We start from the raw sequence: 55,282 nt of genomic DNA on the forward strand, positions 1-55,282 counted from the left end.
TGAATTCGATGCGATCCTGCGCCGCATCCGCCTGATCCCCGGCATCACCACCAGCGAGACGAACCTCCTGCTGAACACCCCGCGCAGCACCCGCGCCCGTCTGTAGGCCGGTCCCGCCCACGGACAGTCGGTCATCCCAACGGGCTGCGCCATGGAAACGCAGGGGCTCCCGCCATCGCGGGGGTGACGGCCGGCGGAGGCCTGTGCCAAAGTCCGGGCGCTTCGCCGACGGCACGGGGCGGACAGCCGGTGCCGGGCAGCACAATGAATGGAAGGAACAAGCCGATGAAGAAGATCCTTATGGCGCTGGTGCTGGGTGCGCTGGCGACCGGGACCGCCGGCGTCACCATGGACCACCCCGCCGCCGCCAAGGACGCGAAGAAGATCCGCATCGCGTCGGAAGGCTCCTTCGCCCCGTGGAACGGCATGGATTCGTCGGGCAAGCTGGTCGGCTTCGAAATCGACCTCGCCTGGGATCTCTGTAAGCGCATGGAAGCGGAGTGCGAGCTGATCGCCCAGGATTGGGACGGCATGATCCCGTCGCTGCAGCAAGGCAAGATCGACGCCATCATGGCCGGGATGACCATCACGGACGAGCGCAAGAAGGTCATCGCCTTCGCCGGTCCCTACGGCACCGAACAGTCCACCTTCGCCGTCCTGAAATCCTCCAAGCTGAACGGCGCCGCCTTCGGCGCTGAAAGCATCGACCTCGCCGACGAAGCCGGCAGCAAGGCCGCACTCGCCAAGCTGGCGGAGCTGCTGAAGGGCAAGGCGGTGGGCGTGCAGACCTCCACCATCCAGGTCGATTTCCTGGAAAAGCACCTGCCGGACGTGACGGTGCGCAGCTACGACAAGATCGACAACGCCGCCATCGACCTGTCCTCCGGTCGGGTGGACGCCATCTTCGGCGACCGCTCTCCCATCGAGGCGATCATCCGCAGCATGGGCAAGGACAGCATGACGCTGGTCGGCCCGACCATGACGCGCGGCGTCCTGGGCGAAGGCATGGGCGTGGGCCTGCGCAAGGCCGATGCCGATCTGAAGGCCCGCTTCGACAAGGCCATCGTCGAGGCCGGCAAGGACGGCACCATCGCCAAGCTGAGCCAGCAGCATTTCGGCTACGACGTCTCGGTTCGCTGACGCCGAAGCCGCTCACCCGCATGTCGCTTGGCCGGGGGCCGCAGCCCCCGGCCGTCCGATGCCGCCCGAGGACCGCCATGGACCGCAGCCGATGGATGACATGACCACGCCGCCTTCGCAGCCCGCCGTCCATGGCGAAGACCATTTCATCCAGGTCCCGGGCGGCCGCCTGTTCGTGAAGGACTGGCGGCCGGACAGCCCGGACGGGACCGCCCTTCCCCCGATCCTGCTGTTCCACGACTCCCTCGGCTGCGTCGATCTGTGGCGCAGCTTCCCGGCCCGGCTGTCCGCGGCGACGGCAAGGCGGGTCATCGCCTATGACCGGTTGGGATTCGGCCGTTCCGACCCGCATCCCGGACGACTATCCCTCGACTTCGTCGCGGCGGAGGCGCGGACCGTCGTGCCGATCCTGCTGGACCGGCTCGCGGTCGGGGAGTTCATCGCCTGCGGCCACAGCGTCGGCGGCGGCATGGCGGTCGAGACCGCGGCATATTTCCAGTCGCGCTGCCGGGCGCTGGTCACCATCGCGGCCCAGGCCTTCGTCGAAGACCGGACGCTGGACGGCATCCGCCTCGCCGAACAGGGATTCCAGGACCCGGATCAACTCGCCCGGCTGGCAAGATACCAGGGCGACAAGGCCCGCTGGGCGGTCGATGCCTGGACCGGAGCGTGGCTTTCGCCCGAATTCGCCGGCTGGACGCTCGACGCCGCGCTGGCGGAGGTCCGCTGCCCGGTGCTGGCGCTGCATGGCGACCGGGACGAATATGGCTCCGCGGAGCACCCCACCCGCATCGCCGCCGGGCGCGGAACGGTCCATATGCTTGCCGCCACCGGCCATGTCCCGCACCGGGAATGCGAGGACACGGTGGTCGAGGCGATCGGGACCTTTCTCAAGCAAAGCTGACGCTCGCCGACGGCGTCACAGTGCCGCCTCAACGCGCAGCCTCACTCCGCCCCCGGCATGGCGTCGCGCTCGGCCCGCAGGGCGGCGAGCTTCGCTTCCAGCTTGTCGATCTTCCGGTCGAGTTTCCGCAGACGCTTGCGCGGCGCCTTGCCCTCCGCCGTCGCCGCCACGGCCTGCATTCCCTGCCTGATCCGCTCGTTGATGGCCGCCTTGGCCGCGTCGCTCAGCTTTTTCCAGCCCTTCACCTCGGCCTTGGTGCGGTGGCAGCCCAGGCAGGCCCCCTGTCCGCCGAAGCGGCAGAGCCCGATGCAGGGATTCCTCGTGTCCTTGGCCGCCGCGCCGTCTTTCGATTTCCTGCTACCCAACTTGATGATGCTCATCGCGCCTGTCGCATGATCGCTTCCCTGAGAGCACAATGTGCATCGGAATGCCTGTTCGGCAATGGCCGGGCGGGCATCCCGGCTATCCATACAATGAGGTTCTACGGCCTCACGGCATCGGACATTGTATGGATTTCCAGGCCATACTCACCCATATACGCTGCGACAAACCACCGCATACGCCCGTTCCCGGGTAAAGAATTCCGGCAATCCGCTTGAAGCAATCCGATCAATAATCCATACAAGCTGCATCGCCGAGAGGCCGCTGCTCCATACGCTTTGTCGGAATGCGGTGGCCTGACGGTTCCTTCGTGCCAGGTGCCCCATGCCCAGCGATGCGCCGATCATCACCCGCCGCCCAGGCGAATCCAAGGACCACTCTTCCGCCACTCCTGAACTGCCGTCCGCCTACGCCTCCCATCGCAAGATCCATCCCAAGGCGGTGCGCGGGCGATATCGGCGGGTGAAGACCTGGCTCGGCGCGGCGCTGCTGGCGCTGTTCGCCCTGCTGCCCTTCCTGCGTTGGGACCGCGGGCCGGGCGTGCCTGACCAGGCGGTGCTGTTCGATCTCGGCAGCCAGCGCTTCTACATCTTCGCGCTCCAGCTGTGGCCGCAGCATGTCTATTACATCACCGGGGCGATGATCATCGCCGCCATCGGGCTGTTCCTGGCGACGGCGCTGGGCGGCCGGGTCTGGTGCGGATTCACCTGCCCGCAGACGGTGTGGACCGACCTGTTCGTCTGGGTGGAACGGCGGGTGGAGGGCGACCGCACCGACCGCATCCGGCTGGACAAGCAACCCTGGACCGCGCCCTGGCTGGCGAAGAAGGCGGCCAAGCATGCGGCATGGCTGGCGATCTCCGGCGTCACTGGCTTTCTCGCCGTCGCCTATCTGACGGACGCGCCGACGCTGGCGGTCGATCTGCTGCGCTTCGACGCCCCGGCGCTCGCCGCCGGCTCCGTCCTATTCATGGCCGGCTGCACCTATCTGATGGCCGGCTTCATGCGCGAACAGATGTGCTTCTACGTCTGCCCCTGGCCGCGCATCCAGGCCGCCATGCTGGACGAGGACAGTCTGGTCGTCACCTATCAGGACTGGCGCGGCGAGGGGCGCGCGCCGCTGCGCAAGAGCGAGGGGTGGGACGCCCGCACCCACAAGGGATTCGGCGACTGCATCGATTGCGGCCAATGCGTCCAGGTCTGCCCGACCGGCATCGACATCCGCAACGGCATCCAGATGGAGTGCATCGGCTGCGGCCTGTGCGTCGATGCCTGCAACGACGTGATGGCGCGCATCGGCCGGCCCGGCGACCTCATCCGCTTCGACACCCTCACCGCACAAGCTGCAAAGGCCGCTGCGGCACCGCCGCCCCGCTACCGCCTGCTGCGGCCGCGCACCATCGTCTATGGCCTGATGCTGGTGGTTGTCGGCGGCGCGATGGCCATCGCCCTGGCGCTGAAGCCCAGCAACGACATCGCCGTGCTGCGCGACCGGGCGCCGCTGTTCGTGGCGCTCAGTGACGGGCGCATCCAGAACGCCTACACCATCAAGATCGCCAACATGTCTCTTGAAGACCGCCACTACCGCCTGACCCTGTCCGGCCTGCCGCAAGCGAGCCTCGCCCTGTCCGGCGAGCGCGGAGAAGCCGGCGAACTGGCGCTGTCGGCCCGCGGCAATGCGGTGGAGACCTACCGCATCCAGGTCCGCGTGCCGCAATCGGCCCTGGCCGGCGCCTCCACCCCGCTCGCCTTCATGCTGACGCCCGAGCCTGCCGGCGAGCCGGTCCGGCACGACAGCGTGTTCCTCGCCCCATAACCCGCATATGATGCGGTCAACGCCGCAGGGTGCGGGCCAAGGAAACGGTCAGGACAGTCCATGCAATCCGATATCCCGGCCCATGCCGCCGGAGGCTCCGATCCGGCGGAGCAATCCGGCGCCGGCATCTGGCAACCCGATCTAGCGAACCGCAACAGGCCGGTCTATCTCGCCATCGCCGACGCCATCGCCGACGATGTCCGCAGCGGCCGGCTGGCGGCGGGGCACCGGATGCCGCCGCAACGCACGCTCGCCGACCGGCTGGGGCTGGACCTGACCACGGTCAGCCGGGCCTATGGCGAGGCGCGGCGCCGGGGGCTTCTCGACGCCCGCGTCGGCCAGGGCACCTTCATCAGCGTGCAGCCCGGCCTCGCGCCGAACGTCCAGCCGCCCACCACCGTCCGGCGGGAGGCGGCGCCGGTCATCGACATGACCATGAACCAGCCGCCCTTGCTCGACGCGCCGGAGTTGCTGGACCGCGTGCGCCAGGGTCTGGCCCAGGCCATGCTGCGGATCGACCCGCAATCGCTGCTGCGCTATCCCGACACCGCCACGGCGGCCGGCGGCCTTGAGGAGGATCGCGCGGCGGGCGCGCATTGGCTGTCCCGGCGGCTCGGCGCACCAGATGCCGGCCTGGACACCAGCCGGGTCGTCGTCTGCCCCGGCACGCAAAGCGCCCTGCTCGCACTGCTCAGCATGCTGACGCGCCCCGGCGACACTGTCTGTACGGAGGCGCTGACCTATCCCGGTTTCAGGGCTATCGCCGGGCAGCTGGGGCTGCGGGTGGTCGGCGTGGCGATGGACGGCGACGGGCTCGATCCCGACGCCCTGCGCGCCGCCGTCGAGGCCCATGCGCCGAAGGCGCTCTACTGCACCCCCACCCTGCACAACCCGACGACGGCGACCCTGCCGGCGGACCGGCGCGCCGCCATCGCCGCCATTGCCCGCGACCACGGCCTCCCGATCATCGAGGACGACATCTACGGCGTGCTGCCGCAGGATGCGCCGCCGCCGATCGCGACGCTGGCGCCGGACCTGACCTTCCATGTCACCGGTCTGGCGAAATGCGTGGCGCCGGGCCTGCGCATCACCTATGTCGCGGCACCGGATGCCCGTCAGGCGATGCGGCTGGCCGCCGCCCAGCGGGCGACCATGCTCGGCACCCCGCCGATCCCCGCCGCGGTCGCCACCCGATGGATCGCCGACGGCACCGCCGACGCGCTTCTCGCCGCCATCCGGGCCGAGGCGACGGTCCGCCAGCGCATGGCGCGCGACCTGCTGCCGTCCTCCGCGATGACCGCCCACCCGGAGGGCTTCCACCTGTGGCTCCGCCTGCCGCCGGCCTGGACGCGCGGGGAGTACGCCGCCCATCTGCGCAGCCGCGGCATCGCCGCCGCCGTCAGCGACACCTTTCTCACCGCCGGCCCCGCCCCGGAGGCCCTGCGCATCTGCCTTGGCGCCCCGGTCACACGCGCTGACTGCCGCCACATGCTGGAGATCCTGGCCGACACGTTGGAGCAGAGCCCGGCCCTTGCCGGCATCGTGATCTGAAAGCCACTCTTTCCAACTTTCGATGGTCAGCGGCTTCGCCCGACCTTAGACTTTGGCGTCGTCTCCACAGCCCTGTCCGCCCCACCTCCGACCATGTCCGGCCTTCCGCCGGAAACGTCGCCATGTCTTCGCCCATGCTGCCGTGCCGCCGCATGAAACAGTGAACAGAGGCCGGAAAACCGTTCCACTGTGTTTCAAATGTTCACCCGGTCCCCCCATCGGCAACCCTACCGAGCGGCCCAGGCGACACATCGATGCAAAGAAACTCAATCTTTAACAAAACAAACTGATCACTCCGAAATAATGATGGCATCGCTTCGGGTGCGTGGCTATCGTGACTCCTGAAATTGCGAATCTTGAGACTCGAATACGGTTTTCTACACCCTCGGATTATATCGAAAGGGGTAGAATAGTTCGAGAGTCACAGGCGTTGCTTTAGCGAGGCATAATGAGTGACTTGAAGACCATGTCTCCCGCCGAACTCGATCTGGCGACCCTGATCGTGAAGACCCTGACGCTGGAAACCACCCCGGAGGACATGGACCCGGACGCCGCCCTGTACGGCGAAGGGCTGGGGCTCGATTCGATCGACATCCTGGAGGTGGCCCTCGCCGTCTCCAAGACCTACGGGGTGAAGCTGCGGGCGGATGACGAGAACAACACCAGGATCTTCACCTCGCTGCGCACGCTGAACGACCACATTCAACAGCTCAAAGCCGCCTGATGCCGGACGTCGCGGCCCAGGCCCGGGGAGGCGGCAGAGGTGCCGGAAACGGTGCCAGAAGCGCGCTCGCGGTCGGCGCCGGCCTGTCGCTGGTCGCCCTCTACCCCCTGCTGGTCCATGGCGCCATCGTCGCCGACCTGGATGCCGACACCACCATGGCCCTGGCGCTGGTCCAGGCCACCGTGACCGGCGTGGCGGTCAGCCGTGCCGCTCCCCAATACCGCTGGGTGGCATTGGCCGCCGCCATCGTCCTGCTGGGCCTGTCCTGGCGCTCCGCCCGCGACGGGCTGCTGGCGGCCTCGGCGGTCAGCCACGCCACCATCTATGTCGGCCTGCTTGTCCTGTTCGGCCGCACCCTGCTCGCCGGGCGGGAGCCGCTGATCACCTGGATCGCGCGGCGCATCCGCGGCACCCTGACCGACGGGATGCTGGTCTACACCCGCCGCGTCACCATCGCCTGGTGCCTGTTCTTCGCCGGGCAGCTGGCGATGTCGGCCCTGCTGTTCCGCCTCGCCCCCGACACGGTCTGGTCCTTCTTCATCAACGTGCTGGACCTGCCGCTGGTGGCGGCGATGTTCCTGGCCGAATACGCCTACCGGCTGCGGAAATTCCGCAACCATTCCCACGGCTCCATCGCGGATGTCGTCCGCGTCTTTTCGGAGCGGCCAAATCCCCATGATGCCAAATCCATGACGGCCCAATGATGACGGTCCTGCCATGACGATGCTATCCACCACCCGCCTGCCCCTGATCCGGCACGGCAGTCCCGACGACCTGTTCGCCTGGCACGACGGCCGGCCGGTGACGGTGCGGGACTATCTGGCCGCGGTGCGCGATCTGGCCCGGCGCCTGCCCGACGGTGGCTTCGTGCTGAACCTGTGCGGCGACCGGCTGGGCTTCGTCGTCGGGCTGGGGGCAGCCCTGCTGCGCCGTCAGGTCAGCCTGCTGCCGCCGAACGACACGCCGGCCACCCTGCGCCAGCTTGAGGAAAGCTACCCCGGCCTCGTCTGCCTGACCGATGTCGGGGCCGGCTATGCCGGCATGACCTGCATCGAAGCGGTGCCGCCGGGCGGGCTCGACCGCCTGTCCGCCGCTGCATTGCCCTTCGACGACGATCTCGCCTTCCCGGCCGATCAGGTCGCGGCCATCGCCTTCACCTCCGGCTCCACCGGCCGGCCGATGCCACAGGTCAAAAGCTGGGGAACGCTGGTACGCAGCGTCCATGGCGCCGGAACCGCACTCGGAATCGCCGGGCTGGGCTCCGCCGGTCTGGTCGGGACCGTGCCGCACCAGCACATGTATGGGCTGGAATCGGTGGCGCTGCTGGCCCTGCAGCATGGGCTGGTCCTGCATGCCGGCCGGCCGCTGTTCCCGGCCGACATCGCCGCCTGCCTCGGCGACTTCCCAGGCCCCCGCATCCTGGTGACCACGCCGGTCCACCTGCAGGCCCTGCTCGGCGACGGCACCGCCCTGCCGCCGCTCGACCTGATCCTCTGCGCCACCGCCCCGCTCGCCCCGCAGCTGGCCATCGACGCGGAGGCGAAGCTGGGTGCGCCGCTGCACGAGATCTACGGCTGTTCGGAGACCGGTCAGGTCGCCGTCCGCCGCACCAGCGCCACGGCGGAGTGGCTGTGCATCGACGGCATCCGCCTGCGCCAGGACGAACAGGGCAGTTGGGCGTCGGGCGACTTCCTGGACGGCGAGACGCTGCTGGCCGACGTGATCGAGCTGAAGAGCGACACCCGCTTCATCCTGCACGGCCGCTCCGCCGATCAGGTCAACATCGCCGGCAAGCGCAGCTCTCTCGCCTTCCTCAACCACCATCTGAATTCGGTGGACGGGGTGAAGGACGGCGTCTTCTTCATGCCGAAGGAGGGGGAGAGCGGAACCACCCGCCTCGCCGCGCTGGTGGTTGCGCCGGGCCTGAACACCGAGACGCTGCTGGCCTCCTTGCGCGAGCGGATCGACCCGATCTTCCTGCCGCGCCCGTTGCGCTTCGTCGACGCCCTGCCGCGCAACCCGACCGGCAAGCTGCCACGGGAAGCGTTGCTGCGGATGCTCGACACCCCCCAACGCGACTAGGTGCCGCCGCCGTGCCTCATCAGACCGACATCGGGTTCCCCGTCGACCATCCCACCGCCGCCGGGCATTTCCCCGGCAATCCGGTCATTCCGGGGGCCGTGCTGCTCGACACCGCCTTGTCCGCCATCGCAGCGGCGGAGGGACGCCGGCCCGGTCCCTGCCTGCTGCGCTCGGCCAAGTTCCTGCATCCGGTGCGGCCGGGCGACCGGATGCAGGTCGAATGGCAGGCTACGGCCGCCGGCGGCATCGCCTTCACCGGCAGCGTCGCGGGCCGTCCCGTGATGACCGCCAGCGTGGCGATGGAAAGCGTGACCTCATGAAGCTTCCCCTGCGCGCGAAGCCGGCAGCGGACGCCGCGGCCTCCCCCATCGCCCCGCCGCCGCCGCGCCGCCGCCGCAAGGAGTGGATGAACCGGCCGGAGCGCAGCACGACGACGGCGATCAAGTTCATCGTCTGGGTGGCCCTGCGGCTCGGCCGGCGGGCGGCGAGGCTGCTGCTCTACCCGATCTGCCTCTATTTCGTCCTGTTCTCGCGCAAGCCGCGCGTGGCCTCGGCGCTGTTCCTGTCCAAGGCATTGGGACGGGCGCCCGGCTTCGGCGACCTGTTCCGGCATTATCACGTCTTCGCCGCCTGCCTGCTCGACCGCGTCTTCTTCCTGAACGACCAGTCCGACGATTTCGACATCCGCGTCCATGGCGAGGACATCGTCATCGACCTGATGGAGCGGGGAGAGGGTTGCCTGCTGCTCGGCGCCCATATGGGCAGCTTCGAGGCGATCCGCATGCTGGGCCACCGCCAAAGGGATCTGCGCGTCAGCCTGGTGATGTACGAGGAGAACGCGCGCAAGATCAATTCGGTGCTCAACGCCATCAACCCGCTGCTGTCGATGGAGGTGATCGGGCTCGGCCGGCCGGATTCGATGCTGCGCGTGCGTGAACGGCTGGACCAAGGCCATTTCGTCGGCATGCTGGCCGACCGCACCCTCGACGGGGAGGAGGAGGTCCGCCTGCCCTTCCTGGGCCAGCCGGCCGGCTTCGCGTTGGGTCCGTTCCAACTGGCGGCGATGCTGAAGCGGCCGGTGGTGCTGATGGTCGGGATCTACCATGGTGGCCGGCGCTACGACGTCCATTTCGAGCGGATCGCCGACTTCTCCGATGTGCCGGTGCAGGACCGGCCGGGTCTGGTGCGTTGGGCCGCCGGCCGCTTCGCCGACCGGCTGGAGCATTACGCCCGCTCCCACCCCTACAACTGGTTCAATTTCTATGATTTCTGGAAATAGACCGGGGGGGCGCCTGCCCCGACGCCTGATTACCGCAGGGCTGGCCGCGGCCCTGCTGGCCATCGCCGTGCCGGCAATGGCGGCGGAACCGTGGGGTCTGGAGGACCTGTTCGCCCGTTTCGCCGCGATCGGCAGTTCCAACGCCCGCTTCGTCGAGACGCGCGAGGTCAGCCTGCTGAACGCGCCGATGGAGAGCAGCGGAACGCTGACCTACCGGCGGCCGGATTTCCTGGAAAAGCGCACCCTGCAGCCCCAGGCGGAAAGCCTGCGGCTGGACGGCGACCGGCTGACGCTGACCCAGGCCGACGGGGCGTCGCGCACGCTGTCGGTATCCTCGGTGCCGGAAATCCAGACCTATGTGGAGAGCATCCGCGCGACCCTGCGCGGCGACGTTCCCGCCATCATGCGCTTCTACGAGGTTGCGCTGAACGGCACGGAGCAGGACTGGCGCATGCAGTTGACTCCGCGGGCTGATGAGGCGCGCGCAACCGTGCAGCGCATCGTTATCGCCGGCCGAGAGGCGGTGATCCGCCGGATCGAGATTCTCCAGGCCGATGGCGACCGCTCGATCATGACCATCCAGCCGGACCCCGCATGACCGGTGCGGTGCGACGGGGCGGATGGGGGGCTGGATGGGGCATCGCGCTGTGGCTGGCCGGGCTGGTCGCCTGCGGGCTGCTGGTGGCGCGCACGCCCGTCACCGCCGACCTCTCCGCCTTCCTGCCCCGCTCGCCGTCTCCGACCCAGCAATTGCTGGTCAACCAACTGCGCGACGGCGTCGTCTCCCGCCTGATCCTCGTTGCGGTAGAGGGCGACGCCCCGGACCGGTTGACCGGCCTCAGCCGCGACCTCGCCGCCCGGCTGCGCGGCAACCCGCTGGTCGCAGCGGTGGAGAATGGCGAGCGGACCGAACGCGGCGCCGACGGTGCCTATCTCTGGACCAATCGCTATCTGCTGAGCCCCGCCATCACGCCGGACCGTTTCACCGCCGACGGGCTGCGGCAGGCCTTGCAGAACGACCTGCGCCTTCTGCAATCGCCGGCGGGGATGTTCCTGAAACAGGCTTTGCCGGCCGATCCCACCGCCGAAATCCTACGCCTGACCGACCAAATTATGGGCGGCACCAGTGGCCCGGCCAGCCGTGACGGGGTGTGGGTTTCGGCAGATGGGGCACGGGCGCTGCTGCTGGTGCAGACGACCGCCCCCGGCTTCGACCTCGACGCCCAACAGAAGACGCTGGACCTTGTCCGCGACGCGTTCGATCAGGTTCGCGGGGCGGACGGCGCCGCGCGGCTGGTGATGACCGGGCCGGCGGTCTTCTCCGTCCAGACGCGCGACCGGATCGAGGCGGATGCGACCCGCGCCTCCATCACCGCGACGCTGCTGGTGGCCGGGGTTCTGCTGCTGGTCTACCGCTCCTTGCGCGTCCTGGCACTGTCGCTGCTGCCCGCGGCGACAGGCGCGCTGGCCGGCGTGGCGGCGGTCGGGCTGGGCTTCGGCACGGTGCACGGCATCACGCTGGGCTTCGGCGTCACCCTGCTGGGCGAGAGCGTCGACTACGCCATCTATCTTTTCACCCAGACCCAGCCGGGCAGCCCTGCGCGGCGGACCTTGCTGCGCATCTGGCCGACGCTTCTGCTGGGGGTGGCGACCTCCATCGTCGGCTTCGGAGCGATGCTGGTCTCCAACTTCAGCGGGCTGGCACAGCTCGGTCTCTTCTCCATCACCGGGCTGCTGGTGGCGTTGGCCGTTACCCGCTGGGTGCTGCCGACACTGTTGCCGGAGGGATATTCGACGGAGCGGCCGGCACGGCTGGCACCGGTGCTGACCGCCCTGACCGGTGCGGCCCCGGCCTTGCGCCTGCCGCTCGCCGCCGCGACGCTGCTGTCGCTGGCATGGCTGGTCCATCAGGGGCCGGCCGTCTGGTCGGCGGAGCTGTCGAGCCTGAGCCCCATCGCGGAGGCCGACCAGAAGCTGGACGAGGCGCTGCGCCGCGACCTCGGCGCGCCCGACGCCGGCCATCTGCTGGTCACCGGCGCCGCCACGGCCGACGAGGCCTTGGCCGCCGCCGAACGGCTGGTCGCCCCACTGGAGGCGCTGGTCCGCGACCAGCTGATCGCCGGCTACGACTCCCCCGCCCTGACGCTGCCGAGCCAGGCGACCCAGCGCGCACGCCAAGCCGCCCTGCCGCCGCCCGACACTCTGCGCGCGGCGCTGAACGAAGCACTGCAGGGCCTGCCCTTCCGTCCCGACGCCTTCGCCCCCTTCCTGGCCGATGCGGAGAAGGCCAGGACCATGCCGCTGCTGACCCCTGCCAGCCTGGACGGCACCAGCCTGAAGCTGAAGCTCGATTCCCTGCTGGTCCGGAATGGGGACGGCTGGACCGCCATGCTGCCTCTGCGCGGCGTCACCGACCCGCAGGCCGTTGCCGCCCGGCTGGCCGGCGAGGAGACGGCGCGCGAAGCCGTCCTGCTGAACCTGAAGGAGGAATCCGACCGCCTCTACCGCACTTATCGGCAGGAGGCGCTGACGCTGGCGGTGCTGGGTGCGGGCGCCATCACGCTGCTGCTGGCCGCGGCGCTCCGCTCCGTGCGGTCGCTGGTCGTGGCGGTGATGCCGCTGGCGGCGGCGGTGGTCGTCACCATGGCGCTGCTGACGGCGCTGGGACAGGCGCTGTCGATCTTCCATCTTGTGGGGCTGCTTCTGGTGGTCGGGGTGGGGTCCAACTATTCGCTGCTGTTCGAGCGGCCGGAACCGTCCATCGCCTTGCGCGAGCGCACGGTCGCCTCGGTCGCCATCGCCAATCTCTGCACCGTCATCGGCTTTGGCACGCTGGCCTTCTCCGGCATCCCCGTCCTGCACGGCATCGGCATGACCGTCGCCATCGGCGCTTTCCTCTGCCTCGCCTTCGCCGCCGTGCTGAGCCGGCAGGACACCGCCACTGCGCCGGAGGTGAAGAGGCATGCCTGACCCCATGCGCTGGCGTCCGTCCACCTTGCTGTGGGCATCCGCACTTCTGCACGTCGCCGCCGCGGTCGGCGTCGCGGCGGCCCCGGCGTCCTGGCCCTGGGCATTGGGAGCGGTGGCGGGCAACCACGCCCTGCTTGGCGCAATCGGGCTTTGGCCGCGCAGCAGCCTGCTCGGCCCCAACCTGCGCCGCCTGCCGGAGGCCAACGCCCGGCTCGGTCAGGTCGGCCTTTGCTTCGACGACGGCCCCGATCCGGAGGTGACGCCCGCCGTGCTCGACCTGCTGGACCGCGCGGGCGCCCGCGCCAGCTTCTTCTGCATCGCCGATCGTGCCGCCCGCCACCCCGCCCTTATCGAGGCCATCATCCGCCGCGGCCACACGGTGGAGAACCACAGCTGGCACCATTCACACCGTTTCGCCGCCATGGGCATCCGCGCGATCCGGCGCGAGGTGGGAGAGGCGCAAGCCATCCTCACCAATCTCGCCGGCCGCCCGCCCCGCTTCTTCAAGCCGCCGGCGGGATTGCGCAACCCCCTGCTCGATCCCGTCCTCGCCGGGTTCGGCCTGCGTCTGGCGACCTGGACCCGGCGCGGCTTTGATGCGGTGCGGCGCGATCCGGCGGCGGTGGAGCGGCGCCTGCTCCGCGGACTCGGCCCCGGCGACCTGCTGATGCTGCATGACGGCTCCGCCGCCCGCGACGGCGACGGTCGGCCGGTGGTTCTGACGGTGCTGCCGCGCCTGCTCGACAGGCTGGCCGCCCGCGGGCTGACGGCCGTATCGCTGGAGGGAGTAGCCCCCGATGGAGTGCCCGATGTCTGAGGCCGTCTTCCGGGAACTGGTGACCGCCGCCGCCCGGCCCTACCGCCCCTGCGGCCGCTATGCTTGGCATTTCGCCAAGGGCAAGCTTGCCGGCGATCCCGTCTTCCGCCACCTGCTGAGCCAGCCGCTGCTTCCCGCCCGCGGACGGCTGCTCGACCTCGGCTGCGGACAAGGCGTGCTGACGGCTCTGCTGCGCGCCGCGGCCCAGCGGCACGCCTCTGGCGACTGGCCGGCGGACTGGCCGGCCCCGCCCACCGACCTCGCCACCCGGGGGGTGGAACTGTCGCCTCGGCGGGTCCGGATCGCCCGGACGGCGCTGGGCGCGGATGCCGTCAGCTACGGTGACATCCGCAAGGTCGACCTGCCGCCCAGCGACGCCATCGTCATCCTGGATGTCCTGCTCTATCTGAACCCGGAGGAGCAGGCGGCGGTGCTGGCGCGCTGCGCCGAGGCGCTGGCGCCGGGCGGCGTTCTGCTGCTGCGGGAGGCGGATTCCGGTGGCGGCCTGCCATTCCAAATCACCCGCTGGGCCGAGCAGGCCGCCTGCGCCACACGCGGCCAATGGCGGCAAACCCTGACTTACCGCCCTTCGGCCGATTGGCTATCCCTGATGAACGGGCTTGGCCTGACCGCCACCGCCCTGCCGATGAGCCAGGGCACGCCCTTCGCCAACACCTTGTTCATAGCCCGCCGAAGCAGCGATCCAGTCCATTTTTGTCCTTTCTCGCATGAAATTGCAGATGCTAGCATTCAACGTGCAATGAAAACGCAGACCGACCATAGACCTGTCCAACATTCATAAGAAATTCATCGTGCAGTCACTTGCCGTAAGCCATATGAGCATCGTCAGCAGCCTTGGCGCTGGGCAGGATGCCACCCTGGATGCTCTGCGCAATGGCCGTGGCGGCCTGAAGCCTTGCAGTTTCGAGACGGTCACGCTCGACACGCATATCGGCGAGGTGGAGGGGCTGGACGATGTCCGCCTGCCGGCGGAGCTTGCCGGCTATGAGTGTCGCAACAACCGGCTGGCCGACATGGCTTTGCGGCAGGACGACTTTGCCGAAGCGGTGGCCGCGGCACGGGAACGCTATGGCGCGCACAGGATCGGCGTCTTCCTCGGCACCAGCACCTCCGGCATCCTGTCGGCGGAATTGGCCTTCCGGGCGCGCGATCCGCAGACCGGAGCCCTGCCGGCCGAGTTCAATTTCGCGACCACCCACAGCACCGGCTCGCTCGCCGATTTCGTCCGCCGCCGCCTGGGGCTGGAGGGGCCGGCCTTCGTCGTCTCGTCGGCCTGTGCGACCACGTCGAAGGTCTTCGCCAATGCCGCCCGCATGATCGCGGCAGGCCTGTGCGACGCGGCGGTGGTCGGCGGGGCCGACAGCCTGTGCCTGACCACGCTCTATGGTTTCCACTCGCTGGAACTGGTCTCCCCCACCCCCTGCCGGCCGTTCGACACTCAGCGCAGCGGCGTCTCGCTGGGCGAGGGCGCGGGCTTCGCCCTGCTGGAGCGCCGCGACCTCAACCCTACGGCGGGCACCATCCATCTGCTGGGGACCGGCGAAAGCAACGACGCCCACCACATGTCCACCCCGCATCCGGAGGGGCTGGGCGCCCGGCTGGCGATGGAGCGGGCGCTGGCCGATGCCGGCCTGCAGCCTCGGGACATCGACTACGTCAACCTGCACGGCACCGCGACCACCTATGGCGACGCGGCGGAGGACCGCGCGATCACCGAGTTGCTCGGAACCCGCACCCCGGTCAGCTCGACCAAGGGCTACACCGGCCACACGCTGGGCGCCGCCGGCGTCGTCGAGGCGATCGTCAGCATACTGGCTCTGCGCACCGGGCTGATTCCCGGCAGCCCGCAGACCCGCACTCTCGATCCCGCCCTGCGCAGCCGCTACCTCCAGGCCAACGAAACCGGACGGATGGACCGCGTGATGACCAATTCCTTCGGCTTCGGCGGCAGCAACAGCAGCCTGATCTTCGGGTGGGCCGCCTGATGCGGGTCCATATCGAAGGCATCGGCCTGCTCGGCCCCGGCTTGGCCGGCTGGGCGGCTTCGCGCGCCATCCTCACCGGCGACAGCCCCTATGTGGCGACGCCGACCGTACTGAGTGCCAGCCCCCTCCTGCCCCAGGCCGAGCGGCGGCGCAGCGTGCCGACCGTGAAGCTCGCCATGGCGGTGGGCGCGGAGGCGATGGAGCAGGCAGGCCGCGATCCCGCGACCGTCGCCACCGTCTTCGCCTCCTCCAGCGGTGATCCCGACACCCTGCACCAGATTCTGGAAACGCTGGCGACGGAGGAGCGCGACATCTCGCCGACGCGCTTCCACAACTCCGTCCACAACGCCCCGGCCGGCTATTGGAGCATCGCCACCCGCTCGCGCGAGCCCTCCACCAGCCTGTCGGCCCATGACGAGAGCTTCCAGGCCGGCTTGCTGGAGGCGGCGGCGGAGGTCGTCGCCGATGGATGGACCGTCGGGCTGATCGCCTACGACCTGCCCTATCCGGAGCCGCTGAACAGGGCCCGCCCCATCGCGGGGAGCTTCGGCACCGCGCTGGTCCTGACGCATACGCCGACCGACCGCTGCCTTGCCTGCCTAGACATCGACATCGCGCGGGGAGACGAACCGGTCACCCGCATGGCCGACATCGGGCTGGAGGCGCTGCGGACCGGCAACCCGACCGCCCGCGCCCTGCCACTGCTGTCGGCGCTGGCGCGCGTCTGTGCGGGGGGCGGCCCCGAGAGGGTGGTGCTGGACCTGCCGCCGGGCGGACGGTTGGTGATCCGGGTGGGCTTGGTCCATGGAAGTGCGCCATGCTGATGACGCGCGAGGCGTTGGCGGCCCTCATTCCCCATGCCGGAACCATGTGCCTGTTGGACGTGGTGCTATCCTGGGATGAGACCCGCATCCGTTGCATCGCGCGGAATCATCGCGATCTGGACAATCCGCTGCGCCATGCCGGGCGCCTGGCTGCCCTGTGCGGGGTGGAATACGCGTCGCAGGCCATGGCGGTGCATGGCGGACTAACGGGGGGAGGAACGCGCCCGGCCGCAGGTTACCTTGCCAGCCTGCGCGACCTCGCCTGCCATGTCGAACGGCTGGACGATGTGGCGGACGACCTGATCATTGATGCAGAGAACCTGACCGGCGAAGGCAGCCGCGTGATCTACGCCTTCTCCATCACGGCGGGCGACCGCGACTTGCTGAAGGGGCGGGCGGCGGTGGTGATCGACGCCGGAGTTGCGAAATTGGGGGCGGCATGAGACGCGCGCTCGTCACCGGTGGCAGCGGGGCGTTGGGGGCTGCGATCTGCAGGGCGCTGGCGGCGGATGGTTGTCATGTGCTGGTCCACGCCAACGGCGCCGCCGACCGCGCCGCGGCACTGGCGGCGGAGATCGCTGCGGCAGGCGGGTCGGCGGAGCCGCTGGCCTTCGACGTCACCGACGCCGATGCTGCGGCCGCCGCGCTGGAGCGTGCGCTCGAAGCCGGCCCTATCCAGATTCTGGTCAACAATGCCGGCATCCATGACGATGCGGTGATGCCGGCCATGCGGCGGGAGCAGTGGAGCCGCGTGGTGGACGTCTCGCTCAACGGCTTCTTCAACGTGACGCAGCCTCTGCTGATGCCGATGATCGGCACGCGCTGGGGCCGCATCGTCACGCTGTCGTCGGTGGCGGCCATCGCCGGCAACCGCGGCCAGACCAACTATGCTGCCGCCAAGGCCGGGCTGCATGGCGCGACGAAATCGCTGGCGCTGGAACTGGCACCGCGCGGCATCACCGTCAACGCGGTGGCGCCGGGCATCATAGCCTCCCCCATGGCCGATGCCGCCTTCGACGCCGAAACCGTCAAGCGGATGGTGCCGATGAAGCGTGCCGGCCGGCCGGAGGAGGTGGCGGATCTCGTCGCCTTCCTGGCGTCCGACCGCGCCGCCTACATCTCCGGCCAGATCATCTCGATCAACGGGGGGATGATCTGAGCGGCCGGGAGCGGAGCCGGCGGATCGTCAGCATCGGCAGCCGGCCGATGAAGCCCAGCACGAGCCGCGTGTGCATCCAGGTCAGCAGGGCGTTGTCCCGGACATACTTGAAGTGGGAAACCCCGCCCTCCTCCGGTTTGAAGTAGCGGACGGGTGCGGCCACGTTGATGGTGGGAAGGCCGAGCCAGCACAGCCGCACCGCCGCCTCCGGATCGAAGTCGAAGCGGCGCATCCAGGGATTGCGCCGCATCACCGCCCTAAGCGGCTTGATCGGATAGACGCGGAAGCCGAACAGCGAATCGCCGATCCCGCCCCACAGCGTCTCCAGATTGGCCCACCAGTTCGAGATCTTGCGCCCACCCACCCGCAGCCGCGGGGCGGCGGCATCGAACACCGGCTTGCCCAGCACCAGGGCATCGGGGTTTGCCAGCGAAACGCCCTGGAACTGCGGAATGCGGTCGGCCGGATGCTGGCCGTCGGCATCCATGGTCAGCGCATGGGTGAAGCCGCAGCGCTCCGCCTCCTCCAGCCCATGCAGCACCGCGGCGCCCTTGCCACGGTTCGCCGGCAGTTCCAGCACACGCAGATGGGGGTCGTCGGCGGCCATGGCCCGCAGTTCCTCCACCGTGCCATCGGTGCTGCCGTCCACCACCACCCAGACCGGCGCCCAATGCAGGCGCGCCGCCTGCACCGTCTCGAACAGTTTCGGCCCGGTGTTGTAGCTGGGAATCAGGACGAGGTGGCTGGATGACGCGTCGGTGATCACAATTCGGACCTGTAGTGGTGTTCCAGTTCGGCGACGAGGCCGCGCACGTCCGTGACCGGATCGAACCTGCGGCCGAGACGGACGGTGTAGACCAGCGGAAACTCGGGCTTGCGGAACAGCGGCCAGCCCTTGCCGAGGAAATTGGTGTTGCTGTCGATGAAGACGGTCTGCACCGGCGCCCCCGCCGTCTTGGCGATCAGCGCGAAGCCGCCCTTCAGCGGGTTGACCGGCGCGCGTTCGGTGCGGGTGCCTTCGGGGAAGATCAGCAGATGGTGGCCAGAACGGACCTGCTGCGCCGCCATCTTGACCAAGGAGTTGGGCGCGTCGTTGCGGATGTAGCCGGCCATCCGCGCCCCGCCGCCCAGGAAGAGATTGTCATAGACCTTGGCCTTGGCGATGCAGACCACGTCCGGCAGCCGCGAGATCAGCAGCACGGCATCCAGAATCGACGGATGGTTCGGGCAGATCAGCAAACCGCTGTCGCCCTTCAACCCGTCCAACGCCGACAGATCGGTCTTCAGCACGCCGCAGGCCCGCAGCGTGCCGAGATAGAGGCGAAAGCCGGTCTTGATCGCCAGCCGGCCGAGCGGACCGGCGATGCGGCGCGGCAGCAGCGGACCGATCAGCGCCGCCGTCAGGCTCCAGGCCAGCGACATCAGCCCGAACAGGAACAGCAGGCCATAGAACAGGATATGTTCCCAGACCTGCCGGACCGCGCCGACAAAGGTCAGACGGCGTCGCCCAGGGGCGTCCGCACGTTCTGTCGCCGTTTCCGCCATGCCATGTAGTTCCTTTTCAAGTCCAGCAGGGCGTTCATGTAGTAGATCGCCTTGAATATCTTCAGCCGGGCCTTGATCGGCGACGGACGGAAGACGTCGCCGGCCAGAAGCGACAGCAGCGCCTCCTCCACCCGGAAGACGTTGCGCGGCCCCATGAACAGGTTTCGCAGGGCCGGTGTCGTCACCCGGTAGATGTACCAGGAGAAGGTGCCGATCCCCTGCCGGACGGTCTGCTCGAAATGCTTCAGCACTTGGCTCTGCCGCGCCGGTTCGCGCAGGCAGGCATCGACCGCCTCGGCCCCTTCGAAGGCGCTGGTCATCGCCAGATAGACGCCGGTGGAAAAGACCGGGTCGATGAAGGCGAAAGCGTCGCCCAACATGACGTATCCCGGCCCCGACATGCGGTCCGCCTGATAGGAGAAGTTGCCGGTTCCCGTCACCGGGCCGGTCAGTTCCGCCCCCTCCAGCCGTTCCGCCAGCGCCGGGCACAGCGCCACCGTGTCCAGGAAGAAGCGGGTCTGGTCGGTCTTGCGCGTCTTGAAGTAATAGGGCCAGCAGACCGCGCCGACGCTGGTTGTGCCGTCCGCCAGCGGGATGAACCAGAACCAGCCATGGTCGAACCAGAAGACGGTGATGTTGCCCTCGGCCTTGCCCGGCAGCCGCTTTGCGCCGGTGAAATGGCCGAACATCGCCGCACTGTTGTGCTTGACGTTGCGCCGCTTGATGCCGAAGCGGGAGGCCAGCAGCGTGTCGCGGCCCGACGCATCGACCAGGAAGCGCGTGCGCAGGCTGCGGATGGTGCCGTCATCCTGGCGGGCGGTGGCGATGGTGCCCTCCGTCCCGCGGATATCGACGTCGGTCACCTTGCAGCCTTCGATGACGGTCGCCCCCTTGGCGGCGGCGTTGCGGATCAGGATATGGTCGAATTCCGACCTGCGGACCTGAAAGGCATAGGGCTTGGTCTTGTCCCAGGCGTTGGCGAAGTCGAAGGTGACGGCTTTGCCATGGTAGGGCGACACGAACTCCGCCCCATATTTCAGCATCCCGATCCGCTCCACCTCCTCCAGCACGCCCAGCCGCTCCAGCAGGGGCAGATTGCAGGGAAGCAGCGATTCGCCGATGTGGAAGCGCGGGTGATGGTCCTTCTCCAGCAGAATCACCCGATGGCCCTTGCCGGCCAGAAGAGCCGCCGCGGTCGATCCGGCCGGACCGCCACCCACCACCAGAACGTCGCAATCATAATCGGAGCCGTTCGACATCATCGCCTTTGCGGCCTTTGCCGCTCTCCCGGTTGTTCTGCTTTGGGTTGTTCGATTTCCGATACCCGTTTCCTGCAATGCGACCAGGAGGTCATGTCCTTATTTTTATCAGACCCCGTCACGGGCGTTCCAGGGATAAAAGCCCGGCATGCCCTTTATCCGGGGCATACCCAAAATGATATATCCGCAGCTTTCCGATATCAGCATCTCCTGTTTGAAGACGCCGCGGCAGCAATATTGCGGATCGATTGCACCACCTCCACACATTGCTCGTGGATTTCCGCCATTGCACTTGGGAAAGCGCAACTAGCTTGATTGGTTACCCATTTCGCGATTTGCAATGCTACTTGCCTGCCGTGTCCGGCGCTTACAAGATGCCGCACGGCCTGAAGGCGGCGAACTCGATCGGGGATGCATGGTGCGTGTGTTGACAACGACGCTTGCCGTTGCCGCCTGCGCCCTGCCGGCGATCCTCTGCGCATCGGGGCCAGCCCTTGCCCAGGAATCGGGGACTGAGAACGGCAGGCCGCTGTTCGAGATCGGCATCGGCGGCGGTGTCGGATACATCCCCGACTATCCGGCGGCCGATCAGAACCACGTCCAGGCCGCCGCCCTGCCCTACGTCATTTATCGCGGCGACGTGTTCCGCGCCGACCGGAACGGCATCCAGGGCCGGCTCTACCGCTCCGACCGCGTGACCTTCGAAGTCAGCCTGGAAGGGGCGCTCGGCTCCTCCGCCGACGACAACCGCGCGCGGCAAGGCATGCCAGACATCGATCTGCTGGGGGAGGTCGGACCGGCGCTGAAGATCAACCTGCACCGCGACAGGGGCCTGCGCGAGCGGATCGACCTGACCCTGCCGGTGCGCAGCGTCTTCTCCACCGACTTCAGCCGCATCAAGTACCGCGGCCTCGTCTTCGCGCCCGACATCGCCTACAGCAAGGCCGGGCTGATATCCGGCGACGACCAGTTCCGCTTCGGCCTGGGACCGATCTTCGCATCCAGCCATCTGATGGATTATTTCTATCAGGTCGATCCGCAATATGCCCGCCCCGGACGCGACGCCTACGACGCGCGCGCCGGCTATCTGGGCCTGCGCCTGCACAGTTCCCTGGTCATGCCGGTGACCGACCGCATCTCCGCCTTCGGCGCCGTCCGGGGAGAGCTGTTCTCCGGTGCGGCCAATGACGACAGCCCGCTCTACAAGCGCACTGTGAACCTGTCGGTCGGGGCCGGCCTCACCTTCTCGCTCTACCGGTCGGACAGCCGGGTCAGCGCGGTGAGCGACATCCTCGACTGAGCTTGCACCAACCGCGAAGGAGACACCGCCGTGCCGACCGAACCCACCCCACGCGTCGGCGCCGTCGAACCACATCCGGTGCTGGACTCCTACTATCGCGACAAGACGCAGCGGCTGCGCTTCGTCCGCGGTCTGTTCAACCGGACCGCCCATCATTACGATCGCATCAACACGATCTTCGCGCTCGGCTCCGGTTCCTGGTATCGGGCGCAATGCCTGCGCCGGGCGGGGTTGCGGCCGGGGATGCGAATGCTGGACGTCGCCATCGGCACCGGACTGGTCGCGCGGGAGGCGGTGGCGATCTGCGGCGGTCCCGACGACGTCATCGGACTCGACCTCAGCGAAGCGATGCTGGCGGAGGCGCGGCGCAGCCTGCCCATACCGCTGATCCAGGGCGTGGCGGACGCGCTGCCGCTCGCCGATTCCTGCGTCGACCTCGTCACCATCGGCTACGCGCTTCGCCATGTCGGCGACCTGACCGCCACCTTCCGGGAGTTCCGCCGCGTGCTGCGGCCCGGCGGCACGGTGCTGGTGATGGAGATCGGCCGCCCCCGGCGCCCGGTCACCCGGCATCTGATGAACGCCTATCTCGGCATGGTGGTGCCGACGGTCTCGCGCCTCAGCGGCGGCGGGGAGGAGGGCCGTACGCTGATGCGCTACTACTGGGAGACCATCGACCAGTGCGTGGAACCGGAGGTCATCACCACGGCAATGGCCGCCGCCGGTCTGACTCAGGTCCGCTGCGACACCGACTACGACCTGTTCAAGAACTACACCGGCCGGCGGCAGTCCGATCCCGCCGCCTGAAAGCAGGGAAGCGGGCGGACTGCCTGTTGATATTACCCCTCTTTGGCGTTCTTCATCCGCCTTTGCCGATGCCGTCCTGCAGTTATCGGACCCATAGTCGCGGGCACAGGGAATCGACCAGAACGGAACAGGCAGGGACAGAGATGGCGGGAAAAGCGACTTGGGCGGCATTGTCGGCGGTGGCGCTGCTGATCGGCTGCGCCGGCCAGCAGCAGGCGTCGACCACCACCAACGGCACCGGCAATGGCACCGCCGCGACGGCGTCGGCAGCGCCGTCGACGCCGGGCGGGCGGATGGTGAAATCGCGCGACGGCCGCTATGAGGGCGAACTGATCGGCACCCCCGCCCCCGGCAGCCGCTTCGCCAAGCTGCAGATCGGCATGACGATGGAAGAGGTATCCACCTTGATCGGCGCGCCGGACAACATGATCCGGCACGAGACCGGCAAGCGCTGGATCCCCTTCTATTTCGGCAACGACGCCCAGCGGCTCCAGGTCATCTATCGCAACGAAGGTTGCCTGACCTATACCGGCGGCAACGTCTTCGGCGGCGGCAGTGCGGAACTGATCCGCATCACCGTCGCACCGCGGGGCGGCTGCCTCGATACCTGATGTCGCCGGGCGGTGAGAGCCGGGGCCTCAGTGCTTGCCCGACCCCGGCTCCGCCATCTTGCGGTGCTGGCTGGCCAGCAGGCCGGACGGGGTAACGGTCGCCATCGCCGTCTGCAGCTTGTTCTTCCAGCCGGCAACCACGTCGCCCTCGCCCTTCATCATCGCATCGAAGCCGACCTTGGCGACCATCGCCGGATCGTCCTTCTTCCCCTGGCCGACCGCGGTGTCCATCATGTCGGCGCGCTCGAAGAACTCCGTGTCGGTCGGGCCGGGCATCAGGCAGGTCACGGTGATGTCGGTGTCCTTCAACTCGTCGCGCAACGCGAAGGAGAAGGAATCAATGAAGGCCTTGGTGCCGTTGTAGACGGCCTGGAAGCTGCCGGGCATGAAACCGGCGATGGAGCCGGTGATCAGTATGCGCCCCTGGTTGCGGGCGCGCATGTCGCGGCCGATTTTCTGGATCAGATAGAGCGTGCCGGTGATGTTGGTGTCGATGACATGGCGGGCTTCGGCGAAATCCTGGTCGAGGAAGCCATGGCCCAGCCCGTGCCCGGCATTGGCGAGCAGCGCATCGACCGGCCGGCCCTTCAGCGCGGCATAGAGCCGGTCCACCCCCTCCAGCGTGGCGAGGTCGGCCTGGACCGTCTCGACCGCGGCCCCCAGCTTGCGAAGCTCGCCCGCCGCCTGTTCGATCGCGGGATCGTCGGCGGCGATCACGAGGTCGAATCCATTGGAGGCGCATTGCCTGGCAAGTTCGAGGCCGATGCCGCTGGAGGCTCCGGTCACGATGGCGAGTTGCGTGTTGGCGGCGCGAGCCATGGGACTGCCCTTTCGAATGATGGCGTTGTCCCGTCAACCGCCGCCCGTGAAGGGTGGTTCCGACATCCCTCTCCCGCTATCTGTCGGTGCAGGAAATGCAGGGATCGACGGAGGCCTGGATGATCGACAGGTCGGCCAGCGGTTGTCCCACCACCATCGCCTCGATTGCCGGAATGTTCACGAAGGACGGCGTGCGGATCTTGACCCGCGCCGGGGTGGCTCCGCCTTCGGAGGCGACATAGTAGAAGGCCTCGCCCCGCGGCGCCTCGGTGCGGATGGTGGCCTCGCCGGCCGGAATTTCCGGCAAGCCCTGGGTGGCCCGCAAAGGCCCGGCGGGCAGGGACTGCAGCGCCTCGCGGATCAGGCGGATGCTCTCCACCATCTCCAGCGCCCGCACCACCACCCGGGCCAGCACGTCGCCCTCCGGCCGGACGACGCTTTCAAAGCCGAGATCGGCATAGGACAGGTAAGGCTGGTCCTTGCGCACGTCGATGTCGAGGCCGGAGGCGCGGGCGACCGGGCCGACCACCGCCCACTCCACCGCCTGCTCCCGCGTCAGCCGGCCGACGCCGCGGGTGCGGGCGAGCGCCGTCGGATTCTCGGTGAAGGTCGGAATGACGATCTCCGCCAGACCCTTGGACAGGGTGTCGAGCGCCGGCAGGTAGCGCTTGGGATCGGGAATGTCGCGAAGGACGCCGCCGATGCAGTTCATCCCGTAATTCACCCGGTTGCCGCTGATCGCCTCCAGCGTGTCCATCACCAGTTCGCGAAGCGTGAAGACCTCCATGAACAGGGAATGGAACCCGATGTCCTCCGCCCCCACCCCGGCCCACAGCAGGTGGGAATGCAGCCGCTCCAGCTCGGCGATGATGGTGCGGATGTGGGCGGCGCGCTTAGGCACCTCGATCCCGGCGATCGTCTCCGCCGCCATGCAGAAGGTCATGGCATGGGTGTTGGAACAGATGCCGCAGACACGTTCGATCAGGGTGATGACCTCCACCCAATTGCGCTTCTGCGCCAGCAGCTCGATCCCACGGAAGCTGAATCCGACCTCGACGGTGGCGCTGTCGATGACCTCGCCGCGGCACTGGACCTTGACCTTGAAGGGCTCTTCCAGCGCCGGGTGGTATGGGCCGAGCGGAAAGCTGTAGGGCATGACCGGAAACTCCTAGGAACGGGCCGGTTTGGCGGCCAAAGGCGAGGCCAGCGGCGAAGCAGGCTTGCGCGCGACCTCCGCCGGACGGCACATCGCCGCGCGCAGGGTGGCCGTGTCGATGCCTTCGGGCCGGATCAGCGGCACCGGGTTGGGATGGCCGGGGAACTCCACCGCGAATAGGTCGCGGATCTCCCGCTCCGCCCAGGACGCCGCGCGGACGGTCGGCGCCAGCGAGGCGAGCGCGCCGTTGCGGGTGCAGGTCTTCACGTTGATGACGCGATGCTCGTCGATGTAGTGGTAGATCACCGTCGATTCGGCGTCCTCGGCATGCGGGATGGCGGTGACGGTGCCGAGCCGGATGCCGAGCTCCGCCATGGCGGCGGCCATCGCCTCCACCTCCAGCAGCGGGGCATCGACCCACAGGGCGCCGTTGCGTTCGACGACGGTGCTGACGCCGGGGATGGCTTGCAGCGCATCGGCAAGCCGGCGGGGGTTGCGGTCAGCGGTCATGATGGGCCTCCTCCGCCGGTACGAAGGCAGCGCGCAGCTTCTCGCTCGCCGCCCGGCGCCGGCATTCCGGGCAAAGACCGCGCTCGGCCTCCTCCACGCCCCACAGCGCCTCGATGGTCGCATCCGGCAGCGGCACATGTGCGGCACCGCAGCGGGTGCAGGGCTGCAGCCGGATGACGCTTTCCAACCGCAGCCCGTCGCCGGCTGCGCTGTTCGTCGCGGCGGGCGCGTCGGCCTGCAGGCTAATGGCCCGCATCGGGCAGTTCTGCGCGCACAGCCCGCAGAAGGAGCATTGGCCGATGAAGAAATGCCAGGACACCGACACGCCGGGATCCTGGGTGAAGCTGATCGCTTTCGGTGCGCAGACGAAGGCGCAGGTGCCGCAGGCGGTGCAGCAGGCGGCATCATGGGCCAACGCGCCGCGGTAGACCGGCGGCACCTCCGGCATATCGGCAGGCGCCCGGGTGCGCGAGGGGCGCAGCAGGTTGCCGAGGATGGTTTTCAGCATGGCCATGGCGCATCCTCCCTCAACGGACCAGCGTCGCGGCCATGGTGACGGCCGACGCCAGCCCGCCCCAGACCCAGTAGAAGCGGAAGGCCTGCGTCAGCCGCAGCCGCGCCGTGGCGGTCGCCAGCAGAGTCACCCCGCCCAGCACCGCGACGCCCGCCGCCAGATAGACCAGCAGGTTGACCAGCGGCCAGGGCGTGGCCGGGATGAAGACCACGGCGAACAGCTCGGTCAGCAGAACCAGCTCGACCGCATGCGACAGCTTGAACAGGGCCAGCGGCGGGCCGCTGTATTCGATGTGGCTGTCGGCGACGATCTCATGCTCGGCATTGGCGATGGAGAAGGGGTTCAGCTTCATCCGCGCCGGCAGCGCCAGAAGGAAGGTCACCGCCGCCAGCAGATGGACAATGCCGTAAGGGGCGGCCTGCAGCGCGCTCATCTGGAAGCTTCCGGCCTCCTGCGCCATGGCGATGATGGCGACCAGGAAGGGAAGATTGTAGGCGAGCGACAGCAGCGCCTCGCGCATCGCCGCGACCTGCCCGTAGATGGAGCGGCTGACATAGCCGGCCAGCACCTCGCACAGGATCGGCACCTCCATCAGGTACAGCAGCAGCACGACGTCGCCCGGCAGCGACGGCGCCGGGTTGCCGGGCAGCGGCACGATGGCCAGCGCCGCCGTCACCGCCGCCACCGACACCACCGGCAGGGCCAGGAAGATGCCGCGGTTGACGCCGCGGGGGATCACCGTCTCCTTGCCCAGCAGCTTCATGAAGTCGAAGAAGGGCTGGAAGAAGGGGGGGCCCTGCCGCCCCTGCAGCCGCGCCACCAGCTTGCGCATGAACCACAGTTCCAGCCATCCCAGCGGGGCCGCGAGCAGCAGGCCCGGCCAGACGGCGAAGGCGACCAGATAGGACCAGACGGCGTTCATGACAGCCTCCCCCGCCGGCTCTCCAGCTGGCTCTTGGTGGCGCCGTCCTCCAGCAGCTTCGCGGCGCGGGCGATGCCGTCCAGGATGGCCTGCGGCCGCGGCGGGCAGCCGGGCACCCAGACGTCGACCGGAACGACGCTGTCGAGGGAGTCGCTCAGCACCAGCGGGCTGCCGGCGAAGACGTTGCCCGATGCCGGGCAGGACCCCAGCGCCACCACCGCCTTCGGATTGGGCACCTGCGCGTAGATGTCGAGGATGGCCTCGCGCGACCGCAGCGTCAGCGTGCCGGAGATCAGCACGATGTCCGCATGCTTGGGCGTGCCGTGCAGTTCGATCCCCAGTTGTTCGGCGTCGTAGCGCGGGCTCAGCAGCGGGGTGATCTCAATGTCGCAGCCGTTGCAGGACCCGGCGTTCAGGCGGCAGATCCAGGGAGACCGGCGGCGCGAGATCGCGATGACCCGTTCGATCAGGTTCATTTCACACCTCCCGCCGACTCTGTCGGCAGTGCGGCGACATGCGGATGCGGCTCGGAAGCCGGACGAAGCCCGTTGGGAGCCAACCCGAACAGCACCGGGGCGATGGCGAAGGCCAGCAGCACCAGGGCGGCGGCACGCGGAAGGGACCGTCCTACGACCGGCGCCTCCACCGGACCCAGCCAAACCCGGTGGATGGCGCGGACATAGCAGAGCAGCGCCATGGCCGACGACGCATAGAGCACCGCCAGCAGCAGCGGCCCGCCCAGCTCCGCTCCCGCCAGATAGAGCCGCCAATGCCCGACGAAGCCCAGCGTCGGCGGGATGCCGATGAAGCCCAGCGCCCCCAGCATGAAGGCGGCGCTCGCCACCGGCAGCGGGGTGGACAGGCCGCGGTCGTCCAACGTCAACGCCCGGCCGAGATGCCATTCGGCCGCGCCAACCGCGCCGAACAGCACGATCTTGCCCATCGCATGGCCGAGGATGCCGAACCACGCCCCGGCCATGCCGTCGGTCCCGCCGGCAACCAGACCCAGCAGCAGATAGCCCATGTCGTCGATGGAGGAGAAGGCCAGCATCGGCTTCAGTTCGCGCTGGGCCAGCGCCAGCAGCGCCGCGCCCAGCAGCGACAGCACCGCCAGCCCGATCCACAGCGGCGCAAAGTCTGTGAACAGCCAAGGGGCGATGTCACGCAGGGCCAGAAGCTCGCAGAAGGCGCCGACATCGACCACAGCGACGATCAGCGCCGTCGTCATCGCCGAGGAGGCGCGGGCCACCGCCGGCAGCCAGAAATAGACCGGCACCAGACCCAGCTTCAGCGCGACGCTGACCAGCAGCAGCGCCACCGCCAGCCGGTCCCAGGGCGCGGCCGGGCGCACCGCGCCAAGCTGGATGAGCGCCAGCGCCGTCCAGCCGCACAGCGTGGCGAGAGCCACCGCGGTCAGGTATTTGCGGGCGGCGGCGCGGGCCTCAGCGGTCCCGCCGCTCCACACCATGGCCACCGCCAGGAATTCGGCGGCCGACGCCAGCAGGACGGCGGCCCAGCCATGACCGGCCAGCCGGGCGGCGACCGCCAGGGCGACGGTGGCGGCGGCGAAGCGCCACCATCCGCCGTTCCCCTGCGGGATCACGCGGGCATAGAGCCCGACGCCGAGCGCGATCGCCAGAAAGAGGGGGATCAGCACCATGTCCATGATGGATGCCTCCGGCTGCGCTCAGACCAGCCACACGCCGGCCAGCGCCGCGACCGCGGCGAGACCGATGGCCAGGAGCGGACGATCCTCGAAAACCATGCGCGCCGCGGTCTGCGCTGCGCCGGCCACACTAGTCAGGCCGCGCCAGATCCGCAGGTAACCGGGATCGGGATCGAGCGAATAGACGGGATGGAAGGCGTGTTCGGCCATCTCGGCGAAATCGACGGCGCCGGGCCGGTCGCCGGCCGGCAGCGGCTCGCCGCCGGAATAAACCGAGACCAGCCCGGGCGCCGGCGCCTGGGCCAGCCGGTAGACCAGCAACCCCAGCATGGCCGATGCCAGCACCACCACGCCGCCAACGGTCATCGCGATGCTGCCGCGGTCGGTCAGGATGCCGAGCCAGCTCATCTGCACCGCCCAGTCGAAGCCCAGCGAGCGCACGGCCGGCGCCACCACCGGCACCATCAGCAGCTGCGGCGCCAGCCCGAACAGCAGGCACAGCCCCGCCATGGAACCCATGCCGGCCAGCATGCTGGGCGACGCCTCATGCACTGGACGGCCGAGCATCGCCTTGGACGGCACGCCGTAGAAGGCGTTGACGGTGGCCTTGAGGAAGGAGAAGGCGGTCAGGATGCTGCCGATCCAGCCGACCAGCACCACGATCAGCAGCCCCTTGTCCAACGCGGCGCCGAACAGCAGCCATTTGGCGACGAAGCCGTTGGTCAGCGGCACGCCCGCGATCGACGCGGCGGCGACGATCCACACCTTCGCCGTTCCCGGCATCGCGGTGGCGATCCCGCCGAGATCCCGCAGGTCGCGGGTGCCGGTCGCGTGCTGGATGGCGCCGGCGCACATGAACAGCGTGCCTTTGAACAGCGCATGGCTCAGGCAATAGAACAGCCCGGCCGCCAGCCCTAGATCGGTGCCGAGCGCCAGCCCGACGACGATGTAGCCGAGCTGGCTCACGGTGTGGAAGGCCAGCAGCCGCTTCAGATCGGTCTGCGCCATGGCGAAGATGACGCCGACCAGGATGGTGACGCAGCCGACCGCCAGCAGCGGCACCTCCAGCGCTACCTGCCATTGCCCATCCCCGATCACATACATGCGGGCGATCAGATAGACGCCCGCCTTGACGTAGCAGGCGGAATGCAGCAGTGCCGACACCGGAGTCGGGGCGTTCATCGCCTCCGGAATCCAGGTGTGCAGTGGGAACATCACCGACTTCGCCATCGCCGCGACGATGAACAGCGCCGCGACGCCGGAGGTGAAGGCCGACCCCACCGCCGGATCGGTCCAGACCAGCGTCCCGGCGCGGGAATAGACCAGCACCAGCCCGATCAGGAAGCCGTAGCCCGCCAGATGGGTGATGACCAGCACCTTGCGGGCGCCGTCGGTCGCCGCTCTCTGCCGGTACCAGAAGCCGACCAGGCTGTAGGAGCACAGCCCGATCACCTCCCACGCCATATAGGCGCCCAGCATGTCGGCCGCACTCGACAGCAGCAGCAGTCCGGCGATGAAGACCAGCATGATGGCGTAGAAGCGCGTCGTGCCCTGCTCCTCATGCTCCATGTAGCGGACGGAGAACAGCAGGATGGCGGCGCCGATGCCGGTCCCCATCAGCATGAACAGGACGCTCAGCCCGTCGATGCGCAGGCCAAGGGAGAACGGCCCGTCCCACACCGGCAGCAGCGGCGCCTCCATCGCGATGCCGGCCATGGCGGCGGGCACCAGCGGCAGCGTGGCGAGGAAGGAGGCGAAGACCGCCGCGGTCGCGAGCACGCCCTTGCCGACCGGCGTCAACAGCCGGGCGAGGAGCAGTTGCAGGACGAAGCCGCCAAGCAGAAGAAGAATGGGGAGCGTGATGGAGGTCATGGCCCGCCCCTTTCTCAGCCGCCGGCCAGCGGCGGAAAGATGAAGACGTCGGAATCCGGGGTCAGCGGCGTGTCCAGCCCTTGCAGGCCGCGCACGTCCTGGCCGTTGACCAGGATGATGGCGAAGCCGGCCAATTCACCGTCCTTGAGGATCCATCGGGCGAAGTTCGGGCCGTATTCGGCGACCAGATCGCGCAGCAGGTCGCGGACGGTCGGTGCCGGCCGCTCCCAGATCTCACTGCGTTTTTTGGTCGCTTCGCGCAGCAGCGCGAAATAGGAGACTTTCATGGCACAGCTGCCTTCCTGCCCAGATAGGCACCGGACCGAGGCCGGACCGCCGCCGCTGGATGCGGCGGCGGTCCGGTGGGGTCAGGCCAGCGCCAGGGCGCTCAGCTTCTCCTTGGTCGGAACGCCTTGGGCGTCCCAGCCGCGGGCACCGTAGTAGAGCGGCAACATTTCAGGCAGGCGGCTGACCGCCCCCTTCGATGCGCCGGTCACGATCGGCTCATTGAGCAGGCGCGGCGGCAGCGTATCGTCGGCGGCCGTCAGGCCGGCCTTCAGGTTCCACAGCCGCTCCAGGTTCCAAACCCGCTCGCCCGCCTCGATGAAGCTGTCGCCGGTGTAGGCGAAGCCGGTCAGCGCGGTCATCAGTTCGGCGAATTCCGGCGCACCGATGCCGAAAGTGGTGAACAGGCAGGAGCCGCTCGAATCCAGCGCCGCCGTCAGGTTCTGGAACAGCGCCACCAGTTCGGCCTTGCCGTCGATGCTGTCCTTGTCGACCTTCACCGGCACGCCCAGCACTTCGGGGCTGATGGTATAGCCGCGGACATGGCAGCCGCCGCGGTTGTTGGTGGCATAGTTCAGGCCGATGCCCTGCACCGCGCGCGGGTCGTAGGCCGGCATCTCCTGCTTCTTGACGGTCATCGACAGTTCCGGATGGCCGTAGAGGCTCGCCAACCGGTAAGATCCCAGCGCCAGCTTCTTGCCGAAGCCCTGCCCCAGGCCGGTCAGCCGCACCGCCTCCACCATCGCGTCGGCGTTGCCGAAGTCCAGTTCCAGCCCTTCGGTATCGTCACGTGTGATGATGCCACGGTGGAACAGCTCCATGGCGCAGGCGACCGTGCCACCCATGGAGATGGTGTCGAGACCATATTCGTTGCAGTAATAGTTGGCCTTGACCACCGCATCCAGGTCGTCGATCCGGCAGTCCGGCCCGAAGCCCCAGGCGGTTTCATACTCCGGCCCTTCGCCCTCGCCCTTGTATTTGGGGTTGCTGACCTTGGTGGCACGGCCGCAGGAGATGATGCAGGAGAAGCAGCCCTTCGGCCGCTGCAGCTGGTTGGCCGCCAGCGTTTCGCCGCCGACCTTGTCGGCGGTCGGGAAATGGCCGTCCTGGAAGTTGCCGGTCGGCAGGCCGCCCACCGAATTCAGGATGTTGACCAGCACGTTGGTGCCGTAGAGGCGCAGGCCGGTGCCGCCGACCGGATGCTCCTTGATCATGGTGCTGGCCTTGGCGACCGCGGCAAGGAAGGCCTCCTTGTCGGCGACGGTCACCGCGCCGGTGCCGCGCACCACCACCGCCTTCAGGTTCTTGGACCCCATCACCGCACCGACGCCGGTACGGCCGGCGGCGCGCTGCATGTCGTTCATGATCGAGGCGATGTAGGACAGCTTCTCGCCCGCCGGGCCGATGCAGGCGATCTTGGCGTCGGCCGCCGTCTCGGCATTCAGCGTCTCGGTGGTTTCCGGCACATCCTTGCCCCACAGATGGGCGGCGTCGCGGATTTCCACCTTGTCGTCCTGGATCCACAGATAGACCGGCTTGGCAGCGCGGCCTTCCAGGATCAGCATGTCGTAGCCGGCATATTTCAGCTCCGGCCCCCAGGCGCCGCCGGAGTTCGACGCGGCGATGGTGCCGGTCAGCGGCCCCTTGGTGACGACATCGTAGCGCCCGGCCGACGGCGCGAAGGTGCCGGTCATCGGCCCGGAGGCGAAGATCAGCTTGTTCGCCGACGACAGCGGATCCACCGTGGGATCGACCTCGTCATACATGTATTTGGTGCCCAGCCCGCGGGCGCCGATGTAATCGCGCGCCAAGTCGGGCTTCAGCGCTTCGGTCGTGATCTTGCCGGTGCCGAGATCGACCCGAAGGATTTTTCCAATCCAGCCATGCATGATCAGACCTCCGCGAAGGCGTTCTTGAGCTTGGCGGCGAAGGAGCGCTTGCGCGCCTGCGCCGAGACGGTGTCCTCGACCCATTCAAGCGCATGGGTGGGGCAAATGGCCGCGCAGGACGGCGCACCGTCGCAGGTGTCGCATTTCAGGATCTGCAGGCTCTGGAAATCCCAGGACGCGCAGCCGAAGGGGCAGGCCTGCACGCACATCTTGCAGCCGATGCACTTCCCGGCATCCAGCTCCACCTGTCCGTTCCCCGGGTTGCGGTGCATGGCCTTGGGCATGCAGACGGCGACGCAGGCGGGGTCCTTGCACTGCTGGCACATCATGGGAACGGAGAAGCCTTCGCGCTCCCACGTATAGACATGGACGCGGGACGCTTTCGGGCGAAAGCTCCCCTCATGCTCCATGGAACAGGCCAGTTCGCAATTGCGGCATCCGGTGCATTTGTCCGGATGGATCATCAGCATCATGCTCATGGTCGATGACCTCCTCGATACCGTGACGCGGGCGCAGCTTGCGGTTGGCGGCCGTTCTTGCGCGTCCGGCTCTGGGATGACCCCGGATGGTCCCGCACCCCCGCACGCAATGCGGATCGCCGCCAAAAGGATGGGCGGTCCAATTGCGTCGACAGGGAGGGCGCCGGCATGCGGCGCACGGGATGCGCGGGTGATGTCCGTCGGGGACCGGTCCGGGGACGATGCCGATCCGTCAGGACGGTTCCGGGCTCAGGGTGGGTGGCAACCGGCGATGACCGGCTCCATCCCGCGGAAGGAGATGTTGGGGAAGAGTAGGCTACGCGCCGTGGTGTCGTTCATAATCTTGGCCCGCTATGATCGGAAAAACATAGGGCCCGTCTGGCGACTTGGTCTGGAAGGCGGGTCTGGCAATCTTTGGAACAGACATGCCAGCTTTATCACGACTTGGCATGCTCCGATATGATTTACATCAACGCGCGCAGACCGTTTGCGGTGAAGACTTGATACAATTGGCGGCTGGTCGTTCGGCGGGTGTAATCGATGCATGAACTGTCGCTGTGCGAAAGCATCGTCGCCATGGTGGCGGAAAGCGCCCGTCGTGAGGGATTGCACCGGGTCACCCGCGTGACGGTCGACATCGGCGTGGCATCCGCCATCGATCCGGACGCCCTGCTGTTCTGCTTTCCCATCGTGACGGAGGGCACGGCCGCGGCGGGGGCGGAACTCGTCGTCAACCGCATCGCGCTGAAGGCCCGCTGCACCGGTTGCGGAACCGACTTCTCCCCGGAAACACTGATCTCCCCCTGCCCATCTTGCGGCGGCCATGATCGCACTCTGCTGGCTGGGCGCGACATGCGGGTGGTGTCGTTCGAGGGGGAGTGAGGAGTCCGGACAAGAAAAAGGCGCGGCCTTCCGAAAGCCGCGCCCCAGGACACTCAAATTCGAGACAACAGGTTCGAACCCGCGCGATCAGGCGCGGGACAGCAGACGGTTCTTTTCCACTGCCGCCTGTTCCGTCCGCGCATTGGCGATCACCGCCTTCTGGAGCTTCTCGAAGGCACGCACCTCCAGCTGCCGGACGCGCTCGCGCGAGACGTGGAAGGTCTGGCTCAGCTCCTCCAGCGTCAGCGGCTCGTCACGCAGGCGGCGGGCTACCAGGATCTGGCGCTCGCGGTCGTCCAGCACACCCAGCCCCAGCTTCAGGAACTGCTGGCGCCGGCGGCGTTCCTCGGAGTCGGCAAGCGTCGTCTCCTGGTCGGGACGATCGTCGGCCAGCAGATCCAGCCATTCGGCGTCGCCGTCTTCCGACAGCCCGACATTCAGCGAACGGTCGTTGCCCAGGCGGCGGTTCATCTCCACCACCTCGGCCTTCGACACGTTCAGTTCGGTGGCGATGGTCTCCACCGCGTCCGGCGACAGGTCGCCGCTCTCCAGTTCCTGCATCCGCGCCTTCAGGCGGCGCAGGCTGAAGAACAGCTTCTTCTGGCCGGCCGTGGTGCCGATCTTCACCAGCGACCAGTTGTGCAGGACATATTCCTGGATCGCCGCACGCACCCACCAGGACGCATAGGTGGCGAAGCGGAAGCCCTTGGACGGATCGAACTTCTGCGCCGCCTGCATCACGCCCACATTGCCTTCGGCCACCAGATCGGCCAACGGCAAGCCATAGCCGAGATAGCCGCGGGCCATCTTGACGACGAGCCGCAGATGGCTGCCGACCAGCTTGTCGAGTGCCGCCGGGTCCTGGTGGTCGTGCCAGCGGACGGTCAGTTCATGTTCCTGCTCGGGCGTCAGGTACTGGTACTTGCGGGCATCCTGCAGATAAAGCTGCATCGGTTCGGCGGTACGCGGTTCGTTGATGCGAGCCCCGGTGGAGTTGGATTGGGTGGTGCGGGTTTGAACGGTGTGGGTTTCAGCGTCTCGCTGCATGGTGTCTCTGTCTCTCCCAGCCGACGGAAACGGCGGCGCAGGGGATTGCCCCCCGCGTCGTTCGGGTCGGTCCTGTTGACGTTGGGTTTGTTTGTTCGTTGCGTTGCCGGCATTCGACGCTGCCGGACGGCGTGCACCGGTGGCGGTGCTGGATCGTGAAGGGTCCTCTCCAGCCCCGCGGGCAGCGCCGCGACCGGGGAAGGATCGCGGCAGCCGGCACGCCACGGGGCCGGAGAGGAGAGGCAGGGCCACGCCATTCAGCGCAGCCGAACCGAAGGGAACGGATCGATCACAAAAGCGGAAACCATCCTGTAGGGGCCGGCGCGTTCAACGGCGCAACAGACTCTATATAGGAATTTCGGCAACGGATTAAAGGGGCGCCCAGGTGAATTTTCCTGGCACCTTAGCTTACGCTTGGTCCTGCATCTGGATTGGCGGGAACCTCGGCTGAAATAGGACGGCGCATTGCCGGTTTCAAGCCCATCGCTCTGGCGCGACGCCTCTCATGATCCCTGGAGGAACTTCGTTCGAATTTCGATACGCTTCCATGAATTATCACAGGATATCTTGCTGCCGGTCGGCCAAGAGCCCGCGATCACCCTACTTTGCAAAGAAAATCAAAGCATAGTCTGCGAATTTCCTCTTTGTGTTATTTTTCGGATGTCACTTGCAGTCGTACCTCTTCTGCGCATACCGTCGGTTCGTTTCCAGCATCCACCGACCCGAGGCTAGAGCCGACATGCTTGAAGACATCGTCATCGATACTCCTGTCGACCGGCCGCACACTTCCGGACAAGGCTCCGGCCGTGCGTCGTCCCAGCCTCTGCGCGTCGCGGTGCTGTGGAAGACGCCGAATCTCGGCCTGTATTCGAACGCCGCATTCGACGACCTGTACAACGGCATCGGGCACAACAACGGCAACCTCGCCTTCGTGCATTCGATCTGCAGCCACATCACCAATCCGGTGAAGCATTTCAGCTGGGGATCCTCGGCCGACACGCTGCGGAACAACGCCGACATCATCGTCATCCCCTGCGCCAACCAGCTTGGCCGCCACACCGATTACGGGCAGATGGCGGAGAATCTGGAAAAGTCCGGCCTGCCGATTGTCGCCATCGGCCTCGGCGCCCAGGCGAACAGCTATGACCACGACATCGAACTCAGCCCCGGCACGCTGCGCTGGGCCCAGGTGATCGCGGCGTCGAACCCGTCCTCCGCGACCTCCCCCAACATCTACACCCGCGGCGCCTACACCACGGCGCAGCTGGACAAGCTCGGCATCACCGGCTCCCTGCCGGGCGGCTGCCCGTCGCATTTCCTGAACCAGGCCCCGGGGCTGGGCCGCAAGATCCACGCGAACTGGTCGGCTCTCGACCTGCCGCGCTCGATCACGGTGGCCGGCGGCCATCAGGCCTGGGTCAAGACGCGGGAGATCGAACACCAGCTGATCGCCCTGATGATGGACCCCATCGCGCCGGGCCAGTACATCGTCCAATCGATGGGCGAGATGATCAAGGCCTCCCGCGGCCTGTTCGACGGCATCGACGCGCATGCGCTGAAGGAAATCCACCGCCACACCGTGCCGCACTACTCCTTCGAGGAGTTCAAGGCCTGGTGCCGGAACTACATGCGCTCCTACTATGACGTGCCGGCCTGGATGGATACCCTGCGCCAGCAGGACCTGACCATCGGCTGCCGCTATCACGGCGTCGCCCTGGCGATCCAGGCGGAACGGATGGGCCTGACGGTGACCATCGACTCCCGCACGCGCGAGCTGTGCGAGAACACCGGCGTTCCCTATGTCGATGCCGCCGACCTGACGGCGCCGCTGACCCGTACGCGCCTGAAGTCGCTGATCAGCTTCGATCCCGACGCCTACGACCGCCACCGTGCGGAGTCGGCCACCCGCTACCTGGACTTCCTGGTCGCCAACCGGCTGCAGCCGGCCCCCTTCCTGAAGTCCATCGCCGCCGGCAAGTGACCCCGGCCATGCGCCGCCGGACCGCAGCGCTCGCGCTGTCGCTGGGCCTTGCCTTGATATCAGGGACAGCGGAAGCGCAAACGCTGACGGTAAGGAAAGCCGGGGAGCCGGAAACGGTCACCTCCTGGCAGCGTGACGCCTGTGCGAAGAGCGACGCGCCGGACACCCCGGCGCGCGCCTTTCGCGATTCCGGCGGCACCGTGCATCTGATCGCCTCGCACTCCACCGCGCGGGCCCTCACCGGCGCGTCGCTGGATGACGTGCGCCCCAACTGCGCCGTCATCTTCGAGGGCCATGGGCAGGACGACCCGCGCCTGCACGACGACCGCAGCTGGATTTCGTCCTTCTACACGCTGGAGGGCAGCACGGTGTTCGCGCTGGTCAGCAACGAGTTCCATGCCCAGAAGCGGCGGGCGCTCTGCCCATCCGGCGAATACATGCGCTGCTGGCGCAACAGCATCACCGCGGCGGTCTCCACCGACGGCGGGGCGAGCTTCCGGCTGAGCGCCGCTCCGCCCGGCCACACCGTCGCGACGCTGCCCTATGCCTACAGCGGCGACGCCGGCAAACGCACCGGCTACTTCGCCCCCAGCAACATCGTCCGCCATGGCGACCACTGGTACGCCTTCCTATGGGCCGAACGGTTCGGCGCGCAGAAGCGCGGCGCCTGCCTGATGCGGACCGACAACCTCGCCGATCCGCAATCCTGGCGCGGCTGGGATGGAAAGTCCTTCGCGGTCCGCTTCGTCCGCGACGGACAGACCAGCGATGCGCCGGAAGCCCATCTCTGCGCCCCGGTGGCGCCCGGCACACTGCAAGGCACCGTCCGCAGCGTCGTCCGCCATCGGGCGAGCGGCCAATTCATCGCCACGCTGGCGATGACCCGTAACGGACAGACCGGCATTTGGACCACGACCTCGCCTGACCTGCTCACCTGGTCGAAACCGCAGCTGCTGTGGGCGGCACCCCTGCTGTTCCGCTACGGCTGCGGCGATGCCGCGGCCTTCGACTACCCCGCCCTTCTCGACCCCGTCAGCAAGAGCCGCAATTTCGAGGATGTCGGCGGGACCGCCTACCTCTACATGACGCGGCTGAACCTGACCGGGTGCAGGATCACCTGGAATCGCGATCTCGTCCGCATGCCGGTCGAGATCTCCGCACCCAGCCCGTAAAGGAAACGACCCCGGAAAAGCGGACGGCCCGCATACCGGGGAACCCCCGGAATGCAGGCCGTGCAGAAGGCTGGAACCGTAGTCCCCCGGCGCTCAGCGCGCCAGCCAGCCGCCGTCGACCGGCAGGATGGTGCCGTGGATGTAGTCGGCCGCGTCGGAGGCCAGGAACACCGCCGGGCCGCCGATGTCGGACGGCACGCTCCAGCGGCCGGCCGGGATGCGGCCGAGGATCTCGGCGTTCCGCTTCTCGTCGGCGCGCAGGGCGGCGGTGTTGTTGGTGGCGACGTAGCCCGGCGCGATGGCGTTCACATTGATGCCCTTGCCCGCCCATTCGCAGGCCAGCAGCTTGGTGATGCCGGCGACGCCGCTCTTCGACGCGGTGTAGGAGGGCACGCGGATGCCGCCCTGGAAGGACAGCATGGACGCGATGTTGACGATCTTGCCCTTGCGCCCGTTGTTGATCGCATAGCGGCCGAAGGCCTGGCAGAGGAAGAACACCGTCTTGATGTTGATGTTCATCACCAGGTCCCAGTCGGCCTCGGTGAAGTCCACCGCGTCGGCACGACGGATCAGGCCGGCATTGTTGACCAGGATGTCCAGTTGGCCGAGGGTGCCGACCGTCTCCTCAACCAGCCCCTGGACCGGGGCGATGCTGGTCAGGTCGGCGTGGATCGCGTGGAACTTGCGGCCGGCGGCCTCGACGAGGCCCTTGGTCTCGTCCAGCGAGACGACGTCGACGGCGGCGATGTCGGCGCCGGCCTGGGCCAGGGCCAGGGCGATGCCCTGGCCGATGCCGGTGTTGGCGCCGGTGACCATCGCCACCTTGCCCGAAAGGTCGAAGAGGTTGCTCATCGTTCCGCCTCCCCGGTCAGCGCATGGTGACCAGGGGAACCTGGTCCATGTCGTCGAACGTCTGGTTGTCGCCGCCCATGGCCCAGATGAAGGTGTAGTTGTGCGTGCCGACGCCGCAGTGGATCGACCACGGCGGCGAGATCACCGCCTGCTCGTTCTCAACGACGATGTGGCGGGTTTCCTGCGGCTGGCCCATCATGTGGAAGACGCGCGCGCTCTCCGGCAGGTCGAAGTAGAAGTAGACCTCGTTGCGCCGGTCGTGCGTGTGCGGCGGCATGCTGTTCCACATGTTGTTCGGCTTGAGCATGGTCAGGCCGAGCACGAGCTGCGCGGTCTTGCAGACGTCCGGGTGGATCATCTGGAAGATGGTGCGCTCGTTGGAGGTGGAGGGATCGCCGAGGTGGCGCTGCTTGGCGTCGGCGATCGAGATCTTCATGGTCTCGTAGCGCGCGTGGGCCGGCGTGCTGTTCAGGTAGAACTTGGCCGGCGTCTTGCGGTCGAGGCTCTCGAAGCGGACGTCGACGCTGCCCTGGGCGACGTACAGGCAATCGCGGGTGTCGAGCTCGTAGACGGCGCCGTCCACGGTGACGCGGCCGGGGCCGCCGACGTTGACCACGCCCAGCTCGCGCCGCGCGAGGAAGGTGGGGGAGCCGATCTCCTTCGGCGCCTCGAGGGTGAGCGGGCCGGCGACGGGCATGGCGCCGCCGACGACGAAGCGCTCGATGTGGCTGTAGGTGAGGACGATGTCGTCCGCCTGGAACAGCGATTCGACAAGGAAGTGGTCGCGCAGCGTCTGCGTGTCGAAGCCGCGGACGTGGTCCGGGTGGGACGCGTGGCGGACGGCGATCTTCATCGGAAACCCTCTTGTCTGTCGGTCTGGCGGTCGGGAGTGTGCGGCCGGTGACGGCCCGCGGCGGTCAGCCTGTGTCTCTGATTTTGGGATAGCATATTAATATATTAGTACGCAAGGCCAAACCGACCGACCTCCAACATTTTCCCAGCGCGAGCGTGGCGCGGGCGGGGGCCTCGCGCCTTTTGAAACGGGGTTGAAGGGCTTGTCCGTGTGTCGGATTCGAGTGCCGGGCGTGTGCTGGTTTCCCGATGGGATTGCCGGCATGCGCGGTGCTTTGTCGCGGCTGCCGGCCCCGCTGTCGACGGGCGGGAGGGCGCGGCATATCCCTCCGAGCGCGCCTCCGGTACGGCGACCGGGCGGGGGGGCGCGTGCGACTCGGTGTGCCGGGTGGATCGGCCGTCCAGGCTGCTTCCGGATTCCGGCGGGCGGGAAGGCCCGCGCTACTGCCGCCACATCGGCGTCGGGTTGGCCGGGGTGCGCGCCGGACGCAGCGGATGCCGCGTGGACACAAGCACCGTCTGGCGCCGCAAATCCTCGTCGGTGAGGCCAAGCGATTTGAGCACGGCGCGCCCGTCTTCCCCTGAACAGGCGGCGAAATCGACCAGATCGCGCAGAGACAGCATGGCTTCTCCCCGCTCCTTGTTGTTGCGGTGCGTCATCATGCGTGGCGCCGCAAAAGAAAACGGCGAACGAAAACTGAGGCTCGTGTCCAGGAAGTCTTGCCGATGCCGCGGACGGAGGAAAGTACGCATTTGGGGGTAGGGACCCTCGTGCGGACGGCGGTGCCCGGCCGAGGCATCTCCAAAAGCGCATAATCGCTTGGCGCCACCTCTGGTCGAACCACCTTGCTCGGCAGGCGCGGGGTGCCCCCAAGCGACAAGATGTCCCAGCCAGGGAGGAAGAGCGATGGTCCGGCTCACCATCAACGGAACGGTGCGCGACGTCGACGCGGAACCGGACACCCCGCTGCTGTGGGTGATCCGGGAACAGGCCGGGCTGACCGGCACCAAGTACGGCTGCGGCGTCGGCCAGTGCGGCGCCTGCACCGTGCACATCGACGGCACGCCCGTGCGTGCGTGCGCGGTGACGCTCTCGGCGCTCAAGCCGGAGCAGAAGATCGTCACCATCGAGGGGCTGTCCGCCGATTCCTCCCACCCCGTGCAGAAGGCGTGGGCGGCGCTCGACGTGCCGCAGTGCGGCTACTGCCAGTCGGGCATGATCATGTCGGCCGCGGCGCTGCTTCAGAAGACGCCGAAGCCGAGCGACGCCGACATCGATCGCGAGGTCACCAACATCTGCCGCTGCGGCACCTACAACCGGGTGCGCGCCGCCATCAAGCTTGCCGCCGACGGCGGTGGCGACGCCAGCCGCACCTGATGCCGGGGAGGGACACGATGAACGTACAGGTTTCGCGCCGCGCCTTCCTGGCGGGCTCCGCCGCCGCGACCGGCGGCTTCACCTTCGGATTCCACATTCCCTTCGCCGAGGCGGCGTCCGGCCCGGCGGAGGTCAACGCCTGGGTGGTCGTCAAACCCGACGAGACGGTGGTGATCCGCATCGCCCGGTCCGAGATGGGGCAGGGCACGCTGACCGGCCTTGCCCAGCTCGTCGCCGAGGAGTTGGAGTGCGACTGGGTGCGCGTCACGACCGAATACCCGACACCGGGCCAGAACCTCGCCCGCAAGCGGGTGTGGGGCAACTTCTCCACCGGCGGCAGCCGCGGCATCCGCGAGTCGCACGACTACGTCCGCAAGGGCGGCGCCACCGCACGCGTCATGCTGGTGCAGGCGGCGGCCGACGGCTGGGCCGTGCCGGCCACGGAATGCACGGTGTCGAAGGGCGTCGTCACCCACACGCCCACCGGCCGCACCACCACCTACGGCGCGGTCGCCGACGCGGCGGCGCGGCTGACCCCGCCGGCCGAGGTGCCGCTGAAGGACCCCAAGGACTGGACCGTCGCCGGCAAGCCGCTGAAGCGGCTGGACACCGCCGAGAAGCTGAACGGCAAGCAGGTCTACGGCATCGACCTCACCATGCCCGGCATGCTGAACGCCGCCATCCGCGACTGCCCGGTCTTCGGCGGCAAGGTGAAGAGCTTCAACGCCGCGGCCGTTCAGGCCATGCCGGGCGTGAAGAAGGTCGTCCCGGTCGGCGAGACCGCGGTCGCCGTGGTCGCCGACACGTGGTGGCGGGCCAAGACCGCGCTCGACGCCCTGCCCATCGAGTGGGACGAGGGGCCGAACGCGAAACTCTCCAGCGCCGATGTGGCGGAGACGCTGCGCGCCGGCCTCGACGCCAAGGAGGCGTTCGTCGGCAATCAGGCCGGCGACGCGGCCGCCGCCATCAAGGGCGCGGCCAGGGTGGTGGAGGCGACCTACGCCTACCCGCACCAGAACCACGCGACCATGGAGCCGATGAACGCCGTCGCCCTGTTCACCGGCGACCGCTGCGAGGTGTGGACGCCCACCCAGAACGGCGAGGCGGCGCTGGCCGCGGCATCGGAGGCCGCGGGCCTTCCGGCCACCCAGTGCGAGGTGCACAAGGTCCACCTGGGCGGCGGCTTCGGCCGGCGCGGCGCGGTGCACGACTGGGTGCGGCAGGCGGTGGCCATCGCCAAGGCGATGCCCGGCACCCCGGTCAAGCTGATCTGGAGCCGCGAGGAGGACATGCTGCACGGCCGGTTCCACCCGGTCACCCAGGCGAAGATGACCGGCGCCCTGGACGCCCAGGGCAATCTGGTCGGGCTGCACATGCGCATCTCCGGCCAGTCCATCGTCGCCGGCATCTTCCCGCAGAACCTGCAGAACGGGAAGGACATGGCGACCTTCCAGGGCCTGCTGCCGAGCGGCGACGGAACCTTCGGCTACGGCGTGCCGAACCTGCTGATCGACCACGCCATGCGCAACCCGCCGGTGCCGCCGGGCTTCTGGCGCGGCGTCAACCACAATCAGAACGCCATCTACGTCGAGTGCTTCATGGACGAGCTGGCGCACGCCGCCGGCCAGGACCCGCTGGAGTTCCGCCGCAAGCTGATGGCGAACCACCCGAAGCACCTCGCCGTGCTGAACGCGGTGGCGGAGAAGGCCGGCTGGAGCACCCCGGCGCCGGCCGGCGTGTTCCGCGGCATCGCGCAGCACATGGGCTTCGGCAGCTACGTCGCCGCGGTGGCCGAGGTGTCGGTCAGCAAGGACGGCCAGCTGAAGATCCACCGCATCGTCGCCGCCACCGACCCCGGCCACGCCGTCAACCCGCAGCAGATCGCGGCGCAGGTCGAGGGCTCCTTCGCCTATGGCCTGTCGGCCTGCCTGCACGGCGAGTGCACGCTGAAGAACGGGCGCATGGAGCAGGAGAACTTCGACAGCTACCCGCCGCTGCGCATGAACGAGATGCCGGCGGTGGAGACCATCGTCATGCCGTCCGGCGGCTTCTGGGGCGGGGTGGGCGAGCCGACCATCGCGGTCGCCGCGCCCGCGGTGCTGAACGCCATCTTCGCGGCGACCGGCAAGCGCATCCGCTCGGTCCCGCTGAAGAACGCCGACCTGCGCCATGCGTAGGCTGGTGCCGGCCGCCGTGCTCGCCGTCCTGTCGGCGGGCGCGGCGGCGGCCCCGCCGGGGGCGGAGGGGTGCGCCGGCTGCCATCCGGCGGCCCAGGCCGCCGGCGCGCCGCCGCCGCTGGCCGGGAAGCCGGCGGAGGATATCGCCGCCGCCATGCTGGCCTTCCGCGCCGGCGCGCGCCCGGCCACCGTCATGGACCGCATCGCCAAGGGCTTCACGGATGAGGAGATCCGCGCCGTCGCCGCCTGGGTGGCCCGTGCCCAGTAGGCGGGCCGTCCTGGCCCTGCTGGGCGCCGCGGCGCTGCCGCTGCCGGCCTTTGCCCAGGCGAAGCCGCGCGTCGTGGTGGTCGGCGGCGGCTTCGGCGGGGCGACCTGCGCCCGCGCGCTGCACCGCGCCGGGATCGCCGTCACGCTGGTCGAGCCAAGCCCGGCCTACACCGCCTGCCCGTTCAGCAACGCCGTCGTCGCCGGCCTGCGCGACATGGAGGGGCAGACCTTCGGCTACGACGGCCTGACACGCGAGGGCGTGGCGCTGGTGCCAGACCGCGCCGTCGGCGTCGAGACCGGTGCGGTGGCGCTGGCCGGCGGCGGGCGGCTGCCGTTCGACCGGCTGGTGCTGGCGCCCGGCATCGACATCGTGTTCGGCGCGCTGCCCGGATACGACGAACAGGCGGCGGAACGCATGCCGCACGCCTGGAAGGCCGGTCCGCAGACCGTGCTTCTGCGGGACCGGCTGCGCGCCCTGCCGGACGGCGGCACGGTGGTGATGAGCGTGCCGGCCAACCCCTACCGCTGCCCGCCCGGCCCCTACGAGCGCGCCAGCCTGATCGCGCATTACCTGAAGACGCACAAGCCGCGCTCCAAGCTGCTGGTGCTCGACGCCAAGGACTCGTTCTCAAAGCAGAAGCTGTTCCAGCAGGCGTGGGCCGAGCTGTACCCCGGCCTGCTGGAATGGGTGCCGCTGTCGGCCGGCGGCAAGGTGACGGCGGTGGAGGGGAACGCGCTGGTCACCGACTTCCAGCGCGTCACGGCCGACGTCGCCACCGTGATCCCGCCGCAGCGGGCCGGCGCCATCGCCGCGGCGGCCGGAGCGGCCGACCGGAGCGGCTGGTGCCCCATTGACCCGGTCACCTTCGAATCGCGCCTGCGCCCGGGCGTGCACGTCATCGGCGACGCCGCCATCGCCGGCGCCATGCCGAAGTCCGCCTTCGCCGCCAACGCCCAGGCCAAGGTGTGTGCCGCCGCCGTGGCCGCCCTGCTGCGTGGTGCGGCGCCGGACCCGCCGAAGCTCATCAACACCTGCTACAGTCTGGTGGCGCCGGACTACGGCATCTCGGTCGCCGGGGTGTACCGCGCCGCCGACGGCCGCCTCGTCGATATCGAAGGCGCCGGCGGCACCAGCCCGCCCGACGCCGCCCGCTCCGTCCGTGCCCAGGAAGCCGCCTATGCCGAAGCCTGGTTCCGCACCGTCACGAGCGCCGTATTCGGCTCCTAGCCTCACCGGGCGGAGGGGAAATCCTCGATACGGTGGGGGTGAAACACAGAGGCACAGAGACACAGAGATTTATTTTTCTCTGTGGTCCTCTGTGTCTCTGTGCCTCTGTGTTTTCGCGTCCAAGTTCGTGCATTCAGGGGCTCTCGTGGCCTTGTTGCTGATGCTGTCGTTTGCCGTGCCGACGACGACCTTCGCCCAGGACACGATTCCCGACCCGCTGACCGGCGTCCGGGGCGACCCGGCGCGCGGGCGGGCCATCGTCGCCGACCGGCGGCGCGGGCTGTGCCTGCTCTGCCATTCCGGGCCGTTCCCGGAGGAACGCTTCCAAGGCGACCTCGCCCCCGACCTGTCCGGCGCCGGGGCGCGGCTGAGCGAGGGGCAACTGCGGCTGCGCATCGTCGATGCGCGCCGGCTCACTCCCGATACGATCATGCCGTCCTATTTCAAGGTGGAGGGACTGACCCGCGTCGCCCCGGCGTTCCAGGGCAAGCCGGTGCTGAGCGCCGCGGAGATCGAGGACGTGGTGGCGTTCCTGGCCACCCTGCGCGATTGAGGACGAGGATGACCGAGCTGACCCGCCGTTCCCTGCTCGCCGCCGGCACCGCGCTGCTGCTGGTGCGCCCGGCGCACGCCACGCCGCAGGCGATGGCCGAGGCGATCCGCGCCTTCGCCGGGGGCGCCGCTAAAGCGCAACCCGGCCGCGTGACGCTCGACCTGCCGGCGCTGGTGGAGAACGGCAACTCCGCGCCGCTGACCGTGGCGGTGGACAGCCCGATGACGCCGGACTCCTTCGTGCGCCGCATCGCCGTGTTCAACGAGAAGAACCCGCAGCCGAACGTCGCCGTCTTCCACCTCACCCCGCGCTCCGGCCGGGCGGTGGTGTCGACGCGCATGCGGCTGGCGGATTCGCAGACCATCGTCGCCGTCGCCGAACTCAGTGACGGGACGTTCTGGTCGGCCAGCGCCGAGGTGATCGTGACGCTGGCCGCCTGCCTGGAGGGCTGACCCATGCCGCGCGCCATGATCAACGTGCCCCAGTCCGTTCCCCGCGGCACGGTGTTCGAGATCAAGACGCTGGTCTCCCATCCCATGGAGACCGGCTTCCGCCCGGACGAGTCGGGCCGGCTGCGCCCGCGCGACATCATCCACACCTTCGTCTGCACCTACAACGGCGAGGAGGTGTTCCGCGCCGAGCTGTTCCCGGCCCTCGCCGCCAATCCCTTCCTCAGCTTCACCGCGGTGGCGACGGAGAGCGGCGCGCTGGCCTTCCACTGGACCGACGACCACGGCGCCACCCACACCGAGACGGCGCGGATCACCGTGACATGAGGCGGCTGGCGCTGGCGTTGGCGCTGATGGCACTCCCCGCCGCGGCGGACGACCGCCGCTCCGGCTTCGACTACATGGGGCCGGACACCCAGGCCATGCAGCGCGACGATACCGCCAACCCCGGCATGCTGTGGGTGCGCGACGGCGAGGCGCTGTGGACCCGCGCCGAGGACGGACGATCCTGCGCGGACTGCCACGGGGCGGTGGACGGTATGCGCGGCGTGGCGGCGCGCTACCCGGTGTTCGACGACGCCCCGCTGTCCCTGGAGCAGCGCATCAACCGCTGCCGGACGAAGCACCAGGGCGCAGCACCTCTGGCCTACGAGACCCAGGAATTGCTGGCGCTCACCGCCGTGGTGGCGCACCAGTCGCGCGGGTTGCCGGCGGCGCCCGATCCCGACCCGCGCCTGGACGCCGTCCGCGCCGAGGGCGAGCGGCTGTTCCGGCAGCGCCAGGGGCAGCTGGACCTCGCCTGCAGCCAATGCCACGACGAGAATGCGGGCAAGCGGCTGGCCGGCAACCCGATCCCGCAGGCGCACCCGACCGGCTATCCGCTCTACCGGCTGGAATGGCAGGGGATGGGATCGCTGCAGCGGCGGCTGCGCAACTGCCAGGGCGCGGTGCGGGCGGAGCCCTACGCGTACGGCTCGGCCGAGCTGGTGGCGCTGGAGGCCTACCTGATGGCGCGGGCGCGCGGCATGCCGCTGGAAACGCCGGCGGTGCGGCCGTGACGGCTACACCGGCTCGTTGCTGTAATCGACGAACCGGTCCTCGACCTCCGAATAGGACGCCCGCTGGCCGCCGACGACCGGCAGCAGGATGAACCAGTTGTCGATGTGCTGCAGTCTCTGCCACAGGACGTCGCAGGCGAAGCGGGTGATGATCAGCTCCCGCGGCGTGTGCTCGCGGTAGCGTTCCAGCGACATCAGCGATTCGACGAAACAGTTCATCAGCTTCGGCACGTAGCGCCGCCGGACGATGTAGCCGGCCGTGGTCAGCGATTCGAAGACGCGGCCGAGTTCGCGGTGCGGCGTGCCGAACGCGTTGATCTTCGAGGACGCCAGCAGCAGGACGTCCCAATCGATCCCCCACTCCGCGACCTGACGCAGCTGCCGGTCCAGCTCGCCGGCGGTGATGTTGAAGTCGAAGTCGTCCTCCAGGACCATGCAGTAATCGCGGGTGTCCTCGGTCAGGAAGCGGGAGAAGCACTTCACGTGCGACTTGGTGCAGCCCAGCGCGCCGAATCCCTTCTCGAGGACGGCGGGCACGCGCTGCACGCCGAGGTCGGCAAACCCCATGGCGGCGTGGTTGGCGAGGCACTGCTCCCAGCGGTCGACCCGGCGGTCGAGGTTGATCTGGTAGATCGCGGCCTGTTCGAGCATCCTGCCTCCGACGGTGTGTGTCACGGCCCATCGCCGCGGACGGCGATGACCTCCATGCCGAACCGGCACGCTTCGCCCACGGCGTAGCCGGCCGGCGCGAAGCCGTGCTTCTCCAGCAACGCGCACAGGTGCGCGCGGGTGAACGCGTGACGGACCGCGGCGTCGCCCCAGCACGTGTTGTCGCCCCGGCGGTCCGCCAGGGTCCAGGCCGGCGCATCCCGGTTCGGCGTCTGCACGACCAGCACGCCGCCCGGCCGGAGCAGGCGCCGCAGGTCGGCGAGCAGGGCGGCGGGGAAGGGGGCGCGCTCCAGGACGCCGATCAGGCTGACCACGCCGAAGCGGCCGGCGCCGTCGGTGATCTGTTCCGGCCCGCCGTACCAAGCCTCGCCGCCGAGATCGCGCAGCGCCTGCACCGCGGCGGCGTCGCGCGACACGCCGCAGGGGCGGTAGCCCCACTCGGCGGCGGTGAGCAGGAGGCCGGCGTCGCCGAAATCGACGTCCAGCCAGTCGCCGCCCGGCACCAGGCGGGCGACGCGCTCCACCGTGCGCCCGGCGACCGGCCGCGCCGCCTCGATGTTGCGGCCGACCGCCGGCTCTGCGCCGGCCGGGGCCGCGGCGGTGTCCGGCGACGGGTGCACCTGCGTGAACAGGTGGTCGCAGGCGCCGCAGCGGCACCACACGATGCCCTGCGGCACCGACGGTGCGGCCGCCTTCAGCACGGCGGGAATGTCGGTGGCGGCGCACAGCGGGCAGCGCTCGTACGCGATCCCGGCCGGCGCCGGCTGTGCGGTCGGTTGGGGGGGAAGCTCCGCGGCCGGGCGTGGCGGCACGATGAAGGCGCGCGGCGTCTCCCCGGCCCGCCGGATGTCCCACATGCCGGCGAAGGCGTCCTCCAGATGGGCGGTGAAGCGGGCGATGTCGAACAGCGGCGAGGACAGGCGGTTGCGGGCCAGCCGCTCGCGCAGCGCCGCCAAGTCCGAGGGGTTGCGGGCCAGACGCAGCGCCGTCGCCTCGTATTCCTCCAGCGACGACACGACCAGTTCCGGCAGGCCGGCGGCCCGCACCAGGCTGCCGGCGACGCGGCTGACGAAGGTTTCCCCGGCACAGGTCAGCACCGGCAGCCCGGCCCACAGCGCGTCCGAGGCGGTGGTGTGCGCGTTGACCGGCAGGGTGTCGATGAACAGGTCGGCATGCCGGTGGCGGGCGAGGTGTTCGGCCAGCGGCATCGCGGGCGAGAAGACCAGCCGCGCCGGATCGATCCCTGCGGCGGCGGCCTCGCGGCGCAGGTTCTCCCTGGCGGTGGAATTGCTGTCGAGCAGCCACAGAACGCTGCCCGGCACCGCCGACAGCAGGCGCATCCAGACCGCGAACACCGTCGGTGTGATCTTGTACAGGCCGTTGAAGCTGCAGAAGACGAAGCCCTCGTCCGGCAGGCCGCACGCCGCGCGGTCGGGCGTGTGCCCGGCGATGGCGCGCTTGGTGTCGTTCGGCTGGTAGACCTCGGGCAGGTGCACCAGCCGCTCGCTGTAGTGGGCCTGTCGGTCCATGGGGGCGATGAACGGGTCGGCGATCAGGTAATCGACGAACTCCGCGCCCATGGTGCCGGGGAAGCCCAGGAAGTTGACCTGGACCGGCGCCGGCCGGTAGGCGAGGATCTCGCTGCGCGCGTCCTTCGTGTAGCCTTTGAGGTCGACCAGGATGTCCACCTCGTCCCGGTGGATCAGCCGGGCGGCCTCGAGGTTGGACAGCGCGCGCACGTCGGCGAAGTGGTCGAAGGCGGCGACCAGCCGCCGTCGCATCGGGCCCTGGCTGTCGGGGCCGTAGGAATAGCCGCGGATCTCGAAGCGCGCGCGGTCGTGCCGCTCGAACAGCTCGGCCATCAGGTAGGCGGTGGCGTGATCGTGGAAGTCGGCGGACAGGTAACCGATGCGGATGCGTCCCCCGTCCCGCGGCTGGCGCTCGGGCAGCCGTTCGGCGGGCGGCAGCGTCATCGGCGCCGCCCACAGCCGCGCGCAGGCCAGTTGCTCCTCCGCCGTCGAATCCTGGGTGAGGAACGCGAAGGGCGAGGCCCGCCCGGTGCCGGCGCGGACGATCTCGCGCATCCGCCGCTCGTTTTCCGGCAGGCCCGGCCAGTGGCACAGACGCTGCTGCTGGAAGATCAGGCCGCTCAGCGCCTCGCCGAACAGGGGCTTGCGGCGGACCGCCTGCGCGAAGCAGGCCAAGGCGTCCTCCGGCCGGCCGGCGGCCTGATGGACGTATCCCAGGCCGCAATAGGCGTCGGCGTAGTCCGGGTTGGCGTTCAGCGCCTGCGTGAACGCCGCCACGGCCTCGGCGTATTTCCCCTGCCGTTCCAGCGCGATGCCCAGGTTGTTGTAGGCGTCCGCGAAGCCGGGACGCTGCTGCACCGCCTGCAGGTAGCAGGCTTCGGCCTCCGCCAGGGCTCCCTGGTTCTTCAGCAGGTTGCCCAGGTTGTTCAGCGCCTCCGGGAACACCGCGCGCTGGGCGAGCGCCTGCCGGTAGCTCTCCGCCGCCTCGGTGAACCGCCCCCGCTGGGTGAGCAGGTTGGCGAGGTTGTACAGGGCCTCCGGGTAGTCGGGGCGTTGCCGGACGGCGTCGCGGAAGAGGGTTTCCGCCTCTTCCAGGCGACCGAGCGCGACGAGGACGAGGCCGAGGTTGCTGCGGGCCTCCGGATTGTCCGGCCGCTGCCGGATGGCGTGGCGGTACTGCGCCTCCGCCTCGCCGAGCCGTCCCAGGTCCTTCAGGACGTTGCCGAGATTGTTGTGGGCCTCCGGGACCTTCGGCTGGATCGTCAGGGATTTGCCGATCAGGTCCGCCGCCTCGGCAAGTTGCCCCTTCCAATAGGCGATCAATCCCAAATGATGGAGCGCGATGGAGTCGTTCTTCCGCAAGGCGAGAACGTTCCTGTACAGGGTTTCCGCCTCGCCGATCTGGCCGGCCTGGAGCGCGTTCACCGCCCTGACAAGGAGCTGGTTAGCCGACATTATCCGATACCCCGCCGCGTCGGGTGATCTGTAGCATCGGTGCCCGACGTCCGCAACACGGGCACCGCTACAGCGCGATCCGCGTCCAGCTCTCCGGGATCAGGTCGCTGGTGTCCGGGTTCGACGCCATCCAGCGCGCCGGCGCACACACGATCTTGCCCTCGTGCGTCCCCAGCCAGGCGGCCCACCAGCTGAAGCTGCTGTTGGCGATCACGAAGTGCTTGCAGGCGCTCATCAGCCGCAGGTCCTCGTAGTCCTGGTCCGGGCCGTTGTGGCCGACGAAGACCGTCGGCAGGCCGGTGGCGAGGTTGGCCTGCGCCCAGTAGATGTCGTCCGAGAACACGAACAGGGTGGCGGCGCCGGCCCGGTGGACGATCAGCCGCAGCGCCCAGAGATAATAATCGAGCGGAAGCGCGCCATGCATCCTTGCCACCCCGGGATCGGTGACGTAGTCGCCGCGGCGGATGTGCACCGCGACCGAATTGCTGCCGCGGATCATCTCCAGCAACTGGGCGTTCTGGCCGGCCGGCGGCGTGCGGACCTGGAATTCCGAGCGGATGGAGTCCTCGACGCCTTCGAGATAGCGGAAGCTCTGGAAATAGCCCCGCATGTACACCGGAACGGCCACCCGGTCGAGCTTGGGATCGAAGGAGAACGGGCCGGGCTCGCTGTAAATATGCCCCTGGTAAAGGACGGTGGTGAGGTCTTCGATTCCCGCGATGTCTTCAACGATGGACAGATTGTTCAAGCCATACCGCCGCCATCCGTAGGATGATTGAAAGTGCGTGGTGTTGAGCTTGAGCTTGACGCCTTGCATCAGCGACACGCGGCGTGCGGCGGCGTACATGAACATCTGGTTGCCCAGGCCGCCAATTATGTCGCTGATGACCATCATTTCGCCTTGGAAAGACATCGCCGATGTCGATCGAAGCTAACCCATGCACGCCGTCGAAGAAACAGGATTTGAACCGTGCCGCGGCTGCGGGCTCGCTTGACCGTGGTCGGCGTTTCGGTGTCAATGAGCCCTCGCGGCCAGGGGCAGGGACATGGATCAGGCAACCTTCCAAGCCAACTTCGACCTTCTGTGCCGGCAGCACTCCGCCACCGCGCCGCGGTTCGACCTGAACGAGACGCGGGTCTTTCCGCTGCTGGAGGACGACGTGCGCCCGCCGGAGTTCGACGCGCACTACGTCTATCACACCGCCTGGGCGGCGCGGCGCCTCGGCGTGATCGCGCCGGCCGAGCACGTCGACTTTGCGTCGTCCATCTATTTCGTCGCGATCGCTTCGGCGATGGTTCCGTTCCGCTATATGGAATACCAGCCGTCCTCGTTCGCGATGGCGGGGGTGGAGCCCGGACGCGCCGACCTGACGAACCTGCCGTTCGAAAGCCACTCCCTGCCGTCCGTATCGTGCATGCACGTCGTGGAGCACATCGGGCTCGGCCGCTACGGCGACGCCATCGACTATGACGGCGATGCCAAGGCCATGGCGGAACTCGCCCGGGTCGTCGCGCCCGACGGATCGCTGCTGTTCGTGGTGCCCGTCGGGAGTCCGCGCATCGTCTACAACGCCCACCGCATCTATTCGTACCGCCATGTCATGGAGGCGTTCGGCCGGAACTTCTCCCTGGAGGACTTCGCGCTGCTGACCGACCAGGGGGCGTTTCTCGCCCAGGCGTCGGTTGCGGAGGCCGATGCGCAGTTCTACGGATGCGGCTGCTTCCATCTCATCAAGCGGCGGACCGAACCCCTGGCGGACGGCTGGCTGCCCGGCTGGTAAGGCCCGCGGTTAAGGCGATCTTAGTAGGCTGTACCCGAAAAGAATGACAGAGCACGTGGATGGGAGAGTGCGGCGATGACGGGAATTGCGGCTGACGCGGGGTTCGTTTTCAATCGCGCCGGGCCGCCGCCGGAACAGCCTGCGATTTCGGTCATCTGCCTCAACAAGGATCACGGCGCGTACATCGAGGACTCCATCCTGTCCGTCCTCGGCCAGAAGTTCGACGATTTCGAGTTCATCGTCGCCGACGGCGGGTCGACCGACAACTCCCTCGACGTCATCGCGAAATACCCGTTCATCCGGCTGCTTCCCGGCAGCGACCGGTCGCGGCCGGAGGGGATCCTGCGCGCGACGGCCGCCGCGCGCGGCCGCTACATCATGTTCACCACCTCGACCGACGGATACCTGTCGCGGAACTGGTTCAGCAGCGTCGCGGCCCTTCTCGATCGGGAGCCGCAGGTGTCGCTGGTCTTCGGCGCCAGCGCGGCGATGAGCGAGGACGGCACACTGGGCGGCGTCACCTATCCGGGAAGCGTGCTCGCCAGCGCGCCGCAACGGGAGCAGATGGCGTCGCTCTGGCTCACGCACGGGCTCAGTCACGCGTATCTGCCCGAGCTCAACTACTGCATGCGACTCAACGTCTTCCGCGCCCTGATCGGGGAGAGCGGCGATTTTCCCGAGTTGAACGGCATCGACCCCATCCTGCGCGTCCACTTCGAATTCCACCGCCTCGGCTTCCTGGCCGCTTACCAGCCGATCCTGGCCAATTTCGGCCGGACGCATCCGGAGCAGGACCAGTTCTCCGAAAAGAACCAGCGCTATCTGGCCCTCTACAATGATGTATGGGGGCGATATCGCGACGACGTTCTGGCCGGCCGCCGTGTGCATGTGCTGCGCGACGGAACCGGCCAGCCGTTCGTGCGATTCGACGTCGGTGCCGCGGCGGCCGGTTGACCGGTCGATTGCTGTGATCATGGAGAGAAGTGCAGCCGAGGTCACTGACCTCACGTTGACAGTCTTTTCGAGCTCCTATAGCGTATTTGGCTCCATGTTCTTTTCAGAAAAGATGCACGCATGGTCGCTGGACTTTCGAATGACGCCAACAGGGACGCGTGGATTGAGCGGCAGCTTGGCCTGATCCCAGCGAATAAGAAGATCATCGACATCGGCGCCGGGCCATGCCGCTACAAAAAGTTCTGTTCGCACCTCGATTACACATCGCAGGATTTCTGCCAATACACGGGAACGGGCGACGGCCAGGGCCTGCAATCCGGATCGTGGGACTACGGCCAGATCGACATCGTCTCGGACATCACCGACATTCCGGTGGACGACGGGACATTCGATGCCGTCATCTGCACCGAGGTGCTCGAGCATCTGCGGGACCCGATCCAGGGGCTGCGGGAGATCAGCCGGGTCCTGAAGCGGTCGCAGGGCGCGACGCTGCTGCTGACCGCGCCGTTTGCCTGCCTCACCCACCAGTCGCCGCACTTCTACTACACCGGGTTCAGCGAACATTTCTACACGACCCACCTCTCCCATTTGGGGTTCGACCTGGAGATCGAGGAGAACGGAAACTTCTTCGAATGCCTGGCGCAGGAAATCCACCGCCTGCCGGGGATGGCTGCCCGGTTCTGCAACGCGGGGCTGAGCGACAACATGATCGGCACGCTGCGGGGCCTGCTGGATTGCCTGGGCGAACTGAGCGCGCGGGACACCGGGTCGAGCAAGCTTCTCTCGCATGGATTGCACATCCGGGCCGTCCGGCGCCTCTGACCGTTGCTCGGGAGATGAAGCGAATGTTCGTCTTCCGCCAATCCCGTATCCGGTGCATCGACCTGCCGCCGAGCCTTCATGAAAAGGAAATCCGATGATGCAAGAAGCCATTTCAAATATTCTGTTCCCTGACGCGCCTTATTTCGGCGGCATGACCTGCGGCATTCAGGGCGGCGAACCGATCAGGCATCTCCTGATGGGGGCGACGGTAGGGCTGGCGACGCCGGGGGACCGCCCGATCCGCATCCTGGAGATTGGTTCCTGGATAGGTTTCAGCACTTTGACGTGGGCAGAAGCGATCGCGAGGTTCTGTCCGCACAAGGGAACGATCGTCTGTGTGGATCCCTGGGCCTCTTATTTCAGCAAGGACGATATTGGAAAGTCAAAATCCTATGAAGCAATGGACTTCATGGGGAGAACCGGTCTGGCCTACGATCTGTTTTGTCATAATATCAAATTTTCCGCCCCCGGAGTCCGGGTCGATCACATCAGGGGCGCGTCATCGAACATCCTCCCGCACTTGAGGGAAAAATACTTCGACATCATTTATATTGACGGAAGCCATTACTACGAAGACGTTTTGAGGGATATCAGGCTCGCCGACGAACTTCTGGTTGACGGCGGAATCATGTGTGGAGACGACCTCGAAATGCAGATCTCCGACGTCGGGCGTGAGGTGGCGGAGCAGAACAAGTCCGTCGACTTCCTCATCACGAATCCGAACGCCGGGACTGGGTTCCACCCGGGTGTGGCGCTGGCTGTCGACGAGTTCTTCGGGCGGGTGTCGGCTCTGCGGGGGTACTGGCACATGCAGAAGACGCCGGAAGGCTATCGCGAGGTCAGCCTTGGCGGCGCGAACGTGTTTATTCCCAGGCATTTCCCGGATCAG

Annotated in this window: 57 protein-coding genes and 1 pseudogene (2 of these 58 only partly in view); 36 read left to right on the top strand and 22 right to left on the bottom strand. The window is 68.2% G+C overall.

Annotated features, from left to right (window positions below; all coding sequences use genetic code 11):
• The 3 genes and pseudogenes from VD964_RS21740 to VD964_RS21750 form a co-directional block, all read left to right on the top strand.
• On the top strand, positions 1-106 hold the 3' portion of the coding sequence (locus tag VD964_RS21740) for an Lrp/AsnC family transcriptional regulator (RefSeq protein ID WP_014189061.1). 338 nt of this gene lie to the left of the window's left edge; only the last 106 of its 444 coding nucleotides appear in the window; the start codon falls outside the window, past its left edge; its stop codon occupies positions 104-106.
• A gap of 179 nt (positions 107-285) precedes the next feature.
• Positions 286-1,140: a transporter substrate-binding domain-containing protein gene (locus VD964_RS21745; protein ID WP_324870584.1), complete on the top strand. Its 855-nt coding sequence runs from the start codon at positions 286-288 to the stop codon at positions 1,138-1,140.
• A 100-nt stretch (positions 1,141-1,240) separates the two neighbouring features.
• Positions 1,241-1,957, top strand: a pseudogene (locus VD964_RS21750) (alpha/beta fold hydrolase); the annotation flags it as partial.
• Between the two features lie 128 nt (positions 1,958-2,085).
• Here the strand turns inward: VD964_RS21750 and VD964_RS21755 are convergent.
• Complete coding sequence (locus tag VD964_RS21755; RefSeq protein ID WP_324870586.1) at positions 2,086-2,424, bottom strand: DUF1289 domain-containing protein; 339 nt, start codon at positions 2,422-2,424, stop codon at positions 2,086-2,088.
• 325 nt (positions 2,425-2,749) lie between these two features.
• Between VD964_RS21755 and ccoG the strand changes: the two genes are divergently transcribed.
• The 15 genes from ccoG (at position 2,750) to fabG (ending at position 17,652) form a co-directional block, all read left to right on the top strand.
• Entirely contained in the window at positions 2,750-4,240 is a 1,491-nt protein-coding gene (ccoG, locus tag VD964_RS21760) for a cytochrome c oxidase accessory protein CcoG (RefSeq protein WP_324870587.1), read from the top strand.
• A 60-nt stretch (positions 4,241-4,300) separates the two neighbouring features.
• A complete protein-coding gene (locus VD964_RS21765; protein WP_324870588.1) occupies positions 4,301-5,791 on the top strand; it encodes a PLP-dependent aminotransferase family protein in 1,491 nt (496 codons plus the stop codon).
• 448 nt (positions 5,792-6,239) lie between these two features.
• Positions 6,240-6,515 (top strand): phosphopantetheine-binding protein, encoded by a 276-nt coding sequence (locus VD964_RS21770; protein ID WP_324870589.1) that lies wholly within the window; start codon positions 6,240-6,242, stop codon positions 6,513-6,515.
• Positions 6,515-7,219, top strand: a complete 705-nt coding sequence (locus VD964_RS21775) for a hypothetical protein (protein WP_324870590.1) — start codon at positions 6,515-6,517, stop codon at positions 7,217-7,219. Before VD964_RS21770 ends, VD964_RS21775 begins: the two co-directional genes overlap by 1 nt.
• A 13-nt stretch (positions 7,220-7,232) precedes the next feature.
• A complete protein-coding gene (locus tag VD964_RS21780) occupies positions 7,233-8,597 on the top strand; it encodes an AMP-binding protein (protein ID WP_324870591.1) in 1,365 nt (454 codons plus the stop codon).
• A gap of 11 nt (positions 8,598-8,608) precedes the next feature.
• The gene (locus tag VD964_RS21785) at positions 8,609-8,917 is read left to right on the top strand and encodes a hypothetical protein (RefSeq protein WP_324870592.1); all 309 of its coding nucleotides are present in this window, start codon (positions 8,609-8,611) and stop codon (positions 8,915-8,917) included.
• Positions 8,914-9,876: a hypothetical protein gene (locus VD964_RS21790; protein ID WP_324870593.1), complete on the top strand. Its 963-nt coding sequence runs from the start codon at positions 8,914-8,916 to the stop codon at positions 9,874-9,876. The genes VD964_RS21785 and VD964_RS21790 overlap by 4 nt, the downstream gene beginning before the upstream one ends.
• 76 nt (positions 9,877-9,952) lie before the next feature.
• Complete coding sequence (locus VD964_RS21795) at positions 9,953-10,474, top strand: LolA-related protein (protein WP_324870594.1); 522 nt, start codon at positions 9,953-9,955, stop codon at positions 10,472-10,474.
• The gene (locus VD964_RS21800; RefSeq protein ID WP_324870595.1) at positions 10,471-12,846 is read left to right on the top strand and encodes an MMPL family transporter; all 2,376 of its coding nucleotides are present in this window, start codon (positions 10,471-10,473) and stop codon (positions 12,844-12,846) included. Before VD964_RS21795 ends, VD964_RS21800 begins: the two co-directional genes overlap by 4 nt.
• Positions 12,839-13,663, top strand: a complete 825-nt coding sequence (locus tag VD964_RS21805) for a polysaccharide deacetylase family protein (protein ID WP_324870596.1) — start codon at positions 12,839-12,841, stop codon at positions 13,661-13,663. The genes VD964_RS21800 and VD964_RS21805 overlap by 8 nt, the downstream gene beginning before the upstream one ends.
• Complete coding sequence (locus VD964_RS21810) at positions 13,656-14,465, top strand: class I SAM-dependent methyltransferase (protein ID WP_324870597.1); 810 nt, start codon at positions 13,656-13,658, stop codon at positions 14,463-14,465. Before VD964_RS21805 ends, VD964_RS21810 begins: the two co-directional genes overlap by 8 nt.
• 10 nt (positions 14,466-14,475) lie before the next feature.
• Positions 14,476-15,669 (top strand): beta-ketoacyl-[acyl-carrier-protein] synthase family protein, encoded by a 1,194-nt coding sequence (locus tag VD964_RS21815; protein ID WP_324870598.1) that lies wholly within the window; start codon positions 14,476-14,478, stop codon positions 15,667-15,669.
• The gene (locus tag VD964_RS21820) at positions 15,669-16,493 is read left to right on the top strand and encodes a beta-ketoacyl synthase chain length factor (protein WP_324870599.1); all 825 of its coding nucleotides are present in this window, start codon (positions 15,669-15,671) and stop codon (positions 16,491-16,493) included. Before VD964_RS21815 ends, VD964_RS21820 begins: the two co-directional genes overlap by 1 nt.
• Positions 16,487-16,936 carry a phosphotransferase gene (locus VD964_RS21825; protein WP_324870600.1) on the top strand — a complete coding sequence of 150 codons (450 nt, stop codon included), beginning with the start codon at positions 16,487-16,489 and terminating at the stop codon, positions 16,934-16,936. The genes VD964_RS21820 and VD964_RS21825 overlap by 7 nt, the downstream gene beginning before the upstream one ends.
• Complete coding sequence (gene fabG, locus VD964_RS21830) at positions 16,933-17,652, top strand: 3-oxoacyl-ACP reductase FabG (protein WP_324870601.1); 720 nt, start codon at positions 16,933-16,935, stop codon at positions 17,650-17,652. Before VD964_RS21825 ends, fabG begins: the two co-directional genes overlap by 4 nt.
• On the opposite strand, the gene VD964_RS21835 is transcribed toward fabG, so the two are convergent.
• The 3 genes from VD964_RS21835 to VD964_RS21845 are packed head-to-tail and all read right to left on the bottom strand — an operon-like array spanning position 17,633 to position 20,459.
• A complete protein-coding gene (locus VD964_RS21835; RefSeq protein WP_324870602.1) occupies positions 17,633-18,418 on the bottom strand; it encodes a glycosyltransferase family 2 protein in 786 nt (261 codons plus the stop codon). The genes fabG and VD964_RS21835 overlap by 20 nt on opposite strands.
• Positions 18,415-19,197, bottom strand: coding sequence for a lysophospholipid acyltransferase family protein (locus tag VD964_RS21840; RefSeq protein WP_324870603.1), 783 nt, complete (start codon positions 19,195-19,197; stop codon positions 18,415-18,417). Before VD964_RS21840 ends, VD964_RS21835 begins: the two co-directional genes overlap by 4 nt.
• Positions 19,146-20,459 carry an NAD(P)/FAD-dependent oxidoreductase gene (locus VD964_RS21845; RefSeq protein ID WP_324870604.1) on the bottom strand — a complete coding sequence of 438 codons (1,314 nt, stop codon included), beginning with the start codon at positions 20,457-20,459 and terminating at the stop codon, positions 19,146-19,148. The genes VD964_RS21840 and VD964_RS21845 overlap by 52 nt, the downstream gene beginning before the upstream one ends.
• 421 nt (positions 20,460-20,880) lie before the next feature.
• Between VD964_RS21845 and VD964_RS21850 the strand changes: the two genes are divergently transcribed.
• The 3 genes from VD964_RS21850 (at position 20,881) to VD964_RS21860 (ending at position 23,174) form a co-directional block, all read left to right on the top strand.
• Positions 20,881-21,756: a MipA/OmpV family protein gene (locus tag VD964_RS21850; protein ID WP_324870605.1), complete on the top strand. Its 876-nt coding sequence runs from the start codon at positions 20,881-20,883 to the stop codon at positions 21,754-21,756.
• A 30-nt stretch (positions 21,757-21,786) separates the two neighbouring features.
• Positions 21,787-22,563, top strand: a complete 777-nt coding sequence (locus tag VD964_RS21855; RefSeq protein ID WP_324870606.1) for a class I SAM-dependent methyltransferase — start codon at positions 21,787-21,789, stop codon at positions 22,561-22,563.
• A 143-nt stretch (positions 22,564-22,706) separates the two neighbouring features.
• Complete coding sequence (locus tag VD964_RS21860; RefSeq protein WP_324870607.1) at positions 22,707-23,174, top strand: hypothetical protein; 468 nt, start codon at positions 22,707-22,709, stop codon at positions 23,172-23,174.
• A 27-nt stretch (positions 23,175-23,201) separates the two neighbouring features.
• Here the strand turns inward: VD964_RS21860 and VD964_RS21865 are convergent, their stop codons facing one another.
• The 11 genes from VD964_RS21865 to VD964_RS21915 form a co-directional block, all read right to left on the bottom strand.
• Positions 23,202-23,993, bottom strand: a complete 792-nt coding sequence (locus VD964_RS21865; protein ID WP_324870608.1) for an SDR family NAD(P)-dependent oxidoreductase — start codon at positions 23,991-23,993, stop codon at positions 23,202-23,204.
• Positions 23,994-24,069: 76 nt separating this feature from the next.
• Positions 24,070-25,149, bottom strand: a complete 1,080-nt coding sequence (locus VD964_RS21870; RefSeq protein WP_324870609.1) for a nickel-dependent hydrogenase large subunit — start codon at positions 25,147-25,149, stop codon at positions 24,070-24,072.
• A 12-nt stretch (positions 25,150-25,161) separates the two neighbouring features.
• Positions 25,162-25,659 (bottom strand): NADH-quinone oxidoreductase subunit C, encoded by a 498-nt coding sequence (locus VD964_RS21875; protein ID WP_324870610.1) that lies wholly within the window; start codon positions 25,657-25,659, stop codon positions 25,162-25,164.
• Positions 25,649-26,173 carry a 4Fe-4S dicluster domain-containing protein gene (locus VD964_RS21880; protein ID WP_324870611.1) on the bottom strand — a complete coding sequence of 175 codons (525 nt, stop codon included), beginning with the start codon at positions 26,171-26,173 and terminating at the stop codon, positions 25,649-25,651. The genes VD964_RS21875 and VD964_RS21880 overlap by 11 nt, the downstream gene beginning before the upstream one ends.
• 13 nt (positions 26,174-26,186) lie before the next feature.
• A complete protein-coding gene (locus VD964_RS21885) occupies positions 26,187-27,095 on the bottom strand; it encodes a complex I subunit 1 family protein (protein ID WP_324870612.1) in 909 nt (302 codons plus the stop codon).
• On the bottom strand, positions 27,092-27,571 hold the full coding sequence (locus VD964_RS21890; protein WP_324870613.1) for an NADH-quinone oxidoreductase subunit NuoB: 480 nt from the start codon (positions 27,569-27,571) through the stop codon (positions 27,092-27,094). Before VD964_RS21890 ends, VD964_RS21885 begins: the two co-directional genes overlap by 4 nt.
• Positions 27,568-28,761: a proton-conducting transporter membrane subunit gene (locus VD964_RS21895; protein ID WP_324870614.1), complete on the bottom strand. Its 1,194-nt coding sequence runs from the start codon at positions 28,759-28,761 to the stop codon at positions 27,568-27,570. Before VD964_RS21895 ends, VD964_RS21890 begins: the two co-directional genes overlap by 4 nt.
• Positions 28,762-28,782: 21 nt before the next feature.
• Positions 28,783-30,633, bottom strand: a complete 1,851-nt coding sequence (locus VD964_RS21900) for an NADH-quinone oxidoreductase subunit L (protein ID WP_324870615.1) — start codon at positions 30,631-30,633, stop codon at positions 28,783-28,785.
• Between the two features lie 14 nt (positions 30,634-30,647).
• Positions 30,648-30,920: a MoaD/ThiS family protein gene (locus VD964_RS21905; RefSeq protein ID WP_149224142.1), complete on the bottom strand. Its 273-nt coding sequence runs from the start codon at positions 30,918-30,920 to the stop codon at positions 30,648-30,650.
• Positions 30,921-31,001: 81 nt separating this feature from the next.
• Positions 31,002-32,807 carry an aldehyde ferredoxin oxidoreductase family protein gene (locus VD964_RS21910; RefSeq protein WP_324870616.1) on the bottom strand — a complete coding sequence of 602 codons (1,806 nt, stop codon included), beginning with the start codon at positions 32,805-32,807 and terminating at the stop codon, positions 31,002-31,004.
• A 2-nt stretch (positions 32,808-32,809) separates the two neighbouring features.
• Complete coding sequence (locus VD964_RS21915) at positions 32,810-33,286, bottom strand: 4Fe-4S dicluster domain-containing protein (RefSeq protein ID WP_324870617.1); 477 nt, start codon at positions 33,284-33,286, stop codon at positions 32,810-32,812.
• A 540-nt stretch (positions 33,287-33,826) separates the two neighbouring features.
• Between VD964_RS21915 and hypA the strand changes: the two genes are divergently transcribed.
• Positions 33,827-34,168 carry a hydrogenase maturation nickel metallochaperone HypA gene (hypA, locus tag VD964_RS21920; RefSeq protein WP_324870618.1) on the top strand — a complete coding sequence of 114 codons (342 nt, stop codon included), beginning with the start codon at positions 33,827-33,829 and terminating at the stop codon, positions 34,166-34,168.
• A gap of 87 nt (positions 34,169-34,255) precedes the next feature.
• Here the strand turns inward: hypA and rpoH are convergent, their stop codons facing one another.
• Positions 34,256-35,119: an RNA polymerase sigma factor RpoH gene (gene rpoH, locus VD964_RS21925; protein WP_324870648.1), complete on the bottom strand. Its 864-nt coding sequence runs from the start codon at positions 35,117-35,119 to the stop codon at positions 34,256-34,258.
• Between the two features lie 835 nt (positions 35,120-35,954).
• Between rpoH and VD964_RS21930 the strand changes: the two genes are divergently transcribed.
• Both VD964_RS21930 and VD964_RS21935 read left to right on the top strand, forming a co-directional pair.
• Positions 35,955-37,196 carry a polysaccharide pyruvyl transferase family protein gene (locus tag VD964_RS21930; RefSeq protein WP_324870619.1) on the top strand — a complete coding sequence of 414 codons (1,242 nt, stop codon included), beginning with the start codon at positions 35,955-35,957 and terminating at the stop codon, positions 37,194-37,196.
• A gap of 8 nt (positions 37,197-37,204) precedes the next feature.
• A complete protein-coding gene (locus VD964_RS21935) occupies positions 37,205-38,368 on the top strand; it encodes a hypothetical protein (protein WP_324870620.1) in 1,164 nt (387 codons plus the stop codon).
• Between the two features lie 93 nt (positions 38,369-38,461).
• Here VD964_RS21935 and kduD read toward each other — a convergent pair whose 3' ends face one another.
• The 3 genes from kduD to VD964_RS21950 form a co-directional block, all read right to left on the bottom strand.
• Positions 38,462-39,220: a 2-dehydro-3-deoxy-D-gluconate 5-dehydrogenase KduD gene (gene kduD, locus VD964_RS21940; protein ID WP_324870621.1), complete on the bottom strand. Its 759-nt coding sequence runs from the start codon at positions 39,218-39,220 to the stop codon at positions 38,462-38,464.
• A gap of 16 nt (positions 39,221-39,236) precedes the next feature.
• On the bottom strand, positions 39,237-40,073 hold the full coding sequence (gene kduI / locus VD964_RS21945) for a 5-dehydro-4-deoxy-D-glucuronate isomerase (RefSeq protein WP_324870622.1): 837 nt from the start codon (positions 40,071-40,073) through the stop codon (positions 39,237-39,239).
• Positions 40,074-40,513: 440 nt separating this feature from the next.
• A complete protein-coding gene (locus tag VD964_RS21950; protein ID WP_324870623.1) occupies positions 40,514-40,825 on the bottom strand; it encodes a hypothetical protein in 312 nt (103 codons plus the stop codon).
• Between the two features lie 154 nt (positions 40,826-40,979).
• Here VD964_RS21950 and VD964_RS21955 point away from each other — a divergent pair, with 154 nt between their 5' ends.
• From VD964_RS21955 to soxA, 8 genes are all read left to right on the top strand, one after another.
• A complete protein-coding gene (locus tag VD964_RS21955) occupies positions 40,980-41,450 on the top strand; it encodes a (2Fe-2S)-binding protein (RefSeq protein WP_324870624.1) in 471 nt (156 codons plus the stop codon).
• A gap of 17 nt (positions 41,451-41,467) precedes the next feature.
• Positions 41,468-43,627, top strand: coding sequence for a xanthine dehydrogenase family protein molybdopterin-binding subunit (locus VD964_RS21960; protein WP_324870625.1), 2,160 nt, complete (start codon positions 41,468-41,470; stop codon positions 43,625-43,627).
• Positions 43,620-43,895 (top strand): c-type cytochrome, encoded by a 276-nt coding sequence (locus tag VD964_RS21965; RefSeq protein ID WP_324870626.1) that lies wholly within the window; start codon positions 43,620-43,622, stop codon positions 43,893-43,895. Before VD964_RS21960 ends, VD964_RS21965 begins: the two co-directional genes overlap by 8 nt.
• Positions 43,885-45,123, top strand: a complete 1,239-nt coding sequence (locus VD964_RS21970) for an NAD(P)/FAD-dependent oxidoreductase (protein ID WP_324870627.1) — start codon at positions 43,885-43,887, stop codon at positions 45,121-45,123. Before VD964_RS21965 ends, VD964_RS21970 begins: the two co-directional genes overlap by 11 nt.
• 145 nt (positions 45,124-45,268) lie before the next feature.
• The gene (soxX, locus tag VD964_RS21975) at positions 45,269-45,676 is read left to right on the top strand and encodes a sulfur oxidation c-type cytochrome SoxX (protein WP_324870628.1); all 408 of its coding nucleotides are present in this window, start codon (positions 45,269-45,271) and stop codon (positions 45,674-45,676) included.
• Between the two features lie 8 nt (positions 45,677-45,684).
• Positions 45,685-46,128: a SoxY-related AACIE arm protein gene (locus VD964_RS21980; protein ID WP_324870629.1), complete on the top strand. Its 444-nt coding sequence runs from the start codon at positions 45,685-45,687 to the stop codon at positions 46,126-46,128.
• 3 nt (positions 46,129-46,131) lie between these two features.
• Positions 46,132-46,452 (top strand): thiosulfate oxidation carrier complex protein SoxZ, encoded by a 321-nt coding sequence (soxZ, locus tag VD964_RS21985; protein WP_324870630.1) that lies wholly within the window; start codon positions 46,132-46,134, stop codon positions 46,450-46,452.
• Positions 46,449-47,183, top strand: coding sequence for a sulfur oxidation c-type cytochrome SoxA (soxA, locus tag VD964_RS21990; RefSeq protein ID WP_324870631.1), 735 nt, complete (start codon positions 46,449-46,451; stop codon positions 47,181-47,183). The genes soxZ and soxA overlap by 4 nt, the downstream gene beginning before the upstream one ends.
• Before the next feature lie 3 nt (positions 47,184-47,186).
• Here the strand turns inward: soxA and VD964_RS21995 are convergent, their stop codons facing one another.
• The 3 genes from VD964_RS21995 to VD964_RS22005 all read right to left on the bottom strand — a co-directional run bounded on the left by VD964_RS21995 (position 47,187) and on the right by VD964_RS22005 (position 51,731).
• Positions 47,187-47,834, bottom strand: a complete 648-nt coding sequence (locus tag VD964_RS21995; RefSeq protein ID WP_324870632.1) for a glycosyltransferase family 25 protein — start codon at positions 47,832-47,834, stop codon at positions 47,187-47,189.
• Between the two features lie 20 nt (positions 47,835-47,854).
• On the bottom strand, positions 47,855-50,836 hold the full coding sequence (locus tag VD964_RS22000; RefSeq protein ID WP_324870633.1) for a tetratricopeptide repeat protein: 2,982 nt from the start codon (positions 50,834-50,836) through the stop codon (positions 47,855-47,857).
• A 67-nt stretch (positions 50,837-50,903) separates the two neighbouring features.
• Positions 50,904-51,731, bottom strand: coding sequence for an alpha-1,2-fucosyltransferase (locus VD964_RS22005; protein ID WP_324870634.1), 828 nt, complete (start codon positions 51,729-51,731; stop codon positions 50,904-50,906).
• 151 nt (positions 51,732-51,882) lie between these two features.
• On the opposite strand from VD964_RS22005, the gene VD964_RS22010 reads away from it, so the two are divergent.
• The 4 genes from VD964_RS22010 to VD964_RS22025 all read left to right on the top strand — a co-directional run.
• Entirely contained in the window at positions 51,883-52,617 is a 735-nt protein-coding gene (locus VD964_RS22010; RefSeq protein WP_324870635.1) for a class I SAM-dependent methyltransferase, read from the top strand.
• Between the two features lie 75 nt (positions 52,618-52,692).
• Entirely contained in the window at positions 52,693-53,571 is an 879-nt protein-coding gene (locus tag VD964_RS22015) for a glycosyltransferase (protein WP_324870636.1), read from the top strand.
• A 120-nt stretch (positions 53,572-53,691) separates the two neighbouring features.
• Positions 53,692-54,393 (top strand): class I SAM-dependent methyltransferase, encoded by a 702-nt coding sequence (locus tag VD964_RS22020; RefSeq protein WP_324870637.1) that lies wholly within the window; start codon positions 53,692-53,694, stop codon positions 54,391-54,393.
• A gap of 94 nt (positions 54,394-54,487) precedes the next feature.
• Positions 54,488-55,282: the 5' portion of a class I SAM-dependent methyltransferase gene (locus tag VD964_RS22025; RefSeq protein ID WP_324870638.1), read on the top strand. 36 nt of this gene lie beyond the right edge of the window; the window shows 795 of its 831 coding nt (coding positions 1-795); it begins with the start codon at positions 54,488-54,490; its stop codon lies off the right edge, out of view.

The sequence above is a fragment of the Azospirillum sp. genome (assembly GCF_035628975.1).
In the GTDB taxonomy this organism is placed as follows: Bacteria; Pseudomonadota; Alphaproteobacteria; order Azospirillales; family Azospirillaceae; genus Azospirillum.

Bases quoted from the DNA above. Each gene is read 5' to 3' on its own strand.
- soxA (WP_324870631.1), top strand. From the start codon at position 46,449: ATGAGGCGGCTGGCGCTGGCGTTGGCGCTGATGGCACTCCCCGCCGCG.
- VD964_RS21755 (WP_324870586.1), bottom strand. From the start codon at position 2,424: ATGAGCATCATCAAGTTGGGTAGCAGGAAATCGAAAGACGGCGCGGCG.
- rpoH (WP_324870648.1), bottom strand. From the start codon at position 35,119: ATGCAGCTTTATCTGCAGGATGCCCGCAAGTACCAGTACCTGACGCCC.
- kduD (WP_324870621.1), bottom strand. From the start codon at position 39,220: ATGAGCAACCTCTTCGACCTTTCGGGCAAGGTGGCGATGGTCACCGGC.
- VD964_RS21910 (WP_324870616.1), bottom strand. From the start codon at position 32,807: ATGCATGGCTGGATTGGAAAAATCCTTCGGGTCGATCTCGGCACCGGC.
- VD964_RS21765 (WP_324870588.1), top strand. From the start codon at position 4,301: ATGCAATCCGATATCCCGGCCCATGCCGCCGGAGGCTCCGATCCGGCG.
- VD964_RS22020 (WP_324870637.1), top strand. From the start codon at position 53,692: ATGGTCGCTGGACTTTCGAATGACGCCAACAGGGACGCGTGGATTGAG.
- VD964_RS21890 (WP_324870613.1), bottom strand. From the start codon at position 27,571: ATGAACCTGATCGAACGGGTCATCGCGATCTCGCGCCGCCGGTCTCCC.
- VD964_RS21800 (WP_324870595.1), top strand. From the start codon at position 10,471: ATGACCGGTGCGGTGCGACGGGGCGGATGGGGGGCTGGATGGGGCATC.
- VD964_RS21895 (WP_324870614.1), bottom strand. From the start codon at position 28,761: ATGGACATGGTGCTGATCCCCCTCTTTCTGGCGATCGCGCTCGGCGTC.
- VD964_RS21980 (WP_324870629.1), top strand. From the start codon at position 45,685: ATGACCGAGCTGACCCGCCGTTCCCTGCTCGCCGCCGGCACCGCGCTG.
- VD964_RS21865 (WP_324870608.1), bottom strand. From the start codon at position 23,993: ATGGCTCGCGCCGCCAACACGCAACTCGCCATCGTGACCGGAGCCTCC.
- VD964_RS21745 (WP_324870584.1), top strand. From the start codon at position 286: ATGAAGAAGATCCTTATGGCGCTGGTGCTGGGTGCGCTGGCGACCGGG.
- VD964_RS22010 (WP_324870635.1), top strand. From the start codon at position 51,883: ATGGATCAGGCAACCTTCCAAGCCAACTTCGACCTTCTGTGCCGGCAG.
- fabG (WP_324870601.1), top strand. From the start codon at position 16,933: ATGAGACGCGCGCTCGTCACCGGTGGCAGCGGGGCGTTGGGGGCTGCG.
- VD964_RS21775 (WP_324870590.1), top strand. From the start codon at position 6,515: ATGCCGGACGTCGCGGCCCAGGCCCGGGGAGGCGGCAGAGGTGCCGGA.
- VD964_RS21955 (WP_324870624.1), top strand. From the start codon at position 40,980: ATGGTCCGGCTCACCATCAACGGAACGGTGCGCGACGTCGACGCGGAA.
- VD964_RS21845 (WP_324870604.1), bottom strand. From the start codon at position 20,459: ATGATGTCGAACGGCTCCGATTATGATTGCGACGTTCTGGTGGTGGGT.
- VD964_RS21900 (WP_324870615.1), bottom strand. From the start codon at position 30,633: ATGACCTCCATCACGCTCCCCATTCTTCTTCTGCTTGGCGGCTTCGTC.
- VD964_RS21950 (WP_324870623.1), bottom strand. From the start codon at position 40,825: ATGCGTACTTTCCTCCGTCCGCGGCATCGGCAAGACTTCCTGGACACG.
- VD964_RS21885 (WP_324870612.1), bottom strand. From the start codon at position 27,095: ATGAACGCCGTCTGGTCCTATCTGGTCGCCTTCGCCGTCTGGCCGGGC.
- hypA (WP_324870618.1), top strand. From the start codon at position 33,827: ATGCATGAACTGTCGCTGTGCGAAAGCATCGTCGCCATGGTGGCGGAA.
- VD964_RS21905 (WP_149224142.1), bottom strand. From the start codon at position 30,920: ATGAAAGTCTCCTATTTCGCGCTGCTGCGCGAAGCGACCAAAAAACGC.
- VD964_RS22015 (WP_324870636.1), top strand. From the start codon at position 52,693: ATGACGGGAATTGCGGCTGACGCGGGGTTCGTTTTCAATCGCGCCGGG.
- kduI (WP_324870622.1), bottom strand. From the start codon at position 40,073: ATGAAGATCGCCGTCCGCCACGCGTCCCACCCGGACCACGTCCGCGGC.
- VD964_RS21935 (WP_324870620.1), top strand. From the start codon at position 37,205: ATGCGCCGCCGGACCGCAGCGCTCGCGCTGTCGCTGGGCCTTGCCTTG.
- VD964_RS21805 (WP_324870596.1), top strand. From the start codon at position 12,839: ATGCCTGACCCCATGCGCTGGCGTCCGTCCACCTTGCTGTGGGCATCC.
- VD964_RS21875 (WP_324870610.1), bottom strand. From the start codon at position 25,659: ATGACCGCTGACCGCAACCCCCGCCGGCTTGCCGATGCGCTGCAAGCC.
- VD964_RS21870 (WP_324870609.1), bottom strand. From the start codon at position 25,149: ATGCCCTACAGCTTTCCGCTCGGCCCATACCACCCGGCGCTGGAAGAG.
- VD964_RS21930 (WP_324870619.1), top strand. From the start codon at position 35,955: ATGCTTGAAGACATCGTCATCGATACTCCTGTCGACCGGCCGCACACT.
- ccoG (WP_324870587.1), top strand. From the start codon at position 2,750: ATGCCCAGCGATGCGCCGATCATCACCCGCCGCCCAGGCGAATCCAAG.
- VD964_RS21965 (WP_324870626.1), top strand. From the start codon at position 43,620: ATGCGTAGGCTGGTGCCGGCCGCCGTGCTCGCCGTCCTGTCGGCGGGC.
- VD964_RS21860 (WP_324870607.1), top strand. From the start codon at position 22,707: ATGGCGGGAAAAGCGACTTGGGCGGCATTGTCGGCGGTGGCGCTGCTG.
- VD964_RS21795 (WP_324870594.1), top strand. From the start codon at position 9,953: ATGGCGGCGGAACCGTGGGGTCTGGAGGACCTGTTCGCCCGTTTCGCC.
- VD964_RS21770 (WP_324870589.1), top strand. From the start codon at position 6,240: ATGAGTGACTTGAAGACCATGTCTCCCGCCGAACTCGATCTGGCGACC.
- VD964_RS21790 (WP_324870593.1), top strand. From the start codon at position 8,914: ATGAAGCTTCCCCTGCGCGCGAAGCCGGCAGCGGACGCCGCGGCCTCC.
- VD964_RS22000 (WP_324870633.1), bottom strand. From the start codon at position 50,836: ATGTCGGCTAACCAGCTCCTTGTCAGGGCGGTGAACGCGCTCCAGGCC.
- VD964_RS21780 (WP_324870591.1), top strand. From the start codon at position 7,233: ATGACGATGCTATCCACCACCCGCCTGCCCCTGATCCGGCACGGCAGT.
- VD964_RS21840 (WP_324870603.1), bottom strand. From the start codon at position 19,197: ATGGCGGAAACGGCGACAGAACGTGCGGACGCCCCTGGGCGACGCCGT.
- VD964_RS21810 (WP_324870597.1), top strand. From the start codon at position 13,656: ATGTCTGAGGCCGTCTTCCGGGAACTGGTGACCGCCGCCGCCCGGCCC.
- VD964_RS21825 (WP_324870600.1), top strand. From the start codon at position 16,487: ATGCTGATGACGCGCGAGGCGTTGGCGGCCCTCATTCCCCATGCCGGA.
- soxZ (WP_324870630.1), top strand. From the start codon at position 46,132: ATGCCGCGCGCCATGATCAACGTGCCCCAGTCCGTTCCCCGCGGCACG.
- VD964_RS21960 (WP_324870625.1), top strand. From the start codon at position 41,468: ATGAACGTACAGGTTTCGCGCCGCGCCTTCCTGGCGGGCTCCGCCGCC.
- VD964_RS22005 (WP_324870634.1), bottom strand. From the start codon at position 51,731: ATGATGGTCATCAGCGACATAATTGGCGGCCTGGGCAACCAGATGTTC.
- VD964_RS21915 (WP_324870617.1), bottom strand. From the start codon at position 33,286: ATGAGCATGATGCTGATGATCCATCCGGACAAATGCACCGGATGCCGC.
- VD964_RS21820 (WP_324870599.1), top strand. From the start codon at position 15,669: ATGCGGGTCCATATCGAAGGCATCGGCCTGCTCGGCCCCGGCTTGGCC.
- VD964_RS21995 (WP_324870632.1), bottom strand. From the start codon at position 47,834: ATGCTCGAACAGGCCGCGATCTACCAGATCAACCTCGACCGCCGGGTC.
- VD964_RS21880 (WP_324870611.1), bottom strand. From the start codon at position 26,173: ATGGCCATGCTGAAAACCATCCTCGGCAACCTGCTGCGCCCCTCGCGC.